The organism is Spirosoma daeguense, assembly GCF_054776875.1.
In genome coordinates this window covers 1-57,671 of the sequence record NZ_BAAHBF010000012.1, presented here as the reverse complement: position 1 = coordinate 57,671, position 57,671 = coordinate 1, and the positions used below count along the sequence as shown (strand labels likewise).

The following is a 57,671-nucleotide window of genomic DNA, read 5'->3' as shown; positions in this document are numbered from 1 at the left end:
GACTGCCGGGGGTAATCAGCATGGTGGTAACTGGTAAGCATCTGTCTTACAACAAGACACATACAAAATACAATGATTTTTTTGGTGATTCACCCATTTTATTTTTGAATACGAAGCTACCACTTTTTTTGACGATTATAAACAATCTAAGTCTTTATGCCTCACAATACGTACTGAATAAATAAAGACTTAGATTTTAACAGGAAATCGTTTCGTAAAAAAATAGCTCATAATCTACACTTCTTATTCTGTGGCTAGTTGCGTTGACTTGCCCGGAAAAGCTTTTGCTTCTCTTCTCGAGTGAGACTTTCGTAGCCAGATCTTGATATTTTATCCAGAATAGTATCGATTTCATCCTGATCAGGTGTAGACATGGATGAAGAACTCGCAGCTGAAGCATACGAGCTGGTTTGTGCGCTGGTACTGCTACGTTGCCGATACGATACTTTAATGGCAGGTTTTGGCTTTAACAAGTTACTCCAGCCATTTACAACCCAGTAAATAGGCCGGCCAAGGTCTGTACCATTCTGTAAAAGTTTAACGTAGCAAAAACCCATCATTGCTCCACCTAAATGGGCCAGATTGCCTCCGGCATTGGTTCCTGCTGATTGAGCTACCGACAGAATAATGAAGAAGAAAACAATGTATTTGATACGTACCGGCCCGAAAAACAAGAGGTGAAACGTATAGTTTGGTAATAACGTAGCAGCACCAACTGCTACTGAGAACGCAGCCGCAGATGCACCTAGCATACGAGCGGCATCAGATTGTACCTGAAAATAAGGTACCAGATTATACATGGCTAGATAAAGCAGACCGCCTGCTAGCCCTCCTGTAATATATAGACCAATTAACCGACGATTCCCCAGGTACTCGTCGATCAATCGACCGAACCAGTACAGAAAAAGCATGTTGTAGAGAATATGGAAAATCTCATCATGCGTGAAGAAATAGGTAAACAAAGTCCAGGGTTTGTGCAGAAAGGCAGATAAATCGCCCGGCAACATGAGTTGAGCACGGGCAAATTCATATACTTCCAGATTCTGTGCCATGGTCAGACTGACTTTCCCCAGCAACAGAACGAGAAATATGACAACATTGACTAATATTAGCTGCACCAACGTATTGTTGGGCTTGCTGAATTCGCTCCGGAAATCATCGAATAACCCGCTCATTACTAATAAAATGTTTTACCCTGAGACCCCCAGTATTTCACCAGTATAAATGCAAACAACATGCCACCTATATGGGCAAAATGGGCGACATTATCGGCCTGCGCCTGATACACTCCTGAATAAAGCTCGTAGGCTCCATAGAAAATAACGAGATACTTAGCTTTAACCGGTATAGGTGGAAACAATAAAAATAGTTGAGTGTTTGGAAACAACAGTCCATACCCCATTATTACACCAAAAATTGCTCCAGAAGCACCAACCATAGGCCGGTCATACTGAGTAACAAACTGCGAAAAACTTCTAAATTCTTCGCTATATAGCTCATATACGCGCTGAATCTCATAATAGTTTATTGCCTCGTATAAAAAAGCTGCCCCTATTCCGGTAAATAAATAAAAAAACGTAAAACGCTTTGGCCCCCAGAAATTTTCCAGCATAGGCCCAAACACAATCAACCCAATCATATTGCTAAAGAGGTGACTAAAACCACCATGCAAAAACATATGCGTTAGAATCTGAATAGGATTAAATTGACTTGATACAAATGAGTGCAGACCAAACTGCTCAATAATAGATTCATTCGTAATAAAATACGCCAATACGTTTATTATCAGTAATATACGAACTACCGGAGTTAGATTAAACATTTTTTATAAACTAAATTTAAGCGAATTAACGGAATCATTAGCGAAAAAGTCCTGCAATCTTATCCAACGTAAGCACAACCATGATGGGTTCGCCGGTTGGCGTATAACTTGGATTCGTTGACGCTAAAACCTGATCAATAAGTGCTTTACATTCTGTCGAACTCAGCTTGGTTATATGACGTACTGCCGACCGCCGTGACAATGACCGGGCCATCGATTCAATTTTATCCAATTTCAATCGACCCGTATCGGCCCGAAGCTGCGCCAATAAGTTAGCAAACAATTCTTCTTCATTTTCGCCCATGGTGAGCGTCGGAACACCCCGAATCACAAACGTATTTGCCCCAAGCTCATCAAACTCAAAACCAAGATTGACTAAATCATCCCGCAAGTCAATGGCTAGTTGAAAATCAACCGGCATCAACGTAATGGTTTTAGGAAATAAAAGTTGCTGCGACGATCCATTGCGATTGGTAAGAGCGGTATGGAATTGATCGTATAGTACCCGTTCGTAGGCGCGTCGTTGGTCAACTAATAACATTCCAGACCGGGTTGGGGCCAGGAGGTAACGGTTATGCAGTTGAATAATTGTTGATTCTTCTAGAAGCACGGGCGTATCTGGGCCTTTCGAAACGGGTTCCGAGAGTAGTTTATTCGCTCGGCTGCCTAATGTAATAGGTTCCTGATCGCCAGACGATATTGCCTCTGTGGGGTCAGATACTGATTTTACAGGTCCTAACCAATCCCCATTTTCATCGGACGTATCAATTTTAGAACTTATATCGTCTGTCTTGTGCGCACCTTCTTTAATCACCTGCCAGTTATTGACGGAAGGCTTCACATCCTCTGATTTCGGAGATAGATCGAAGCTTTTTCCAGCAGCTTTATCCAGAACACTATTATTTAAAGAAGGCCTGTCTTGTACGGGCTGGGTATTTCCAGAAGCCCATGATGCCGAAACAGGACGAGCAGTGCTACGTGCCGCCGAACTGGATTTGGTAATGGTATTAACCTGAATAGGTGTATCGGTAGTTGGTTTTGTCTGGGCTGGACGGACACCGGCCAGAAAATTCACATCCGAATCGAAATCCAGCGAAGGGGCTAGATTATAAAGCCCTACCGCCTTCCGAACTGCCGCCATCATGATAGCATAAACTGACCGCTCATCGTCGAATTTTATCTCCGTTTTTGTCGGATGAATATTAATGTCGATGTGTGATGGGTCGATCTCTATAAACAGAACGTAGAATGGGTGGCTGTTTTCGGGTAATGTCCCTTCGTAAGCACCGATAACGGCATGATGCAGGTAATTGTGCTTAATGAATCGGTTGTTGACAAAGAAAAACTGCTCGTTACGTGCTTTTCGGGCCGATTCGGGCTTGCCTATGTAGCCGTGAACTGTTACGTAGGGGGTTTTTTCTTCGCAGAAGTTTAGCTGTTCGCGATAGCTTTTGCCAAACATATCGACAATACGTCGGCTAAGTTTTCCGGCTGGTAGATTGTAAATTTCCTGGTCGTTGTGAAACAGCGAAAATGCCACTTCCGGATTGGCTAAAGCAACTCGTTGAAATTCATCGAGAATATGACGCATTTCAACAGAGTTCGATTTCAGGAAATTACGGCGGGCGGGTACGTTAAAAAACAGATTCTTAATCAGAAGATTGGTGCCGGGTAAACACGAAATAGCTTCCTGTGCTTTAATATCCGAGCCCTCAATACGTATCAACGTTCCTAGTTCGTCGCTGGCTCGGCGCGTACGCATTTCGATCTGGGCAACCGCAGCGATAGAAGCCAGAGCTTCGCCCCTGAAGCCCATTGTTTTGATACGGAACAAATCGTCGGACGAACGGATTTTAGACGTAGCATGACGCTCAAAGCTCATTCGGGCATCCGTTTCGCTCATGCCCAAACCGTCGTCTATAATCTGGATCAGGTTACGACCCGCTTCACGAATAATGACCTGTATCGATTTTGCTTTGGCATCAACCGAATTCTCAAGCAACTCCTTCACAACCGAAGCAGGACGCTGTACCACTTCACCAGCCGCTATCTGATTGGCAATTGAATCGGGAAGAAGTTGAATGATGTTTTGCATATCGAACTAGCCTTTCAACGGATACATGCAGTTTCTGGCTTTTATATAAATATACAACTAAAACGGCGGATTTGTGCCCTTTTAAACTAGGAAAAAGGATGAAAGGTCGAGAGATATTTGTAATTGTTAACCGCTTCAGAAACGAAAAATGCCGCAAGTCTGAACTGATACGTTCCGAACTTGCGGCATAATCTGCCTAAAGTGGCAAAAGAGCGTTAAACTTTGATCTCTACGTCAACACCACTAGGTAGTTCAAGCTTCATCAGTGCATCTACAGTTTTAGCGCTGCTGCTGTAGATATCAACCAGACGCTTGTAGGTGCAAAGCTGGAACTGCTCCCGAGCTTTTTTGTTAACGTGGGGCGACCGAAGTACCGTATAGATTTCTTTGTTTGTTGGCAGTGGAATAGGACCGCTAACAATAGCACCCGTCGATTTGACGGCTTTCACAATTTTCTCCGCCGATTTGTCGACCAGGGTATGATCGAACGACTTCAGTTTAATACGAATTTTTTGGCTCATTCTGTTGTGGTTCGTTAGTTGTTAAGGCCTGCCGAAAGAACCATATACTCCGATCAGGCTCGAATTGGAGCGCAAAGGTAGGATTTTTTTATATAGGATGTATGGGGTAAGCTATATGTTTTTGATTAATAGTCAATAATATAGCCTATCTCATACATCATACATGATTACGCAGTTACATTGTCAACACCAGCTTCTACCAGCTCATGTTTCAGTAAATATTCGGCGATCTGTACCGCATTGGTAGCAGCACCTTTACGAAGATTATCGGCCACAATCCACATATTCACAGTTTTTGGCTGGCTTTCATCACGCCGGATACGACCAACGAAAACTTCGTCTTTTCCATGAGCCGTCAGCGGCATAGGATAAACTTTGTTCTGAGGATCATCCTGCACAATCACCCCTTCGGTATTGCCTAGAATTTCGACTAGTTCATCCAGTTCGTATTCATTTTCAAATTCGATGTTAACTGCTTCCGAGTGTCCGCCAATTGTTGGGATACGTACCGTAGTTGCCGTTACCTGAATCGAATCATCACCCATGATTTTCTTGGTCTCATTAACCATCTTCATTTCCTCTTTGGTATATCCATTGTCGAGGAACACATCGATGTGAGGCAGTACGTTCAGGTCAATTGGGTGTGGGTAAACTTTAGGCGCATCTTTATCGCCGTTACGTTCTGCAAAAAGCTGATCGACAGCCGCTTTACCTGTACCCGTTACCGATTGATACGTTGATACAACTACACGCTTGATTTTATAGCGGTCGTGCAGTGGTTTGAGCGCAACGACCATCTGAATGGTTGAGCAATTTGGGTTGGCAATGATTTTGTCATCGGCCGTTAATTCGTTAGCGTTCACTTCGGGCACAACCAATTTTTTGGTTGGGTCCATCCGCCATGCCGACGAGTTATCAACGACAACAATACCAGCTTCCGCAAATTTTGGAGCAAGCGCCAGCGACGTACTGCCGCCGGCCGAAAAAATCGCAATGGCTGGTTTAGCAGCAATGGCATCTTCGAAGCTAACAACCGTGTACGGTTTACCCTTAAAGTCCACCTGTTTACCAACCGACCGCTCCGAAGCGACCGGAATGAGTTCAGACACAGGGAAGTTACGTTCTTCCAGAACCTTTAGGATTTCGCCACCGACTAGGCCCGTGGCTCCAACGACTGCGATTTTCATAATTATTTTAACTGTTTTTTGTGAAATTGACCGCAAAGGTACGGCAAAAATTCGACGGCTAAGTATATTGACTCATAAAATGTTAGAAAACAAAAAACCTACTAGCAATTGCCAGTAGGTTCAATCAGATTTTGCAATGAGACTAAGCTATAGAAGCGATTGATACAAATCGATAGTTTGAGATACCGCTTTAGGCCACGAAAAGAGCTTAAGTTGTTCTCGACCTTTTTCAATTATAGATTGTCGAAGAGTTGAATCAGTCAACATTCGTTCGACTGCATTTGCTATCGATTCACCTTGTAACGGATCAAAATAAAGAGCCGCATCACCGGCTACTTCGGGTAGTGAGCTAGTGTTACTAACAATGCATGGGCAATCACAGGCGAAGGCTTCAAGTATTGGTATGCCAAAACCTTCGTAAATAGATGGGAAAATAAAGGCAACGGCCTGATGATATTGTAGGGGTAGTGTTTGATCGGTAATGGGTTGTTGTTCAACGTATTGCTCAAGAGCTAAATCCGATATGTTTTTTTGTTCTGATGGCGTAAAAGGCCCACCGCCTGCACAAATAAGTTTTACACTATATTTTTTCAGCAACGATTGAATAGCCACTAACAACCCCTGAAAATTTTTGTATCCCCCCCGATTACCTACAAAAAGTAAATACGGCTCAACGACCGATGTTTCATATTGAGATGGCGTTTGTAGTGAACTGCCATGATAAATGACCTCTATTTTATTGGGGTCAATGTTTAATATCTCGACCATATCTTTTTTCGTGTGCTCAGAGACTGCTACGATACGATCTGCTTTTTCGGCAAGTAATTTTTTGTTGTCTATAATTCTATTGTCGCTTACAAGATTTGGATATTGCTCACTGAATTTTTCATAAATCATGTCGTGGAACGTAACAACAAACGGCTTGTTCGCTACATGAGGGAGAAAATAGGGATCGTAGTACGTAGCATGAAAAATATCATAGTTTTTCTTGCGTACCTGTGATAGCGAATACAACTGATTGATATAGTACGTTACCCTTCCTTTGCCCGGAAAATGTTGCTTAGGTAAAGAAAAAGGCACTTTCAGGCCAGCTTCATGAATGTGTATATTGTCTGTAAGTAATAAAGATGCGCTTGCCTGATTTGTTGGAGTTTTATTAATACCCGTTATCAGTTCGACATGATAACGGGAAATACCACCATATTTCTGAAGTGAAAATGTCTGGTGATCATATAATATTTTCATAATCAGTAATGTCGTTTTAACGAAAAGGCTTGTAAACTACCAGAAATCAACGATTTCGGGCAGTTTCCAAGCCTATATAAGTGTGTTTTAAGACGTAAATTATCTTAAAAGTCAGCGTCGAACGTAATGCCTTTAGGTTCTTCAACGGGTTTCGCTACTTCCACTTCGGCATCTTGTGGATTTTGAGAGGCAGCTTTGGCGGCTTTGAATTTCGCCATTACTTCGCCCCGTTGGTATTCACCTACGCGCTTCTCGAAGAAGTTCGTTTTTCCCTGCAACGAAATCATATCCATGAAATCGAAGGGGTTTGCTACGTTGTAGAGTTTCCGTAGCCCCAACGTAACGAGCAGGTGGTCGGCCACAAAAGCGATGTATTGTTTCATCAATTCGGCATTCATACCAATCAATGATACAGGTAACGCATCAGATACAAATTCCTGCTCAATCTCAACGGCGTTACGTATAATATCATAGACTTCCGATTCCGGCATCTTATGAATGATGTGGTCGGTATAAAGCATACAGGCAAAGTCACGATGCAAACCTTCATCGCGGGAGATAAGCTCGTTCGAGAACGTTAAGCCCGGCATCAGACCCCGCTTTTTGAGCCAATAGATAGAACAGAACGAACCCGAAAAGAAAATACCCTCAACAGCGGCAAACGCAATCAGACGCTCGGCAAACGAACCGTTCTCAATCCAGCGTATCGCCCATTCTGCTTTTTTCTGAACGCATGGAATCGTATCGATGGCGTTCAGCAATCGGTCTTTTTCGGAAGGGTCTTTGATATACGTATCAATCAGCAACGAATAGGTTTCTGAATGGATATTTTCCATCATGATCTGAAAACCGTAGAAGCACTTAGCTTCGGCATATTGCACCTCCGACAGAAAGTTAACAGCCAGATTCTCGTTGACAATACCATCCGATGCTGCAAAGAAGGCCAATACGTGTGAGATAAAATGCCGCTCGTTGTCATTAAGGTTGTTCCAGTCCTTCATGTCCTGTCCGAGGTCAATTTCTTCGGCAGTCCAGAAAGAAGCTTCGTGCGTTTTATAGAACTCCCAAATGTCCCAGTGTTTAATTGGGAACAGCACAAACCGACCTTTATCTTCTTCTAAAATCGGTTCGATCACGTTGTCTTGTGTCATGGCGTTGCGGATGCAGTTTTATATAGAAAAGCCACGTCAGAACGAGTGGCTTAGTACTGAGTAAATTAGCTAATCTCGGTTAACAAAATTAACCTTTCTCTCTTCTTCTACAAGCTGAAAATATAGAATCAGTACTATATGACAAATGACACAACGTAATAATGTTCTTGTAACCAGAAGGTTACGTTAAGGTCAACTGAGTAAGTTCTTGAAATAGTTCTGTTTGATAACATAATCCTGATTCATGAGCTTACCAACGATGATGCTACGTCGTGAATCCCCAATTTTAGTGAAGGAAAAGCTTACTTTTTTAACAGAAATTCATTAGTTAATCGATATCGGCTGATTCGAATAGCTTCGATATTCCTTGGTCCAATTCCAGGCACCAAGAGCAGCTATAAAGCAGAACACGAAATATTCAGCTCCTACTAACTTAATCCCTTTCACGAAATACATGTAGGTTAGAATGATGTCAACAACTAGCCAGACGTACCAGCATTCGACTCGTTTTTCAATCATCAGGAACGTAGCAACAATGCTCATGACCGTTGTAAACGAGTCGAGATAAGGGAAAGCACTCGGTTGATTAAATAAGAGCGGAAACCATTCGTGCAGATTACTGGCGAACGTTCCCAGCGCAACAGTGGCTATGATACCCATGATTGCCCAGCTAATAAACCGACGAGTCGGCATTCGGCTGATACGTAGCTCTTGATGTTGGTCGGCTTCATTTTGCTTCGGATGTGTCCAGCGCCACCAGCCTTGGAGGTTTGTTGCAAAGAAAAACACCTGTAAAAACATATCGGGGTAGAGCTGAATCTGGTAGAACAGAAAGAAAAACAGCAAAACACTCAAGGCACCAATAGGCCAGCTCCAGATATTGGCTTTTGCCGATAACCACACAGCAACGGCTCCAACAACTGCACCGAAAAATTCGAGGTAACTCATGGGATAATCCCAGACGGTAAAGAAAATGGTACGTATGTCGAAAAAATCGGGCATGAGGTTCAGTAATCAATCAGGTTTTTTCATCTTTAACGACACGAAAGTACTGATTAACCTTTTATCTGAACCCTTATGCAACGTATTGCCATGCTTGGGGGCGGCTTTATCGGTCGCTTCTATGCCGATTCAATTCATGGGCAGCGCAGTCGCGATAAAGTCGTAGCCATTTACGCGCGCCGTCAGGAAACCGCCGACAAATTCAAAGCCGATTACGGTTGTAGCTTCGCTTCGACTGATATGGAGGAAATTATCGCTCATCCCGATGTAGATATGGTCTGTATTGCTCTGCCCAACAACATCCACGAAACAGCGGTCAATCTTTGTGCAAAGCATAAAAAAGCAGTTGTGTGTACAAAGCCGCTGGGACGTACCGCCGAAGAAGCGCTACGTATGATGAAGACCGTGGAAGAAGCTGGAATTTTTGCGGGCTACCTGGAAGATTTATGCTACACTCCAAAATTCCTGAAAGCACTCGATAGTGTTAAAAATGGAGCATTAGGGCGCATTCTTTGGGCGAAATCGCGTGAAACACACCCCGGCCCGCACTCCGACTGGTTCTGGGATAAAGAGCAAGCTGGTGGCGGTTGTATGCTCGATTTAGGCTGCCATTGTGTAGAAATTGCTCGCAATTTTATCGGGAAAGACGTAAAGCCCGTTGAGGTAATGTGTTGGGCCGCTACGCAGGTAAAACCCATCGATGCCGAAGACCATGCCATTGCGCTGGTGAAATATGAAAACGGTGCTATCGGTCAGTTCGAAGTAAGCTGGACATTCAGGGGCGGTATGGACCTGCGCGATGAAGTGATGGGAACGGAAGGAACAATCTGGATTAATAACTTCCTGCGAACAGGCTTCGAAATGTTTTCGACCGGTAAAGGCGGTGATTATATCGCTGAAAAAGCCGAATCGAATACGGGCTGGCTCTTCCCCGTTGGTGATGAAGTAAATGATCTGGGCTACAATCACATGTTTACCGATATGTTTTCGGCGCAGGAAGACGGCCGCGAACCAGCCGAAACATTCTACGATGGCTACGTAGTAAACGCCGTACTTGACGCTGCCTACCGATCAGCCGAAACCAAACAATGGGAGAAAGTAAACCTACCCGTATGGCGTGGTCAGGAAGGCCTCAAGCCCGAATCAACGCTTGTCGAGTACGACGCTGATCATTACCTCATCAAGCAGGAAATGACCCATGATGGACGTAATAAACTGATCTTGAAAGAGAAATCAAGTGGTAAAATTATTGAACGAGACGTAGCGTAATACACATCGGATGGTCAGAGAAGCAAGCCGGTTTATCTGACCATTCTTTTTATTTGACTAAATACCCTACGTAAATCAGTAACGTCATTTCTTCAGCGCTGGTGATTCAAGCTGTTTAAGTAACGTAGTGTATTCCTGAAGCAAATTATTTTCAGCGATGAGCGCATCGGATACATAGATGGTGTTGAGTCGATACGTTCGATATTGGCTTTGCGAATCGGTTGTTATTGTGTTGTGAATCAGTTCGCTCATGAAAATTTGATTCAGAGCATCCAGTTTCTGCTGAAGTGTATAGACTTCATTGAGCCTGTGATAAATAGAATAAGGCAATAGCCGCGAAACGCCGGTAGTAGTTGCCGTTTGGAAAGCCGCATTCTTTAAAAAAACGGGGTTAATACCCTTAACCTCAAATAACTTGGCGCTTCGATTTAAGAGCTCATTTTGTGGTAATCGCAATCGGCGCCAGCTAGCCAGAGAGTCGTGCACCAACTGGTGGTAACTGACCGTATTTTTCAAGCCAGTCTGGTTGTCACGGATTTCCTGATGAATGGTCGCCGTGAGCTGATTTTTTAACTGATCCTCTTTCTTCGACTCCTGCCAATCGCTTACCAGTAAGCCAAGATAAACCCCAATCATGGTAATGAAAATAGGTAACAGCAAGTCTTTAAACAGCGCAATTTCGATAAGTCTAAGGGATCGGAATAGATTTTTCATACTCGTAAATTAGAGTTTTGTCGGCCAAATGGCAAATCAAAAACCAGCCCGAAATGGCTATATATATGCTATTAATGAGGTAGAAAACGTAACAATCTTGATGAGTTGTTGGCGATAGCCGGTCGATTTCGTTTCTTGCATGTTGAATTCATAAGTTATATACCTGATGTGGTTAGAAGATAAAAAAATTGTTGTCATTGGTGGTACCACCGGTATGGGACTGTCGGCAGCACTTGCTTTTGTGCGTGAGGGTGCACAGGTGGTTGTAGTAGGACGTAATCCAGAAAGCTGCGCTGCGGCTGAAGATCAACTGGATGGAAATGGTTTAGCCATGTCGGGCGATGCGTCGGACCCGCAAACGGCTCCTAAAGCGATTGCGCTTTGCCAGCAGATTTTTGGCGATTTCGATGGTTTGTACCACGTAGCAGGTGGTAGTGGTCGTCGGTTTGGTGATGGGCCTTTGCATGAATTGACGCTCGACGGCTGGAATTATACAGCGAACCTGAATCTTACCTCGCTGATGCTATCCAACCAGGCTGCTGTTAAAGCGTTTCGGGCGCAGGGCAAAGGCGGAACCATTCTGAATATGGGTTCGGTATTAGGCAGTAATCCATCGCCTGCTCACTTTGCTACCCATGCGTATGCCGCAATGAAATCGGCAGTGATCGGATTCACTAAATCAGTAGCTGCTTACTACGCTAGCGACAATATTCGTGTTAACGTATTGGCACCAGCTCTGGTCGAAACACCGATGGCCCAGCGTGCAACAACGGATGATGCAATCATTTCATTTACCAAAACCAAGCAGCCGCTCGATGGTGGACGTATTGGCCAAACCGACGATTTAGATGGTGCCGCTGTCTATTTTATGTCCGATTATTCGGCCTTTACAACTGGTCAGATTCTAACCGTTGATGGGGGCTGGAGTGTGAGCGAAGGGCAGTATTAATGAATGACGTAATAGGTATATGATTGATACACCTCGTCTAACGCTTATTCCGCTAACACTCGAACAGCTTCATCTGCATATTGCTGATAATCATAAGTTAGAGGAAACGCTGGGTTTGCAGAAGGGGCAACGGGTGGCTTGGGAACCGGTGTTAAGTATTATTATCCACTTTACGATTCCCCGCCTGGAAGACCCTTCCCGAGACCCGCTTTTTCACACCATGTGGCTTGCAATCGACCGGCAGAAGCAACAGTTTGTGGCCGAAGCCAAGTTTAAAGGCGAGCCGGACGAAACGGGGACGGTCGAAATCGGCTATGGTACGTATCCAACGCTTCACCGACAGGGCTACATGAGCGAAATGGTAAGTGGATTACTTCATTGGGCGCGTCAGCAACCGGGCGTCTTGCGGGTCGTGGCCGATACCGAAACGGAGAACGTAGCGTCACAGAAAGTCCTCGAAAAAAATGGATTTCGCCTGTTCGATAGAATCGAAAATATGCTCTGGTGGGAATACACATTTTCCTAGAAAAAGACTCACTGAACTAGAATTTTTCGGGCCTAAAATTGTACTTTCGTGGACGTTCATAAGGTGACGACGTAGTGAAAAGCTGATAGTCGGCTATACTGATACGTCTAATCTGATTTAATCTTTACCCTTAACTCGTCGTTACGTTGCAGCCCGTTCCTATCAAAACCACCGTAGTCGGTTCGATGCCTTTTCCCGGCTGGCTCGAATTTTCCAGCCAGAATCTGGCGCAGTTTGGCCCCGCCGATATTAATGAAATGATTGAAGATGCCGTTGTTACGTCGGTTCACGATCAGGTAGCCGCCGGGCTCGATGTTATTACCGATGGCGAACAAACGCGTTTTGATTTCAATCTCTCATTTTACGGATATATCAATGGTATCCAGAACAACGATACTGAGCTACGTCGGTTTGGGCCACCCGCTCATGATCAGCGCGGTAAGCATAATATCGTAGAGCTTTTAACCGCGCCTAAAGGTTTGGGCGTAGTTGAAGAATATCTGCGTCTGAAACGGCTGGCTCCTGCCGGGCAAGGTCTTAAAGTATCGATTCCGGGGCCATATACACTCAGTGGGCGCTTATTGCCGGGTAGTTTATACAAAGATCGGTGGGAAGTGACGGAAGCGTTACTGCCTTTGGTACGTGATGAAATTGCCAAACTTGTAGAACTTGGCGTACCTGAAATCTGTGTCGATGAGCCGTCGATGTCCTGCTACGCTTATCGCGAAGATACAAAGCGATTTGTCGATATTTTCAATCGGACCGTAGCTCCCGGCGTAGGCAAAACCCGCCTATCGATGCACCTCTGTTTCGGGAATTATAAAGGTCGGTCGGTAGGCAAAAAGACAATTGCGCCCATGCTTCCCGATTTCCTGGATATGACTGTCGATGAACTACATTCGGAAATGACCATCCTGAATTTTTCCGAAGTTAACCTGCTGGAACGTTTCGCCGAAAAATTCGACGTAGCAGTGGGTGTTATCGACGTAAAAAGCTACTACATCGAAACCCCCGAAGACGTAGCAGAACGTATTCGCAAATGCCTGCCTTACGTTCCGGCCGAGAAACTAGCCGTAGCTCCCGACTGTGGTCTGAGTCAGACAGCTCGTTGGGCCGCCAAACAAAAGCTGGCTAATATGGTAGCTGGCGCAAAAATCGTACGGGGTGAACTCTGACCGCATCGGCGGCCCGGCAGGATTTCAACAAGATTGGAAGGATTTGCAAGATTTTACTGTTTGATTAAATCCTTCCAATCTTGTTGAGATCCCGGTTTAGAATTTAAATCAGCTAAATTCAGGTTCCAGACCAGAAGCTAACTGGCAGCGTTCATTAGCCAGTTTGTCAAGGCTTTCCTCAAGAAGCAACTGCGTTTTGGCGTTGTCGAAATATGTAGCGAAGGAAGCACGTAGTTCTTTCCGTTTCATGGCTTCCAGAAAACGACGAATATCATCAGAGGTTTCAAGAAGTAAGGGGGGGACTTCAGTTGGCTGGTCATTTTCGCCTTTGGCCACCATCGTAAAATAACTGGTATTCGTATGTTTCACCGTTCCAGTTGTTACGTTCTCAGCTATTACTTTGATGCCAACCACCAGCGATGTTCGTCCGACGTAATTGACCGACGCCATAAACGAAACCAGTTCACCAACTTCAACGGGTTGTCGAAAATTGACCCCATCGACCGAAACCGTTACGCAATAGCGACCGGCATGTTTGGCAGCACAGGCATAGGCTACCTTATCCATCAGCGACAGAAGAATTCCGCCATGTACACGACCTCCAAAATTGGCATAAGACGGAATCATCAACTCGGTTAACGTAGTGCGGGAATGACTAACAGGTTTGGCTGTCATGGTTTGAGATCAATTTCTGGCAAATATCTGCTTTAAAAACAAAGAAGCCGCTCCGTAGCGGCTTCAAACAAAATCCTGAAATCTATAAATCTGAATCTTAGACGGCGAAACTCTCACCACAACCGCAGGTGCGACTAGCGTTCGGGTTTTTGAATTGGAAACCTTTGCCGTTCAAACCATCCGAAAAATCGAGTTCTGTACCAGCCAGATAGAGCAGACTTTTCCGGTCTACCAGAATCTTAATGCCTTTGTCTTCAACCACATGGTCGGTTGGCTGCTGGGTAGCGTCAAATTGTAGGTCATACATCAGCCCTGAGCAACCTCCGCCCTGCACACCTACCCGGATCGCATATTCGTCGGCAAGGCCATCTTTCTGCCGTAGCTCAATTATTTTGTTTTTCGCAACTTCCGAAACCGTAACCATGACAGACTTTATCTATTAGAACAACTGAATAATGATTTGGTCATGCATTCGTAGGTTTGCAGTACCGTATAAGTAACTTTTGCCGTTTCAGAAAAGTTTCCTGCTAAACACGCCCATTGTTTATGATAACTTACGGGCAATTCCGATTAACCTGAGAAAAGTATGCTTACCAACGTTGAACATATCGGTATTGCCGTTCGCGATATAGCCGCATCGAACGAGTTGTTTAGCAAACTGCTGAACGTAGCGCCTTATAAGGCTGAAACCGTAGCTTCAGAAGGCGTCACTACGTCCTTTTTTCAGATCAATCAGACGAAAATAGAATTACTCGAAGCCACGAATCCCGATAGCCCGATAGCAAAGTTTCTGGAGAAAAAAGGGGAGGGAATTCACCATGTTGCCTTTGAAGTAGAAGACATTGAGTCCGAAATGACGCGGCTAAAAGCAGAAGGTTTTACGTTATTGAACGAAGCTCCAAAACGTGGAGCCGATAATAAACTAGTGTGTTTCCTGCATCCAAAAGGTACGAATGGCGTGCTGGTAGAACTGTGTCAGGAAATTAAGGAGTAACACGAAATGAAGAAAACGAGTAATGGTTTTTGGGCAATAGCCCTTGTTTTTGTGACAACGTTTGCCTGCGGGCAACAGACGAGTTATACAGCCCGATTTACCCAGCCGGGGGTCGATGTCCTGAATTACGCATTTACAATTACGCTGAGCGATTCTACCAACCAGATTAAGGGCGAAGCGACTATCCGTTTTACCCGCGCCGACGACCGCCAGAGTGTTTGGTTCGACCTTATCGGTGGAAAACCGGATTCAGTGGCTACCGGAATGAAAGTACGTAGCGTATCGCTGGCCGATGGCAAAGAAGCACCGTTCAACCAACGTAACAATCGCGTATTTATCAACCTTCCGGCGGCTCCTAATCAGCCAACTGAAGTGACGATACGTTACGAAGGAATTCCCGAAAAGGGCTTGATTATCAGTAAAAATAAATTTGGCGAGCGTACTTTTTTTGGTGATAACTGGCCCAATAATGCCCGTAACTATCTGCCCGTCGTTGACCATCCATCTGACAAAGCGACCTGCTCGTTTGCGGTCAATGCGCCTGCTACGTATCGCGTGATCGCTAATGGGAAATTTATGGGTGAAAGTAATTTGCCGAATGGTCGAAAACTGACGCGCTGGCAGGAAAGCACGCCCATTCCAACGAAGGTGATGGTGATTGGTGCCGCTCGGTTTGCGGTTGAAGAAGTTGGTTCGGTGGGTGGTGTGCCGGTGCAAAGCTGGCTTTACCCGAATGATAGCCAGAAGGGCTTTATCGACTACCGACCTGCTAAAGAAATCCTGCAATATTTCATCAATAAAATTGGCCCTTACTCTTACGAAAAATTGGCGAACGTAGAGTCGACAACTATTTTCGGTGGGATGGAAAATGCCAGTTGTATTTTTTATAATGAACGGGTAATTGTAGGTCATAAAGACTCCGACGTTGAAGCGTTACTGGCTCACGAAATTGCCCACCAATGGTTTGGTAACTCCGCCACCGAATCCGATTGGTCGCAGTTGTGGCTGAGTGAAGGTTTTGCTACGTATTTCTCGGCCCTTTATCTCGAACATGCTTACGGAAAAGACACGCTCAACGCTGTTCTGAATCAGAACAAAGGCCAGATTTTCCGCTTTTCCGCGCTCAAACCAAAAGGCACAATTGTCGACTCGACCGCTAGTGATTTAATGGATTTGCTGAATCCAAATTCGTATCAGAAAGGCGGCTGGGTATTGCACATGCTACGTAGTGAACTCGGCGACGATACGTTCTGGAAAGGCGTTCGGGCGTATTACGAGAAGTTTCGGAACAAGAACGCGCAATCCAGCGATTTGCAAGCGGTTATGGAGAACGTATCGGGCAAAAAGCTAGGGCAGTTTTTCCAGCAATGGCTTTATCAGCCGGGCTACCCCGAAATTGTCTGGGGAACCAGTTACGACGATGCTAAAAAAGCGTTGGTCATCGACGTTCGTCAAGCCCAGAAAACGGGCGCGTTTTTTGCCGTACCACTCACGTTCAGTATTAGGGATGCACGTGGCCGTGAACTCAGCCGAACCGCCCGTCTGAACATGACCGGGCAGAACCAAACATTCACCGTACCGATGGCGACAAAACCAGCCGCCGTTACCATCGACCCCGACAACACTGTACTGATGCGGGCCGTACAAATGGGAAAGTAAATTCCTAACTTAAAGGCCCAAACAGAATCTTTCTGTTTGAGTCGAGAAGCGACTAATAGAGTACGCCTAAAACACAAAATCCTGTTTCCGGCATAATTAAATAAGAACTGGCCATGCTCAAGCGCGTTTCCATTCAGAACTTCAAAAGCCTAAAAGACGTAACGCTTGACCTTCAAAAAGTCAACCTCCTTATCGGTCCCAACAATTCCGGCAAAACGAATTTTTTGAAGGCACTGGAGTCTTTTGCAATAGGTGGTGGCCTAATGTCCCAAAATATTTCTGACTTAGAAGCAATTAGCTTCAAGCATCAAGCTGTTGATATTAATTACGAATTTGATTTCTTGCCGGACCCTGAAGGGTATATGTCTCAGAGATATAATGCTGATCCCGACAAAATCTATCATTATACTCAAAAGTATACAATAACAAACAACGGAGATTCATCTTTTGTAGAGACAATTATAGATGATTGGTTTTTTAATGAAAATGGACAAAAACTGGATATTGAGGTTTTAGGAGGACATAGAAGAGAGTTTTTTGATTTTAAGAACACGAAAATATTTAGACCAGATCCATCTAAACTAATACAGCAGGTTAAATTCTCAGCGGAAGGAGTATCACTTGCTCCTGATTGCTCTAACCTTATCTCTTTCTATTATTATGTAGATTCTAACTTTAAACGAAATGCTAAGCGCATTCAGGATGATTTAGCTAAATGCATAGCTGAGATTGCCTATTTCACTTTGCCACCAGTAAAAGTTGGTTCTGACAGTTTATTAGGGTTACGCTTCTTCGATAAAGAAGATCATGGTTACTGGGCTAATGAAGTATCAGAAGGGGTTCTTTATTTCCTCTCGCTACTCTGTATTATTAACCAGCCTAATCCGCCTAAACTCCTTCTTTTGGAAGAACCAGAAAAGGGAATTCACCCTAGAAGAATCTGGGAAGTAATGAAATTTTTATTTCAATTAGCGGAAGAGAATGATGTACAGATTGTTATGACTACTCACAACGAACATGTTGTGAACGCCTTTTCATCAATGCCAGAATCTGTATTTGTTTTTGATAAAAATGATGAAACGGGTGCTACAGAAGTTCGGAATCTGCAGAAGGATATTATTGAGCCTACAAATCAGAAAAGTGATGAACTAGGCTTAGATAAAATTGATCTTACGTCTAACCTTGGTGAATACTGGATGTATGGTTTAATCGGTGGTGTGCCAACTGACGTACAATGAACAAAAATAAACGACTGGATTACACGCTGATTGCTGAAGGCTACGCCGAATATGGATTTATACCAATGTATTTACGGTTGGTTGCTGAAAAATATGGAATTCAGGTAGTACCTAGCAAACTAGGCTTTAAAGGTCAAATTGCAGGTAAAACAAAAGTTCTTAAAGAAGCAGAAACTATTACTTCGATAGCTATCCTTCAAAATCATCCACTTATTATAATTGGCGTTGATTTAGATACCGCAGACCATGATATAGAGCAACCTTTGCATTATGATGAATGTCAACAAATAATCAAAGCATTAGGTAAGATATACAAAAAATATAGCGATAAGATTATCTGTTTTGTCACAGTTCAAGCCATTGAGCAATGGTTAATATACCAAGCTTACAAAATAAATCTGGTTAACAAAGCTAATCCAAACAGCCTTGAAAGTAAGCAGCAGAATGAATTGAAGAAGTTGCTTTATAATGGCAGAGATAATGGACCTGCCATGGACCAAATGTCTAAAAATATAGCTGAAAGTGCGGACTTCGATGAGTTAGCTAAGCAATCCCGAAGCTTTAAACACTTCCATCAACAGGTCAAAACATTTCTGGAGAGCTATCAATAAACACGAAAAAGCCACAGCCTGAGAGCCGTGGCTTTTCTATTACGTATATCGTCTGATTACTTCAGCGTGATCGTGCGGGCTGATGTTTCGGCGGCTTTTGTCGATAACGTAACGGGGTGAATAGTTACGTCGTCGCCCGATACGATTTCAACCTGGTAGGTGCCGTCTTCCAGTTCTGCCATGTCGAACTTGAAGTGGAAGTTGCCCTGTTTTTTACTCACCAACTGTTTCGCCAGTAACGAACCATCTTTTGCTTTCAGCGCTACGATCATTGCTTTACCGGGTTCACGTTCTACGAATACGTTCAGTTTCGATGCAATGGCCGAAGGGAATACGGCAACTTTATACGAATCGGTGGTGGCAGTTGGGTTTGCGGCTGGTTTAACTGGGGCGGCAAACGTAGCAGTGCTTATTAATACAGCAGCGATAAGGGATTTAGCAAAGGTTTTCATGTGTGTTATGTATTTGTTGTTATGTTTTTTGAAAGAACATGTCAAAGGTATGGCGGTAAAAATCGTTTGTGAATCGGGATTAGTATAGACTGTCGGAAAAGCCTTATGAATGGTGTAAATTCAGTAGTAGAGTGATTGGCTAATGTTAGTGCTATGTTCCTCAAAAGCCATTTTTGTCTGGAATCTATAGAATGAGAGTTTCTTATAGGTTCAAAAACAGTAGGTTAGGCGTACTTTGCTTTATACGTAGCAATGATCTTCAAACGAAGTCACCGATTTAACCGTTAATTTGGATACAAAGCCACAGATAACATCAACGAACGTAACAACTATGAATTTCTACAATTCCATCATCGATACAATTGGCAACACGCCCCTGATTAAACTCAATAAAGTGACGAAGGGTATTCCGGGAACGATTCTGGCGAAAGTCGAATATTTCAATCCCGGAAACTCGGTGAAAGACCGTATCGCCATTCGTATGATTGAAGATGCCGAAGCACGGGGCGTATTGAAACCCGGTGGCACTATCATTGAAGGAACGAGTGGTAATACCGGAATGGGGCTGGCATTGGCCGCTATTGGAAAAGGCTATAAATGCATTTTCACGATGGCCGATAAGCAGTCGAAAGAGAAAATAGATATTCTACGGGCGGTTGGTGCTGAAGTTGTTGTGTGCCCTACCAACGTAGCGCCCGACGATCCACGTTCGTATTATTCGGTCGCTAAGAAACTCAATCGCGATATTCCGAACTCGCTTTACCCGAATCAGTACGATAATCCGGCCAACACGGCTGCACATTACGAAACTACCGGCCCCGAACTCTGGCGCGATACCGACGGCAAAATCACGCACTTTGCGGCTGGCGTTGGTACGGGCGGTACCATTTGCGGTACGTCGAAATTTCTCAAAGAAAAGAATCCGAACGTAGTGTCCATAGGTCTTGATACGTATGGTTCGGTATTTAAAAAGTATAAGGAAACAGGCATTTTCGACGAAGGCGAAATTTACCCATACATGACCGAAGGTATCGGCGAAGATATTTTACCGCAAAACGTCGATTTCAGCCTGATCGATCATTTCGTAAAAGTAACGGATAAGGATGCGGCTATTATGGCCCGACGGCTGTCGCGCGAAGAAGGCTTATTTGTTGGTTGGTCGTGCGGAACGGCGGTACACGGCGCACTCGAATGGGCACGCGAAAATATGACCGATTCCGACGTACTGGTGATTCTGCTTCCCGACCACGGTACGCGATATCTCGCCAAAATATACAATGATACGTGGATGAAAGATCACGGCTTTCTGGAAGACCGCGCCTTTAAAACCGCCCGCGACATTATCCATCACAAAAACGGAAATGGTGCCAGCCGACAGTCATCGCTGACAACGGTGGGCTCTGGTGTTTCGGTTAGTCAGGCTATTCACATCCTGAACCGTTATGGCATTTCCCAGATTCCGGTTACCGACGAAAACGGCCACATCGTTGGCAGTCTAACCGATTCAACGGTTTTAACGAAGCTCATCGAAGATCCAACAATAAAAGAACATCCGGTAAGCGAGGTAATGGACAAACCGTTCAAATTTGTCGGTCTGGACAACACCATCGACGCGCTCTCGTCACTAATCGACCGTGATAACAAAGCCTTACTTGTTCGCGACGAAAAAGAGCAGGTGCATATCATAACACAGGCCGATTTGCTAGCGGCAATGACAAACTAATGTAAAATCAGTAGTCAACTAATCTTGGAAAATTGTAGTATTGTGTAAAGCATAAAGCTATGGCAACAGAAGCAGCAACTCCGACGCTTGCGGCCTCGCAGCAAATACCTTCCTTCCTGATTTATGAAACACTCAATGGGCGCCCTCTCTATCGGAAAGGGTATAAGGACGTATTGGCAAAGCGAAAAACTCCCGGCGAAATTATGGGTTGTAGTGATTTACAGGCAATTATTGTCTCAGCTTTACATTTATACTTGGGAAACCAGATAAATCGTAAAGCGTATTGGGTTGTGACCAACGAGCCCGGTTTGCACATGCAGGTTGGCGATAATCTTTCCAATGATATCGCCGTTTTTGCGAAAGAAGACGTAACGGTTAAGGGTAAATTCTTCGACGTAGCGCCGAAAGTTGTGATAGAGGTCGATATCAAAGTAGACCTCGAAGCGTTTCCGGCTATGGAGCAGGATTATATTCACAAAAAGACGCAGGCTATGCTTGATTTCGGCACAGAGCGCGTTATTTGGATTACAACTCAATCGCAGAAAGTACTCGTCGCTACAAAAGGCGAGAACTGGCTCACCTTAAATTGGGATAGCACTATTCCGGTTATCGACAACGTAACGCTGAACGTAGCGGCTATTCTGACCGAAGAAGGGGCTATTTGATGCATGAAGTATTAGGTATGATATATGAAGTACGATTAAGAAATACATCGTACATAATACTTCATATATATTCTCCATATTATCGCCGATTATCTCCGCCTTCCATCATGCTCAAATAGCTCATGTAGCGGCTTTCAGCGATTTCGCCTTCGGCGACGGCGTCTTTAATGGCGCAACCGGGTTCGTTGATATGTAGGCAGTTATGAAAACGACATTCGTTCAGCCGGTCGCGCATTTCGGGAAAATAGTGGCCAATTTCTTCCTTCGACGTATCGATTAAGCCTAACTCCTTTATTCCCGGCGTATCGATGATGAACGTAGCAGGAGCCAGTTCAAACATTTCGGCGAACGTAGTAGTGTGTACTCCTTTATTCGCAAACGTCGATACTTCGTTGGTACGTAGGTTAAGATCAGGCGAAATGGCGTTAACGAGCGATGATTTCCCAACTCCCGAATGCCCTGATAATAACGTAACTTTATGATCGAGAAGTTGCCGGAACGTATCAACACCTTCGCCCTCCATAGCCGACGTAGCGAGACAGGTGTAACCAATCTGTTCATACATCTCCATGATTTCCTGTTGATAGGCTAGTCCGTCTTCATTCAGAATATCTGTCTTATTAAAAACCACCACGGTCGGAATTCGAAACGATTCGGCCGAAACCAGAAAACGGTCGATAAAACCAAGCGATGTGCGCGGTAAGGTTAACGTAGCAAGCAGAACAGCCTGGTCGATATTGGCTGCCAGAATATGGCCGTGTGCCGTTTTGTGGACCGACTGGCGAATAATGTAATTCTCGCGCGGGGCAATATCCGTAATAACAGCCGTGTTTTCGGTTACGTCTTCTATTTCGAAAGCCACCTTGTCGCCAACGGCAATTGGATTGGTAACTTTCAGCCCTTTTATTTTGAATTTGCCCTTTAGGCGGCCCTGAAAAACATGACCATCTGGGTCACGAACATCGTACCATGAACCCGTAGAGCGTATAACTAATCCGTTGTAATTCAAAGAGTGAAAGAATGAAAGAGTGAAAGAGCGAATCAAAAAAGTTTATTCGCTCTTTAAAAATTGATCTACAACCTGCATAACCTTTGTTGTTGCGCCAATGTTCCGTTGCACATAAGCCTGACTAATACGGGTAGCCTTGATAGGGTTTGCGTATTGATTTGTAAATACATTCTGAAGTTCCAACGTATCACGAATTGGAAATGCGGCTCCTTCGTTGATCAGATCGACGGCTTCCTGAAATTTCGCGTAGTTCGGACCGAAAAACAGGGGCATTCCGAACGTAGCAGCCTCCAGAATGTTATGCAATCCTTTTCCAAAAGCCCCACCAATGTAGGCAAATTCACCGTATTGATAGAGCGATGTGAGCATCCCGATATTATCGATAAATAATATATTGGCGTTCTGTATATCTACTACGTTTGTCTGCGAAAAACGAACCGATGGCTTTGTTAACTGTGCTCGCCATCGTTCAATTTCATCGTCGTGAATTTCGTGCGGGGCAACAATTACTTTTAATGGCTTGGCAAACTGATTGATAAATGGTATTAGAACAGCCATATCGGCCTGCCACGCGCTGCCAACCACCAGCAAAGGCTGTCCGTTTTTAAATGCATGTGCTATCGGAATATCTTTTTTCGAAGCCGCCACCTGCGCTACCCGGTCAAAACGCGTATCGCCAGCGAGTGTTACGTTAGTTATACCGATTGACGATAACAAGTCAACGGATTCCTGATTCTGAACAAGAATATGGTCGAAGTAATGCAGAAGGCTACTGTAAAACTTCGAAATCGGTCCACCGTTCGATTTGAAAAATAATTGGTTTGGACGAAATATGGTTGAGAACGAGACAACAGGAACGTAGTGTGCTTTTAGCTCACGGAGATAATTGTACCAGAACTCATACTTGATAAAGAACGCAATATCTGGTTTTACTAATTCCACAAACTGTTTAGCGTTGGCAGGCGTATCGGCCGGAAGGTACATGATGTAATCGGCACCGGCGTAATTTTTACGTACCTCGTAGCCCGACGGGGAAAAAAACGTGAGCAGAATTTTATAGTCCGGATATTGTTCATGGAAAGCTTCCATCACGGGGCGCCCCTGCTCGAACTCGCCTAACGAAGCCGCATGGAACCAGGCTATTGGCTGAGCGTTTCCAGCAAGGAAAGCCGTAAGTTTCGTTGACCAGTTTCGCCGACCGGTTACCCATTGCTTTGCTTTCTGATTGAACGGGGCTGTTAACCGTGCCAGGGTTTGGTAAATACTTATGCCAGCATTATAGAATCCAGTAAACAAGCGAATAAGTGATTAGTTATATTCGCAAAGCTACGAACTCACCAGCAAATCCTCCATTCATGAATACCTACGATACGTTGACAGAAGCATTAGACGGCCTGCGTAAGCAAGGGTTTACCCGCGATTATAACTTGAAAGAAACCTGTATAAAGTGCCAGCAAGACGATATTGAGCTTAATCCTGCTGATTTTGATATTGTTGATGTATATCGTTTCGAAGGTAATACCGATCCCGGCGATGAAGCCGTATTATATGCTATTGAGGGCAAAGATGGGCAGCGCGGTACGTTGGTAGATGCTTACGGCCCTTATTCAGAAGCAGTATCGCCAGAGATGGCTGAAAAGCTACGTGTACGTTAGAATAAATGACGAACTTTTCAGACGAAAAATAGCTTTTATACCCACTGAATAGTTTTGTTAAAGCAATGAATTGGAATAAGTTAACGAACGATACCCAGCTTGAAACCATCAAAGAAGAATCGGCTACACAGCCCATTTTGATTTTCAAGCACAGCACCAGTTGTTCTATCAGCGCCATGGCACTAAGCCGCATGGAACGTAACTGGAGCGAGCAGCTTGGGGTAAAGCCTTACTATCTTGATTTGCTGGCTAACCGACCAGTATCGAACCAAATTGAGCGTGAATTTGGCGTTCAGCACGAATCGCCACAGGTTTTGCTGATACGTAATGGCGAATGCGTTTACGATGCGTCGCACATGTCTATTTCGTTCGCTGGCCTACAGCAGGCGGTATGATTTTGTTAGTAGTAGGAGCGAAGAGTTAGGAGTGAGAATAGGTGGCGCAAGATATATTGCAACCAGCTGGATTCTAACTCCTCGCTCCTACTACTATACAACTATTCTTTCAGCGTAATACGTGCCCGGTGACAAACTCCGCCAATGGGCGGATTAAATTTCGATACACTGACTTCGATACTTTCTATATCTGTGTATTTCGTGCGTATTTCCTGAATGATTTGGTGGGCTACGTGCTCAAGCAACCGCGCGGGCTTCTTCATAACAGTAGCCGTAATTCGGTAAATATCTTCGTAATTGACCGTAGCACTCAGACGATCGAGCCGAGCTGCGTCTGAGAAATCGGCATTAACGATAATATCTACAGAATATTTATTGCCAATTTTTTGCTCCTCATCGTAAAAACCATGATAGGAGAAAAATTCAAGTCCTTCTAACGCAATTGTTCCCATAACGTAGCGTGTACGTCTGCCGAAAGAACAGCTATAGACGTAGTAACTGTACTTTAGATTTGGTCGAAGAATGACCCGCCTTTCTTCGGTTGTTCTTCGGGTTTAGACGTAGTTGTTTCGGCCATTACAGAGTCCGATACGAACGATTCGGCCTCTGTTGCCGATTCCTGCGCAGTTTCTGACAAGCCTGCCTGTGATTCATCTATTGCTTCATCAAGCTTTTCGACCACGGTTTCATCAACCGGAATCGCTTCGGGAATCGATGTTTCGCGTTCGATTAGAGGAGGTAATTCTGCAACAGGCTCAGCCGGAGTTTCTGGCTCTGATGGTACTCCGTTGACAACTTCAGCCTGAGCGGCTTTTTCGTTTTCTGCTTTTATTTCTTCGTGAATCTGGTCGGTTACTTCATCAATTTTACCTTTCAGATTTTGACGGGCAAATTTCTTTTCGAAACGATCAACGCTATCGACCGCATTGGTTGCCAATGTTCGAATTTGCGTTGCCAGATTCTCCTTGTAGCCTTCCAGCGCTTTAAAATCATGCTCCAGTGCTTTCAGATCGTTCAGGATATTGTCTTTTAAATAGCGCGCCTGATTTTCAGCATCCTGAACCAGCAATGCAGCTTTTTTACGTGCTTCGGCCAAGATTTCATCGCCTTTCTGACGAGAATCAGCAATTTGTTGTTCGCCCGCCCGGTTGGCTTGTTCAGTAATCTGGGCACTAGTATCTTCTGCCGTTTTGAGTGTTCGAAACAGCGTCATTTCTACTTCCTTCAGCTTGTTTAGCTCTTTCTCAGCCAGCTCAAGCTGCATTTTTAACATCTTTTGTTCACCGGTTACGCGTTCCCATTCCTGTGATAACGAGATCAGGAATGCGTCAACATCATCAGGTTTATAGCCGCGCAACGCCTTCTCAAATGTGTGTTGCCGGATTTCGATTGGCGTAATTTTCATTGGTGCGCTTAGGGTTTTGGTTTGATGCTGATTGACTCAGATAAGGTGAAATAACGTCCATATTACGGATTTTACAACAAATAGTCAGAAAATTGAGCTATTGTTACATAAATCATAATCAGTTCATCAATTTCCATACCGAAATAGTCCGGTCGTCGCTAGCCGATATAAGTTGCTCTGGCTGCCCCGCCCAAAGTAGTTTGTTGACCGACGTACCGTGGCCCGCATGGCGAGCCCTGTCGACAACCTTTAACAAACGATACGTTTCGGTATCCCATATTTTAATGGATTTATCCATGCTGGCGGTCGCAAATAAAGTTCCGTCCTGATTGAAAGCCAGATGGTTAATGGCAAACATATGAGCCACTACGTCCTGCTGAAGTTCATATTTGTTTTCTACGGCCCATACCTTAAAATGGGCATCGCGGCCTGCCGTGATCAGGAAACGAAAATCAGGTGAGTAGGCTACTGTAAATACTGAATTGGTGTGATTCGTTAGGGTTCGCTTGAGTTCGTATGTCTCTAAATCGAAAATACGTACTACGTTATCACTGTAACCTACGGCAAATTCTCGCTCAACTGGATTGACTGCTACGCTGCGTGCCGATTGATTAGAGGCTTTCAGGTGTTTTCGAACAATGAGCTGGTTGGCGTCGAGAACAGCAACAACGCCGTCGGCCAGTGCCACAAATGCGTCGTTTTTATACAGTTTTATGTCGAAAATAGCGGCCGACGTAAGCTTAATAGAATTGACTTCTTTTTTCTGGATAGGATCTATTAAATGTAATCCTTCATAGTTCTGACCAACCCATAATAACCCTGTATTAACCTGATACGCCAATGCATATACGGAGGCTGGAACACTAGCCACTAATTCGCCAAGGTCGGGTCGGCTCAACGTCCAGCAAACAACCTGCCCATCGCCACCAGCCGAAAAGAATTGGTTGTCAGAAGGGCCCTCTACAAGTGTATACACACAGTCACGATGGCCGCCGAAGGTGTCAATTTTTTCTACGATCACGCAATTAATTAATGTAAGTTCGCATCAAAGGTCGATAAACCTTTCTTTTTGTCCAGCTACTTCCGACTTTTGATTTGTGACTTTTCAGATAGAAATACATAACGACTGCATTGCTACTCTTCGTGCCATAACGGAAGATGAACCGACATTACGGACAAATCTTCCCCTTACAGTTGCGGAAGAGGAAGAACTCGCTACCATTAGCCATCCGGCCCAGCGTGTAGAATGGCTGGCCTGTCGGGTTGCTATTCAGCAATTGGTTCAGGCGCAGGGATTACCATACGCAGGATTACATAAGGATGAATTTGGCAAACCCCATCTGATTGGTGCGCCCTGGCATATTTCACTGTCGCACACGAGTGGTTGGGCAGCTGCCGTGCTACATCGGTCGAGGCCAGTTGGTATTGATATTGAGCCAATTCGTGAGCAGTTTAAACGGGTAGTACCTCGCGTTTTGTCCGAAACTGAGATTGCTGATGCGCTTGGTGATCCTAACCGGTTAGCTGTATACTGGTGTGCCAAAGAGGCTCTGTATAAACTGTATGGAAAACGTCAGCTTTCGTTTCGGGAGCATCTGCACGTAGAGCCATTCATCGACAGTGCCGAGCAGCTTATTGGCCATGTTCGTCTTCCCGATCACTCAGAGAAATTACAGATTAAATGTCTTCGTATTGGGCCGGGTCTACTGGCGGTTGCATATTGATTTGCACATAGAAAAAATCCCCGACAGTTGAGAGACTATCGGGGACGTGAGGATTACTCGCCGACAGCCAGAGCCTGTCGGAGCCTATTTTATTAATCGACCGTACTCAGTTTTACCGTGTTGGTTCGGCGCGACTGGGTTAACGGCATGCTAAGCGTATTGATAAAAATATCGCCAGATTTCAGCTTGTCCTGACTAATCAGCGTTTGTTTAATGCCTTCAACTGTCTGGTCAACCGTCAGATTAAGGTCGGGTTCGTAAGGCAATACCTGCACTCCCCAATATAAACCTAACGTATTACGTAGCTGAGAGTCGTTCGAGAATACGTACAGGTCGGCTTTAGGGCGGTGATGCGAGATACGTACTGCCGTATAACCTGAGTTTGTGATTCCGATAATGGCTTTTGCTTTTGTATCGCGGGCCAACCGACAGGCGCTCATCACTACGTTGTCGTTGATTACGTTCTCGGAAGGCTCTTCATTGACGTGTGCGTGATAGCGGTAGTAAATTTTATCTGTAGAAGTTTCTACCTGTAAAATAGTATTGGCCATGCTTTCAACTGCCAGAATCGGATATTTACCCGATGCTGTTTCGGCGCTAAGCATTACGGCATCAGCACCATCCATTACCGAATTGGCAATATCGTTGATTTCTGCGCGGGTTGGCCGGGGAGCATCAATCATGCTTTCGAGCATCTGCGTAGCCACGATAACAGGTTTGGCTGCTTTGTTACATTTCTCAACCAGCATTTTCTGAATCATCGGCACTTCTTCGGCTGGAAGTTCTACGCCCAGATCGCCACGAGCTACCATCAGACCGTCGGTAGCAGCGATAATTTCGTCAATGTTCTGAATAGCTTCAGGTTTTTCAATTTTAGCTATAACGCGGCTTTTCTTACCCTGAGCCTTGATGTATTCTTTAATTTCGATGATTTCAGACGCTTCCCGAACAAACGAAAGAGCAATCCATTCGGCGTCATGCTCCAGTCCGAATTTGAGGTCGGTCCAGTCTTTATCGGTAACAGCGGGCATCGACACTTTCGTGTTTGGAAGATTAACCCCTTTTTTCGACTTCATAGGGCCTCCATACACAACTTCGGTCACTACGTCAGTCCCTTCGGTACGTAGTACGCGCACTTCCAGCTTACCGTCGTCCATCAGAATACGCTCACCAGCATGTACGTCTTTGTACATATCCTTGTAAGGTGTACTAACCCGTTCGGCAGTGCCCAGAACGTCGTCGTTGGTAAAGACGAGTTCCTGACCGGGAACAATCATAACGCCGTCTTTATTTTCGACGTTACCAATGCGGATTTTAGGTCCTTGTAAATCCTGTAAAATGCATAGGTTAAGGTTATATTCCTCATTGATTTCGCGGATGCGCGTAAGCCGCTGAAGGTGGTCTTCGTGAGTGCCGTGAGAGAAGTTGAGCCGGAATACGTTGACACCAGCCTTAGCCAGGGCCAGTAATTGTTCTTTGGTTTCAGAAGCCGGGCCGACGGTGGCTACAATCTTGGTTTTCTTAGACATGAGGGGCTGAAAAAATTGGGCAAAATTGGCCAGAAGCCGGTGCAAAAATAACCGTATGGACTAATAAACAGTCTGTTTTACGGAAATTTTACAAGAACTGGTATGTTCTTACAAACAATCCACATCGGCCACGATGCTTACCTGACGCAAACCTTTGTCGGTAAGGATGTCGTTGATACGTTCCTGAATATAATTTTTAACCGCCTTTACGTTCACTTTGTCACGTTCTAGTTTTATCAGAATATCATATAAAAACTGGTTCCGAATCCGTTCGACTAGTGGTTCTTCAGGACCTAAAACGCGGCTGCTACCCAGCGCATCGGTCAGTTCGGCGGCTAGGCGTTGAGCGGCTTGGCTGCTGATAATTTTGTCGGTGTGGCGAACGGTGAGTTTAATCAGGCGGGAGAAAGGTGGATAATTGAAATCCTGCCGTTCCTGAATTTCTTCGTCGAAAAGACCTTTATAATCGTTGGTGATGATTTTTTGCAGAATTGGCTGTTGCGGATTTCGGGTTTGAATTAACACCGTTCCCTGTTTACCAGCGCGTCTACCTGCACGTCCGCTCACCTGCGTGAGCATCTGAAAGGCACGTTCAGTTGCCCGGAAATCGGGAAAATGAATCAGTCGGTCAGCATCGAAAATACCGACGAGACTCACATTGTCGAAGTCCAGCCCTTTGGTAATCATTTGCGTGCCAACCAGAATATCGACCTGACCTCCCTCAAATTCCTGAATAATTTGCTGGTACGCATTTTTGGCGCGTGTCGTATCCAAATCCATACGTAGCACCCGCAAGCCGGGGAAGAAAATCTGCAACTGATCTTCGAGCTTTTCGGTACCGAAGCCAACGGTACGTACTTTTGTGGAGCCACAGGCCGGGCAGATACGTGGTACCGGATCTTTATGGCCGCAGTAATGGCAACGTAGTTCGGCATCGCGCTGGTGATACGTTAGGCTAACGGCACAGTTGTTACATTCGGCAGTCCAGTCACAATCTTCGCACTGCATATAAGGCGAATAGCCACGTCGGTTCTGGAAGAGAATACTTTGTTCCTTCCGTTCCAGATTCATTTCCAGCGCGGTATACAGCACCGACGAAAACTCATTTTTCATCGTTTTCTGCCGTTTTTCCTGCTGCGTATTGATCAGCATAATGTTTGGCAACGTAGCATCGCCAAACCGATGAAATAATTCGACCAGACCGTAGCGACCCTGTTTGGCCTGAAAATACGTTTCGAGCGAAGGCGTAGCTGAACCCAGCAAAACCTTCGCCTGTTGCCAGTGAGCCAGCATTATTGCTACGTCGCGGGCATGGTAACGGGGAGCTGGGTCATGTTGCTTATAGCTGGTTTCGTGTTCCTCATCAACGATAATTAAGCCGAGGTTATCGAACGGTAAAAACACCGATGAACGTACACCGACAACAAACTGATATTGGCCCGATACTACGCCTTTCCATACCTCAACTCGTTCATTATCCGAAAATTTGGAGTGGTAAATGCCCATCTTGTCGCCAAAAACGCGTTGCAGACGTACCACAATCTGCGTAGTCAGAGCAATTTCGGGAAGTAAATAGAGTACCTGAGAGCCTCCCGCCAGTGCCTGCTGAATCAGGTCGATGTATACTTCCGTTTTTCCACTACCCGTAATACCGTGAAGCAGCACAACATTTTGACTTTCGAACTGCTGCATAATCCGTTGCGAAGCCGCGCGCTGCGAATCGGTTAGCTTTATTTCGGCCTGTGGTGATAAGTTGCTGGCGAAACGTGGCTGAATGACTTCGAATGTTTCAAAAACGCCATTCTTAATCAAGGTAGTTAACGACGACTGTGAGAGTTCATCATCCTGATTGAGAATGGTTTTATCTAATCCTTTTTGATTCAGTGTCGGATTATGCTGCATCGGAACGTAGCGTAGGTAACGCATCACCACTTCCTGTTGCTTAGGCAATTTTTCGAGCCGATTCAACAAAACAAGCAATTGCTCCCGTTCTTCATACGTAGCGTGCAGACGTACCTTACGTACCATTTTGGGGATATATTTTTCCCGGACTTCTTCAAAAACAATCACAGCTTTCTTGCCAACCAGCGACTTGATTAGCGACGGTACGTTACTGCCCTCGCCTGCTAGCCGCCCCAGTTCTTCATAAGATAAGGCTGGATGTTTTTTTAACTCAGTGAGCAAAACGGCTTCGAACTCGGTAAGTAGTTCAGGATAATCGAAATCGGGGTTATACTGAACCTTCGACTGGCTGGAAATTTTTAAGCCCGATGGCAGTGCTACGTTCATTACTTCGCCAATGCAGCACATGTAATATTCTGCCATCCAGCGAAACATTTCAAGCTGATAACCAGTCACTAAAGGATATTCATCGAGTACTTCATTTATATAACGTGCCTGATAAGCGGAAGGTGGTGAATTATGCAGACGGGCAACAATGGCTGTGAAGACGCGACCATCTTTTTTTCCAAACGGAACAATCACTCTGGCACCAATTTTGACAAGCTCGGCCATGCCTCTCGGAACCCTATACGTAAACAAACGCGGTACTGGAATAGGTAGAATCAGGTCGGCAAAAAAAGTTACTTCGTCGCTATCAAATGATGAAAACAACGTATTGAGCTGGTCATCCACGGTGAGTAAGTCTATAAATAATGGTAAATGGGCAAATAGCGGTATTCTGGCAAAGATTTTGTTTACTAAGAAGTCGTTTAGTATCTCAATGATGTGTTGTAGGTTGTTTGTAAAGCAATAGTACGGTCTTATTGCTACCTAATCTGTTGGCTCGTAGAGTTAGTGGTTACACATTCGGATACTAATACGACTGCCTGAATTGGATTGCTAACAGCCGCATCTATGAAACAAAGCTACGCATTAGGAGCCCTCTTAAAAAGGGCATTTTGTATCTATTTCTTTCTGGGTTTATGTATAGTAACAAGCGTGCAGGCTCAGGTCAGCGGGGTTGTTTTTCGTGATTTCAACCTGAATGGCATTCGCTCTGACACGCTTCCTATCGAAACAGGAATCTCGGGCGTTACCGTTCATGCCTTCGTCGATTTGAGTAAAACGCCTATTGTTACCGTTACGAATAGTGCGGGTGAATATTCGTTTTCCGGCGCAGATGTGCCTGCGGGTTTGCCTGTACGTATCGAATTCACGAACCTGCCAACAGGCTATTACAACGGGCCTTATGGCGCTAATAGTTCTACTACTGTTCAGTTTGCGAAATCGCCAGCTACCAATGTAAACGTAGGTATTAATTATCCGTCAGATTATTGCCAGTCTTCCGGAGTTGAGTTAGCACTTCCTATTTATGTGAATGGCAACACACAGATCACGACCGATAAAGATGGAAATCCAGTACCGGAAGATAGACAAGCGGCCCGAAGTAATACGCTTATCCGGGTTTCGTATGATGCCAATGGTATAGCCAGCCCATCTAATTATCCGATTGGTAGTTTGGCGGTAGGTCAGCAAACAGGATCTACCTGGGGGTTAGCCTTTCAACGTCGGTCGAAGAAATTATATAGCAGTGCGGTTATCAAACGACACATGAGTTTCGGGCCTTTGGGTTCGGGTGGAATATATACTACGGATATTGCTACAGGCATAACCACTAATTTTGTCGATTTAAAAACGATCGGTATCGATACTGGCGACGATCCGCACAGTGGGTTGTTTGGCGATAAAACGCAGCCAAGTGTCGATGCAGGGCCTATGGAGGCAATGGGTCGTTCGAGTATTGGTGGAATGGACCTTTCTGAGGATGATAAGACATTATATCTTATCAATCTAAAAGACAGAAAGTTATATGGAATATTTATTGATTCGCCGGGACGCACACCAACTGCGGCCGATGTTAAATCTTGGAACATTCCAGACCCTGGCTGTTCGAATGGTGATTTCCGGCCGTGGGCTGTGAAATTTTATCATGGCAAAGTCTATGTGGGGGTTATCTGTTCGGCCGAAACATCACAGCAGCAGGCCGATTTAAAAGCTACGATCTACCGCTTTGATCCGGCAGTGGCGAATCCTGTTTTCGAAGAAATTTTTGCGTTTCCGCTCGATTTTCGGCGTGGATCAGCCGATGGAACGTTTGATCCTCTTGATCCAGACAGATCCTGTACAAAATATGACCATTGGCTTCCCTGGACAAACGCATGGCCAGAAACCTGCGGACTAGGCCAAAATCCTACGTTTGTGATGTTTCCTCAGCCCATCCTGAGCAGCCTTGCGTTTGATGATGATGGCTCTATGTTGATTGGTTTTATGGACCGCTTTGGGTATCTGGCAGGTTTGGTAAACCATGACCCACAGGGAAATGGCCTTTATAATGGCTTCACGGGGGGAGATTTGTTACGTGCCTACATTCATAATGGCGATTACGTACTCGAAAGCAATGGTATAGCTGGAGACCGAACGGGCAGTGGTGTTGCCAACAATGAAGGCCCCGGTGGAGGTGAATTTTATGGGCACGACGATTGGTTTTTTATTCGACATGTTGCCCACTCCGAAGTTACAAACGGTGCTTTGGTCGTTATTCCGGGTTACAATGAAGTTGTTACGTCTGCTTTTGATCCAATTGATAATATTTTTCAATCGGCTGGCCTAAAGGTGTTTAGTAATGTAAATGGCGCTGAAAACAGGAATTACGTTATTTATACACAGCAGGTTGGTTCGTTCGGCAAAGCCGCCGGTCTTGGCGATACGAGAGCCCTATGCGACGTAGCACCGATTGAAATTGGAAACCGGGTTTGGTTCGATGATAATCGCGATGGTATTCAGGATGCGTATGAACCCGGTGTCGATGGTGTCGTATTGACCCTGCATGACATGGAAAATGGTGGCGCATTAGTTAGTACGCAAACCACCCGCGATGGAGGGCAGTTCTACTTTAATAACACGAACGTTCAGGGAGGATTGAAATTCGCGCACAAGTATGAAATCCGGATGGATACCGTCCAGTTACCGTTGCTGGATATTACACTTGAAAGTACTAAACCCATTGCGCAGGCTGGTGGACGTTTGGGCGTTCGGGCAAAAGGAGCCAGAGAATCGGCTGTTGGGCAACGTCATTACAGCCTCTCTCCAGCCAACCGATCTGATTTCACTGAGGGAAATTTACGCGATTCCAATGCAAAGTTAGTTGGTAATTCCGCCGTCATTGAGGTAACCACCCTCGATGTTGGACAAAATGATTTTACATACGATTTATCGATGTACTCCTGTCCGGAATTGTCGACAGAAAAAGATACAATAGGTATTTGCCCGAACATAACGATTGATTCGATTTCAGCAACGGGCAACCATTTGAGTCGGGTCGACTCCATCCGATTTGTGGTCTTCAGCAGCCCGCAATCGGGTACAGCAATGTACGGCAGTGGCGGTACTATATTAGGCACGGTAAAACCCGACACCAACAATCGGGCGATTATCTATAATCCAGCTATCAATACGGCGAGTGGGGCTCCACAGTACGTATACGCCATTGTTTTTCCCACGCCTGAAAATCCGGCCTGTCGACAGACCGACGAAACCGTAATTGAGATTGCACCAAACTTCTCACTCACGGCAACAGCCGGAAACCTCAGTTGTAGTCAACTATATACCTTGCTGGAAGGGCAGGCTCGTTACACGAATGGAACTCCAGTTACTTCGGCTCAGTACGTATGGGCTGGGCCGTCGAGCTTTAGTAGTAATCAGCAGAATGTATCTGTTTCGCTAGCAGGCATTTATAGTCTGACAGCAACGAATCTTGACTGCCCCGGCCAAACGGCCGTAACCTCAGTGACCGTAGCGGCTGATACCGTAAAACCGACTCTTACCGCTACTGGTGCTGTGAAAATTTGCGCAAACTGTACTGCCTATCTGTTTGCTGATGCTCCGGGTGCTACGTTACTCTGGACTGGCCCCAATGGTTTCACGAGCACCGAAGCGGAGCCTCCTGTGAGCGTTGAAGGCATATACACAGTTACGGCAACGGCCGTTAATAGATGTTCCATATCGATGTCGGTTGAGCTAACACCACCAAACTCGGCTCCACCTTGTGATGACTCCCATTGTTTACCGATAACCATTAGCCGAATAAGGCGGTAAGTATTGTTTGTTTCAATAGAAGAAACGGCTTAGACAACGTAGCATGTCTAAGCCGTTTCCTTGTTTTATACGTATCAGGGTGAATTCTGGCAGGTCTTTGGGTTATATACTTGTTACGTTCCGTAGGAATCTTTGTGGCTAGGGAATCGTTGCCTTAACAGGCGATTTTTTGCTAATAGCAGGAATTGATACTGTTTTCTGACATAGGTTAGTCGTTTTTGGGACGAAATAATGCAGGTATTCGATGTAATTATTGTGGGTGGCGGTCCATGTGGACTGGCTGCTGGTATAGAAGCGGCAAAAGCCGGTCTGAGCCATTTAATTCTGGAAATGGGAAGCCTGACGGAATCGATACGGCAGTATCCGCGCCGGATGCGGTTCTTCTCAACGGCCGAAAATATCGAAATTGGCGGCTTGCCGTTTTCCATTTCGGGCGTAAAAGCCAGTCGCGACGAAGCGCTTCAGTATTACCGGAAAGCAGCGGCCTATTACAAACTGAATTTCAAGCTATTTCAGGAGGTATGGGACGTTCGTAAAGAGAACGATTTGTTCACTATTACAACAAAAGCTAGTGATACGTATCAGGCCCGAAAAGTTATAATGGCAACGGGTTATTTCACCCATCCGCGCTGGCTCAATATTCCCGGCGAAAACTTGCCTCACGTATCGCATTATTACGACGAGCCATTTAAATATTCATTTACCAACGTAGTGATTATCGGTGCGTCGAACTCAGCGGTCGAAGCGGCTTTAGAATTGTATCGGCACGATGTGAACATAACCGTTGTGCACCGTAGCGAAGATTTTCGAAGTACGGTAAAATACTGGCTCGTCCCCGACGTGAAAAATCGCGTAAAAGAAGGGAAAATCAAAACGATGTTTGATTCGTGCGTAACGCACATTGACGAACACAACGTAACGGTTTCGAACCTGAAAAGCGGTGAAGAAAGGCAGATTCCTGCCGATTTCGTGTTTATCCTGACGGGCTACGTTCCTGATGCCGAGTTACTACGTCGGTGTGGTATTGAACTCAATACCGAAACCCAAGTACCGGTGTTTGACAAAGAAACGTTCGAAACGAACATTCCTGGTCTCTACGTCTGTGGTACGGTGCTGGCGGGTATTTATACGGAAAAGGTATTTATAGAAAATGGCCGGGAACATGCCCAGGCCATTATCGACCATATCATGGGTCGCGAAGTGCATAAAGTCGCTGAGCTAATCCAGCGGATTTAAATCGTCACAGGCTCCGACAGGCTCTGGCTGTCGGTTATGCGAAAACGCATTATTTACTTAAATTCGACAGCCAGAGCCTGTCGGAGCCTTACCAGGTGCGCTTGCTCATCACTTTGTCGAGTTCGGCTCGGGTCATGGTGCCCAGTTCGGGGTGTTGGGTGAGCCATTTCAGAAACTCGGTTTTGATTTCGTCGGTCCACTGACTGTCGATCTGACCCGTTGTGTAACGCCCTGATTTTACCGCTTCAAAACCGAACTGATCCTTACGGGTCACAAATTCGCAGGTTGTAATCACCTGTTCGGCCATGTGCGCCGGTACGAACAATACGCCCTCACGTTGCGCAATAACCAAATCGCCGGGCATTACCATAGCGGCTCCAATCCGGATTGGCGCATTCAGACCCATCAAGACCATTTCTTCGATGAACGAAGGGTGAAAATCGCGGACAAATGCATTGAAACCTTTTATGTTCTCCAGCTCCTGCAAATCGCGGGCGGCTCCGTGAAAAACGACACCATTGCCCGTTTTGCTGAAAATCGCATTGCCCAACGTAGCACCCATCAACGTACCACCACCAATTTTTCCGTAGGCATCTGCTACGTAGACATCACCCTTGGTTAGCGTTTCGATAGGCCAGGCATTCGTATTTCCTTTACGTCCCTGTTTGGTTGTACCCCGTTCTTTTATGGCTTTTTCAACATCGGGTCGGCTCGGCATAAACATGGCCGTTACTGCTCTACCAATAACCGGTACGTCATTATGAATCAGTTTCCAGCCGCCTTCATATTGATTGGTGTAGCCTTCGTTTTTTAAGACAGTCCAGGCATCGTCGAGACCAATTTTTTTGGCTCGTTCGAGCAACGCATCCGGAATTTTCGGGCGTCCATCCGGAAAACGTTCGCCTTTCCATTCACCCGTTAGAAATGTCAGTTCTTCTTTTGGAATGGTTTGAGAGAACGCTGAGTTTTCAAGAAAGAGGAGGGCCGCAAGCGACGCTACGTAGGCAAATCGAAACTTCATGAATTCGGTTGTAATGGTTGCAAATACGTTAAGGTGGGCAATATGGAGCAAGAATTCGACTTATTTCTTTCCTTCCTTCGCCAGATAAGCGTCTATATCTTTTTCGGTGATGGCCAGTTTTTTGGGATATTTACCCACCCACGCCCGAAACTCACCTTTTATTTTATCCGACCAGTCGCCGTGAATTTCGCCAGATGGATACTTGCCTTGCTGCAACAATACCCGTTCAAACTCATCACGTAGCGCGGTCATTTCCGATGCCGAAACCAACCCCTCGACCAGATGCGCCGGAATAAATACGACACCATATTCATTGGCAAACACTACGTCGCCGGGGAAAACCGTCACCTCGCCGATACGTATTGGTGCATTGATCGACGTAGGCGTCATGTCCTTGATGTATGATGGATCGTGCCCTTTTACCCACGCGTTGAAGCCTTTCGTATCTTTCAATTCCTGCATATCACGTACTGAACCATAGAAAATAACGCCCTTGCCAGTTTTTCCGTAAATGGCGTTGCCAAGGCTTGATCCAATCAACGTACCGTCTTTGATTTTGCCATAGCCATCGGCTACATATACATCACCTTTTGATAAAATATCGATGGGCCAGATGTTAATGCCACCTTTCTGAGCGCGTCCTTCGGCTTTGCCCTGCTTCCGAACCAGACTATCGAGATCGGGGCGGGTGGGCATAAACTGAGCCGTTACAACACGCCCTGCCATCGTTTCGCCAGGTTTGAGAATAACCCAGTTTTTTTCGACCTGATTCCGATATCCTTTGTTTCCCAGATACCCCCAGATTTGCTCCAGCGTACAATTTTGCAATCGTTCCAGAACGAGGTCTGGTACGTTGGGCCGACCATCGGGCAGTCGATCTCCTTTCCAGTTGGACGTTAGAGCCGTTACGTATTCAACTGATGAACCAATACGTTGCGCCTGCACCGTTACTGCTACTGAAAATGCAGTAGCTATTCCAAGTAATGCGTTCTTTATTAATGTGTTACGTCTAAATATTTTCTTCATGTGAAAGCAAAAGGTTAAAGCTAGTTCTATAGTTAAAAGACGATTGAATAAGTAAAATACTGGCATTTGTACATTTTATAGGTGAATAGCCGAAAACCAACATTAACTTTTTATCATGAAAAATATCTTTGCCCGCTTAGCCGCTTCCGGCAACGCATCTGACCGCCGAGATTTCCTGCGGAATGCCGGTTTAGGTGGATTATCGCTGGGTTATATGTTCGACAAGCCATCGAATCCGCACGCTACGGAACAGGAGCTTGAATTTATTACACAGCGGGTAGCTCGTGACTCCAAACCTTCGGAACTGAAAATTACGGATATGCGTATTGCCGTTTTGCAAGGCGTACCGTTTAGCAGTCCAATTATTCGGATCGATACGAATCAGGGACTTGTGGGCTGGGGCGAAGTGCGTGATGGCGCTAGCGCCAATTATGCGTTGATGCTGAAAAGCCGGATTCTGGGTAAGAATCCATGTAACGTAGAGCAGATTTTTAAGCAGATAAAGCAATTTGGTAACCACAGCCGGGCCGCCGGTGGGGTTTGTGGCGTTGAAATGGCACTCTGGGATTTAGCCGGAAAAGCCTATAACGTACCAGCTTACCAGTTGCTGGGCGGTAAATACCGCGATTATATCCGGTTGTATGCCGATACGGCTGAAGGTAAAAATTACGAGGAGTTCGCCAAGAATATGGAGGTTCGTAAAGGGCAGGGTTATTCGTTCCTGAAAATGGACTTCGGTATTGGTATGCTAGCCGATCAGCCGGGTATGCTGGTCAATGGCTCTAACTGGAGCGTAAAACAGCAATGGAACGATAGAGAAATGGGTAAACTAGGCAATTATGCCAATACCAAACACCCATTTACCCGGATTCAGGTTACCAAAAAAGGTCTTGACCGACTCGTAGAACACGTTGGTAAGGTGCGTGATATTGTTGGGTACGATACGCCACTGGCTGCCGACCACTTCGGTCATTTCGACGTAAATACGGCTATACAGATTGGTAAAGCAATGGAACCTTTCCGGCTGGCTTGGCTTGAAGACCTTGTGCCCTGGTTCTACACCGATCAGTGGAAGCAAATTACAGATGCCATCGATACGCCAACGCTGACCGGCGAAGATATCTTCCTGAAAGAAGAATTTATCAAACTTATCGATGCTAAAGCGATCGACATGATTCACCCGGATCTGGCATCGTCGGGCGGTTTGCTGGAAACCAAGAAAATCGGTGATTACGCCGAAGAAAAAGGTATTCCGATGGCCATGCACTTTGCCGGTTCGCCGATTTGTATGATGGCCAACGTACATTGCGCTGCGGCTACCGAAAACTTTGTGGCCCTCGAACACCACGGCGTAGACGTTGCCGGTTGGGAAGACATTGTTACGGGTATAAAACCAATTGTTGAAAAAGGTTTTGTGAAGGTGCCAGACAAACCGGGTTTAGGTGTAGAACTGAACGAAGAAGTCGCTAAGAAGTTCCTGAGAAAAGGAGCAACCTGGTTCGCGCCAACCGATACGTGGAACACGAAAGATTCGGCTGACCGCGAGTGGAGTTAGTTGATACGTGTGCTGATTGATTAGTTTGTTCCCGGCAGCATCCTGCTGTCGAACCACGTCAGTGGTTAATTGGGTAGTTACAACCTAGCCTACGGCTTCGACAGCAGGATGCTGCCGGGAACAAACTAATCACTCATTGCAAATTAGTCCAGCAAATTTTCAAGTGCTTTATTTAAATCAGCATATTGATACTGAAACTTGGTTTCGTCGGCGATACGTTTATTCAATACGTAGTTGCCGCCTGTAACAACCACAGCCATTTCGCCATAGAGAAGTTCAATAGCAAAATTTGGAATGTTGGGTAGCAGCAAAGGCCGATGAATAACTTTGGCAATGGCCTGTGTCAGCGTTTCGTTGGTAACAGGCGTTGGCGCAACGGCATTATACGTTCCTTCCCACGATTTGTCAGTCATTGCTGTAATGAAAAGCTGACATAAATCATCAAGGTGTATCCAGGAGACGTATTGCTGTCCCGAACCAATTGGCGCACCAGCCCCTAGTCGGATAGGTTGTGTTAGTTTAGCCAATGCGCCACCTTCGGCCATCAGCACAACGCCGATACGTAGTTTTACTGTTCGAATACCAAGGGCCGTTATCTGATCTTCCGAACGTTCCCAGGAACGTACCACCTGTGCCAGAAAATCGGACCCTCCCTGCGTGTTTTCATTCAGCGGCCGGTCGCCCGTGTCGGCACCGTAGTAACCAATGGCAGAAGCCCCTACAAACGATTTTACGTGATGCGGATGCTGCGCCAGTGTCTGTACGAGCAGATCGGTCGATTGGGTACGGCTTTCGATGATTTCCTGTTTACGCTCTTCACTCCATCGTTTGTCGGCAATACCAGCGCCAGCCAGATGAATAATATGATCGGCAGTTTGAAGGGCTTTCGGGTCGATTTCGCCTTTTTTTACATCCCATTTATAGACTGTTACGTTAGGTAGCTGACCAGAAGCCTGTTCTGACGTAGAGCGACTCAACAGAGAAACCTGAAATCCTTGCTGTTGAAGTAGTTGGGTAAGCCGACGACCAATAGAACCGGTGCCACCCGTAATAAGAACGGTATTTTGCATGACACTAAACAATAAGTATTAATTATAGAAACCCCAGATTAGGTATTACGGTTTTCGCGGATCAACGTAACGTTTTGTTCCGTATACATCATCCTTTATTCTGTTTTAGCCTTCCTCTCAAAAAGAACAGTTAATTTTTTATCACTTCTCGTTAGAAACGAAGCAGAAGCTGGCTTTTGAAGAATAATAACTCAGCATCCTCAAGAGCAACTGATAGAAAACCTTAATCGAGCTTTTTCATGAAAGAAATTCAAAAAATAAACCGCCGGGCTTTTGTGGGTCAGGCAGCAACTGCGCTGGCAGGATTCGCTATTGTTCCGCGCTACGTATTGGGCGGTAAACGGCCCGACGGTTCGCGCTACATAGCACCCAGCGATATGATATCGTTAGGCTTTATCGGAACGGGTAAACAAGGCAGAGGGCTTACCGGCTCATTTTTAGGAACGAATGAAGCACGTATCGTTGCCATCAGCGAAGTTTATAAAGCTAAGGCTCAACTGACACTCGACCGAATCAAAGCGCATTACGAAAAAAATACAGAAGCTGGAAAATACACAGACGTACCGGTTTATAATGACTTTAGAGAACTATTAGCCCGCAAGGATGTCGATGCCGTGGTGATTGCTGCACCCGACCACTGGCACGCGGCAATGGCTGTTCGGGCGGCCGAGGCCGGAAAAGATATTTATTGCGAAAAACCATTGGCACTTACCGTAAAAGAAGGCCGGGCTATGGTCAATGCGGCTCGTAAATACAATCGAGTTTTTCAGACTGGAAGCATGCAACGTTCGTGGCCCGAATTTCGGCAAACGGCTGAACTGATTCGAAATGGCTATATCGGTGAAGTAAAAACGATTAAAGTAAACGTTGGGCCACCCCCTGTTGCCTATAATTTATCAGCCGAACCCATTCCCGAAGGACTCGATTGGTCGGCATGGCTTGGCCCTAACGAACCTGTGCCGTTTAATTCTGAACTGGCTCCGCCAACATCGAAAGACGTTTTCCCGAACTGGCGTAACTATAAAGAATTCGGTGGTGGCATGGTAACCGATTGGGGTGCGCACATGTTCGACATCGTTCAATGGTCGCTGGATATGGACAATAGCGGCCCTGTGGAAGTTATCGCTCCCGATGGCAAAGAACACCCTTTTCTAACGTATCGGTATGACAATGGCATCGTGATGACGCATGAAAAATGGGACTGGAACAACGCGATTCACTTCATTGGCTCAGAAGGTGAGATAAAAGTTCAGCGTCGAAAACTGGAAACAACGCCCGCATCGCTCAAAGACAAAGTAATCGGCGAAACCGAAAAGCACGTGTACCGGAGCGACAATCACTATAAGGATTTTCTGGAGGCTATGCGGAAACGTAGTAAACCCATCTGTGACGTAGAAGTAGGTCATCGTACTGCTTCAGTTTGCAACATTGGCAACATAGCTTACCAACTGAAGCGACGGCTGGAGTGGAACCCGAAGAAAGAAACGTTTAAAAATGATAAGGAAGCCAACGCATTGCTGGGCCGACCAATGAAAAATGATTGGGGTATCAAAATTTAGAAATCCCTTCTTACTTATTGGTTCGCAAATGGACATTTATGCCGAGTTCGAACAACAGTAGTTATAATACTGATTATGAAACGCAACTCTTTGGCAACTTTCTGCGTACAGGCATTTAGTTACCAACCTATTTTACAATTCGGTTAGAACGCGAGATAAACGCCAGCCCTACATAGGGCTGGCGTTTTTTTGCAAACTATGCTTTATGTTATAGAGAACTCTCTAAACACTTAACTGAAAATTAATGATTTCTCAATTCAATTGATTTGAAACTGGCTTTTGCGCCGAAAATGGCCTGTTTTAGTCTCATTCATATCAACTATATATATAGTATTTATGCTAAATGTGTTCTTTTATAGTCTAACGGATGTAGAAAGAATGAACTTTATACCATTTATCCGATTATACACTAAATAGAAAGTAGAAATTGAATAGGAGTTTCTCTAGTATTTATGGGACTTATCATGAAACATACAGTTGCCAATATCATTCGTCTTTGGTTTGGCGCTGATACACCAATTCGAGATTATCAGATCAAAATGAATCCCAGACTTTGGGAGGCTTGCCTACAAATCAGTCAGGATTTTGTTTCTCCATCTGGCGTACACACACGGGCCAGATATAAGAAATCGGATAAAGTTGCGTTTGCTCGATTGGTTCAGGAAAAGTTGCAGGAGCAAAACGTGTTGGAGGAAACAACTGTATGAGCAATTAACTGCTGATGCAGTAATCGCTTGAATCAACATACGTAACAAATTACCAGAGGCTGCTAACGCCTACCTTTAATAGCTAATAATACTCACTGAATAGAGTTTTATCTTAAAGAAGCGCGAAGAGTAATAAAGCCCAGCAAGCTAATGAAAAGCTAATAACCGCCAGACTGATGCCGGCACTGATAAGATGTTGTTGATTTGCCATACTGTTATTTAAGCAAATCTTGTGCCAATAAGAATATATAGATTAATAACCTAAAAATATATACAAAAGGCGCATATTCAGGCACTAATTAAATTGTTATAGATATAAACACCTGATTTTATAGCGTTTTAGCGATACGTAGCAATCGCCGGATTTGAAGGTTAGACTCTGTGCTGAATCCTAATTTAGCGTTTACTACGTATCGTAAGGTTAAAAAAGGCATAACAGAAAGACTGCTTGTAATGAGGCAGTTTTTTCGTTTATCAAGCAATCTAAATCATCGCTACTATACGTATATATACTCAGATTGGACGTTAGTTCCATTCAGGCATATTTTGGAAAGGCTGCTTCAAATGAGGTAGCCCTTTTTTGTTATAAATAATCTATTTGTATACGCCGTTGCGGTTTCACTTAGAATTAATACACTATGGCAAGAAAAGTCTATTTCATTCGGAAATAGACTTTTCTTGTATCTATTGGTTGAATTATACATTAGTAAACATTCCATTTGCCTTGTGACCGCATGACCTGTTCAATTACATCACGAACAGCACCGTGACCGCCAGATTTTGGCGAAATGTAGTTGCAGATAGCCTGAATTTCGTCGACTGCATCGGCGGGGCAAGTGCTTACTACATTAGGGCGGTTCAGAATGGCAAAATCAGGGAGATCATCGCCCATATAGAGAATTTCAGATTCGTTCAACCCATCGCGCGTTACGTATCCGAGGTAAGCATTCACTTTCTGATCGGTGGGGCCGCCCATGAAAATATCTTTTATGTTCATGTTTACTAACCAGTTACGAACACCTTCGGAGTTAGACGATGAAAGGATAGCGACACGGAAACCGGCTTTAAGGGCTTGCTCAATCGCATACGTATCGCGGATGTTTACGGTTCGGAAACGTTCGCCGGTAGCCAGAAGATGAACATCGCCGTTGGTCAGTACGCCATCAACATCGAAAATAAATGTCTTGATTCGGCTAAATTGGTCGTGTGTTGCTGCCATGCTGCAAGTTTAGTGAAAACCGCCCGACTGTTACGTATTTTTGTAGAATGAATCCTTCCGAACAGCTTCCTACAGCATTGCCCCCGGCTTTTGAGGAGCAGATGCTGGCGCAGTTACCCAACGAATTTTCACGTTTTCAGCAGGCACTAACCGCACCAACGCCCGTAAGTATTCGACTGAATCCGCGTAAGCCAGCTTTCGATACGTCCGATTTACTGCCAGTTCCGTGGTGCCCCGAGGGCTTCTACCTACCTGAACGGCCTAACTTTACGCTGGACCCCTTGTTTCAGGCGGGTGCATACTACGTGCAGGAAGCGTCTTCTATGTTGCTCAGTGAAGCGATTCGGCAAACGGTTAATCTTAATCGTCCGCTTCGGGTACTGGACTTGTGTGCCGCTCCGGGTGGCAAGAGCACCTTGTTGGCGTCGATGCTGTCGGCCGATAGTTTGTTGATTTGTAATGAGGTGATACGTAGTAGAGTATCGGTGCTACGCGAAAATCTGGATAAATGGGGCTATCCGAACGTAGTGGTTACCAATCACGATCCTGATGATTTGGAGAAATTAGCAGGCTTTTTCGATGTTGTTGTGGTCGATGCTCCTTGTTCGGGTGAGGGTTTATTTCGGAAAGATCCATCGGCAATGGATGAGTGGTCGGAAGCCAGTGTACAGCTTTGTTCGGCTCGCCAAAAACGGATACTCACCGCAGCCGCACCTTTACTGGACAAAGGGGGAATTCTGATTTATAGCACCTGTACCTACAATGATGCAGAAAATACGGACAATGTTCAATTTCTGAATGAAAATGGGTTTCTAAATCGCCAGCTTAACTTACCTGCCGAGTGGAACGTAGTAAAAAAAGAAACCGGCGATTCAATTGGGTATCAATGTTATCCGCATCGGGTTCGGGGCGAAGGCTTTTTCATAAGTGTATTCCAGAAAACGGATTTTACGGCGTCAGTAAAAGTAGATGCCCGCACATTTCGAAGCATTCGGGCGTTACGTCCCCGCGAAACGGCTTCCGCATCGAAGTGGCTACAATCTCCCAACGAATTTTCTTTTTGGGAAAAGCCAAATGGCGACGTAATGGCGCTACTAAAATCCCTTGAAAAAACGTTTCTGTTTTTAGATAGTACGTTACGTAACAAAGGATTTGGGCTGGAAATCGGCCAGTTTAAAGGACAGGATTTTATACCGTCGCATGCACTCGCACTCAGTACGTCGGTCAGGCAGGATTTGCCAGGACTTGAGCTTAGTCGGGAAGACGCGCTACGTTACTTTAAAAAAGAAAATCTGACATTTGCCGACCCAGTGAAAGGCTGGTTAGCGGTGCGGTATAATGGGTTAAATCTGGGCTGGGTAAAAGGCGTAGGCAATCGGGTAAACAACTATCTACCAAAAGACTGGAGAATTCGAATGGATATTAAAGAATACGTATGAAACGCTTTTTCGTTATTGCTGGCCTGGTGGCTGCTGTTATGCTGGTTGGTTATTGGCTGGGGCCAACAGCCAACCCCGATCCGGTTAAAAATGATCCTATTACGCTGGATACCGACCTGATCAAGCTGGAACAACGTATTGCTGATGCCGAACGGGCCGCCAGTCTACGTCCTGATAATGAAGCTCGAATTGTTTGGGCCGATAGCCTACGAAAAGTTAAAACGCCTTACAGCATTGTTTACCTGCCCGGATTTTCGGCAAGCTGGGCCGAAGGTGATCCTATTCATAGACAAATCGCCCGGCATTTCGGTTGCAATCTATACCTGGCCCGCACGGCTGAACATGGTATCGATTCGCCGGATGCCTTCAAGCACATAACGCCCTCGAATTACGCTGCATCGGCCGAACGTGCACTGGCTATTGGCAAATCGCTGGGCGATAAAGTAATTGTGATGGGTACATCAGCAGGCGGAATGTTGTCGTTATACCTGGCTGCCCGGCACCCCGAAATTGAAGGGCTGGTTTTATACTCGCCTTGTATTGCCGTTGCGAATCCGGCGTTACGTCTGGTAACCGGCCCATGGGGGCAACAAATTGTTGATCAAATATTTCCGAATAAGCACTTCGTAAATACAACCTATACCGGCGACCGGGTAAAGTATTGGCTTCCGCAATATCATACTAACGGACTGCTTACGTTGCAAACCATGCTCGACCGTTATATGACGCCCGAGCAGTTTAAGAAAGTCAGGCAGCCGGTATTTATGGGATATTACTTCAAAGACGAAGACAATCAGGATAAGGTAGTATCGGTACCGGCTATGCTGGAGATGTTCGATCAATTGGGGACATCGGATACGAAAAAACAGAAACAGGCTTTCCCGAATGCTGGTGCCCATGTTATTGCTTCGCACTTCACCTCCAAGGACTTAACGGGTGTTTATCTGGCTACCGAAACCTTTCTGGCGAACGTATTAAAATTACCTACGGCGCCGACTCCTGTTGCGCCGGTAGTCTTACGCCCAAAAAAATAAGCTAACTTTGGCAATGCAATGAATAATGTATAATGAAAAGTGGATAATGAACCTGACTTTATTCATCCGTCCATTTCACATTATTCATTATCCATTTTTCATTATACATTAAAAATATGGCTTACGGATTATTGCAAGGAAAGCGTGGCATCATTTCGGGTGCTTTAAATGAAAGTTCTATTGCCTGGAAAATTGCGCAGAGAGCACATGAAGAAGGTGCTACGTTTACCCTGACCAACGCCCCAATTGCGATGCGTATGGGCGAAATCAAACAACTAGCCGAACAAACGGGGGCTGAAATTATTCCTGCCGATGCTACGTCGGTTGACGATATCACAAACCTTTTTACCAAGTCGCAGGAAGTGTTGGGTGGTAAAGTCGATTTCGTATTGCACAGCATCGGCATGAGCCCAAACATTCGGAAAGGAAAAGCTTACACCGATCTGAATTACGAGTGGCTGAAACAAACGATTGATATTTCGTCGGTGTCGTTCCATAAAATGTTGCAGACAGCTTATAAGCTTGACGCTATCAGCGAGTGGGGTTCGGTGGTGGCGCTTACTTATATGGCGGCTCAGCGAACGTTTCCGTTCTATACCGATATGGCCGATGCGAAAGCGATGCTGGAATCGATTGCCCGTAGTTTTGGCTATCGGTACGGCAAGTCGCACAAAGTACGTATCAATACTGTATCACAATCGCCAACGCAAACAACGGCTGGCGGTGGTATCGGTGGCTTCGATAAATTCTTTGAATTTGCCGACAAAACGGCTCCATTAGGCAATGCTACCGCCGATCAATGTGCCGACTACGTTATTACGTTGTTCTCCGATCTGACGCGTATGGTTACGATGCAAAACCTCTTTCACGATGGTGGTTTCGCTATGACTGGCATCTCGGAAGAAATCATTGAAATGGTTACGAAAGAATAGAACACTACGTAGTAAATGATTGGGCCGCGAGTGGGAAAATCCTCTATTCGCGGCCCAATTCATTTTATTGATTTATAATGGACAGGTTTCTGCTGTATAAAGTCTAACCTGAAAATGAAGCTGAAGAGAATTCAGTTTGCTCGAAAAAGGATGAGTATTCTGGCGGCATCTATCACAAGAGAAAAGCTACAAATCAGCCATACTAAGCGCCAGCCCTACCAGTCTTTATGTCTCCTGCTCGTTGGTAATGAACATAGATTACGCCACTTGGTGTAACGGTACTTTCTAGCATCGTAAAGGCTGCTGGAATTGGGCCATCCGTAAATAGCTTTTTCCCTTCACCGAGCGTCAACGGGTGAATTTTAAGCCAGAGTTCGTCGACCAAATCATTTTTGAGTAGGAGTTGCACAATTTCGCTGCTACCCCAAACTTTGATGTCCGATCCGTCTGAGTTTTTGAGTGTTTTGATGGCGTCCAGATTATCGAAAAAAGTTGAGTTTTGCCAGTCAGATTCCGTTCTGGTCGTAGACAAGACGTATTTGTTGACTTCATTTACGCCCGGCCAGTAATCGGCGTGTTCGGGCCAATAGTTTTCCCAAATCTCGAACGTCTTTCGGCCCAGTAGAAGATCGGCAGGTGTCATCAATTTTTCCATTTCCCGATCAGAAACCTCATCGTCATACGGTGCAACCCATCCGCCATAGCTGAAACCACCGGAGGTATCTTCCTCGGGGCCACCGGGTCCCTGCATAACACCATCCAGCGTAATCATAGAAAGCACGATTATTTTCCTCATAGTATTGCTGTTTAGTACGTTACAATTCTCGCTAATAAATAGGATTACATTGCAGTGTAAAGGCGACAATAGTGAGGGCTGAATACGAAATATATTGATAATGGGATTAGTGTAGTTCGCGGTGAAATCGCAGTAAAACAGAAACCCAATTGGCCATTTTGTATTGTCAATACGTAACAACGTAAAATTGGCAATTGGGTTTCCCAAAAAACACTACGTATCGCTAGAACTTGAGTTCCTGCGTCAGATACGTAGCGCGTTGATCGCCGTTAATACGTACGGTGGCCGCCAATGGTTTGGCATCCCAGTTTACTGTAATCAGTCCGTAATTCAGTTTGAAAATAACCTCACCTACGCGGTACTGATTTTTTTCTTCGCGTGGTTCTCCTACGTGGGTTAGCCCGCTACTGGTGATGTCGAATAGGTCGTAGGATAAGCCCGGTACGTTCAGTTTTGAGACTTCGGCAATATGGCGGTCACCACTGATGAAAAAGGCACCTTTTGGTTTTGTTTTGCCAATAATATCGAACAGACGCTGCCGGGAAGTCGGGAAATTGCCCCATTTTTCATAAATGTGGTCGTTCGGAATTACCTGAACGCCACTGCCAATAATATGTACATCGGCGTCAGAGTTCGTCAATTCGTTCTCCAGCCATTTCCACTGCGTTTCGCCCAGAATATCGCCCGTTGGGTCTGCTACGTTGGCTTTACCGTCTGCTGCTTTTTTTAATGGATCGCGGAAATATCGTGCATCAAGCAAAATCACCTTCACCCGTTTCCCTTTAGGCCCATACGTATGCGCCGAGTAAACGCCTTCCTGACTACGTAGCGGACTATTGGTTGGTACGTCGAGAAAATCAAGCATGAGTTGCTGACTTTCTTTGCGCTTTGGATATTCTTTTCCACCGTCGTTAACGCCATAATCATGATCGTCCCAAACCCCGATAACAGATGTTGACTGCCGCAATTGCTGATAAACCGGATTGGATTTCTGGGTCGCGTATTTTTCACGTAGCACATCCATATTCTCCGAATCGCCATAAATATTATCGCCCAGCCAAATCCAGAGATCGGGTTTGTCGACTACTATATCATCCCAAAGCGGCTGCACTAAACTTTGCCGACTGCACGAACCAAAAGCGATGGTTGTTATGGGCGAATCCGTTGTTGGCGTTTTTGAGCTACTGGAGCTTGTTTGTGCAGCAGTTTTGGACGGCTTAGACGTACTGCAACTCGTGAACAACAGGCTGCCGAAAAGAAAAAGTACAGGAAAGTATTTCATATAGTGAATCCTTTGTTAGTCTGTAAAAGTAAAAAAGCTACGTCGCTTCTGTACGGCTTTCGAGATTTGTTAACTTTGCTGTACTGAAATCTAATACGACATATAGCTCCTTCTACCAACTGTAATCGCTACATAGCGGTAATACAGTTCGGCCAATGCTGCCTCATGAGGTAGCTCTTTCTCGCTACGTTTTAGCGAGCGATTTTTCTATTCCAGTCTTTCATTTCTGCTGATACGTCATCAGCTTTCCATTTTCCCGACACTACGTTCGGGCAATTCTATTTCTATGTTTATCCGGACGTAACATACCGGTTTTTGACCAATTATGCATATGCAACAGGAAGCTTTCAATAAATCGATTATTCGTGATTTTTATCGGAGAGCCGTCGCGCAGGGCGATATAGATTTTGCCGCTGAAATCATTTCGGACGATTATCTTCAACATAGCCCGCTGGTAAAGCCGGGAAAAGCAGGCCTGCTTGAAGCGCTGACTTATATGAAGCAGATGCCCAAACCGGCCACTACGTCGGCTCCGTTTTTACGACTTATTGCCGAGGGTGATTACGTAGTGACCAACATGAGTTTTGAGTGGGATGGCCAGCAGAAGGCCGTTGTTGATGTATTCCGGCTAGAAAACGGTAAAGTTGCTGAACATTGGGACGCTATGCAGGATCAGCCAGAAACGAGTTTGAACAACAATGCGCTGATGGATGGCCCAATGCCGCTTGATGAAGAGTCGTTGACGGCTACAAATAAAGAAGTGGTTCGGGAGTTCTTTCACCGGGTTTTTGACGAACGAAATCTTGATAACCTCACCGATTTAGTGGCTAACGATCTCATTCAGCATCGAACCGAAATAGATAACGGACTTGCCGGATTGCTAACGTATTGGCAAGCGCATGGCGATATGCTACGTTCCTATAGTGTCCAACGACTTATTGGAGAAGCTGATTTTGTGGTCGCTCAGTACGAAGGAAAACAAGCTGGGAAATCCACTACGTTCTATGATATTTTTCGTCTGTCCGAAGGTCAGATTGTGGAGCAGTGGGGATTGAGTCAGGTTGTTCCGTAGCACGCTAAAATAGTTAATGTAAAGCCTATGGAGTTGTCTCAGACAGCATCTTGCTGTCTGAATAGCCAGCTTAGCTGAACAGCTTAATTGGTTGCTTACGCGGATCAGACAGCAGGATGTTGTCTGAGACAACCTAATAGAGTTGCCTGACAAATAGCTCTTTTTAATGGGCTGTTTGTCAGGTTCTCACCGCCATCAAAACAGAAAATTCTGTGAGCTTTTGGGCCAGAATAGGTTAATACAGGTATCCATCATATGTATTAACTAACGAGACGACTTATGAAGCGTTTGATCATCTGGTTGCAATTTATTCTGCTGATCAATCTAATTCTTTCCTGTAAAGCCGATTCGGTCAATGGCATTTATGCTGGTATTCAGTTACAAATCAGCGCCGTAGCAGGCGGAGCTATGAATCGGAACGACGTAGTGATTTACTTCCGGTCAGATGGTACGTTTACCAACGATCTGAAAGATCCAAACTGGAAAACTACGGTTAAAGGTAAATTTACGGTAACCGCAGAAAAGGTAGAACTCGCATTTACAGACGGAAAAACGCGTAGTTACAAGCGCACGTCGAACGGCAATCTGTCGGGTGGGAATTTTATTTTATTACCGCTTTCGATGAAAGGACCATTGCCAGTATCAAGTTTTCAGTATAAAGGCGGTACAAGCTCTGGTGGTATTGGTACAAACACGCCTTACGTTGGTACGTTTAGCCAGAACCGGATTCACTTTGATGGAAAAGGTAATTTTAGCCACTCGCGACAGGGAACGGTAATGATCGCTGGTGACAACATCGGTGGCGGAAATACGAGCAAAGACGAAGATGCCGGTACATATACGTATCAGGATGGACTGCTTACACTGAAATACAACACCGGAAAAACCCAGACAAGTAGCTTTTTCTTTACGAAAGACGGGGAGGAAATTGCGGCTATGAACGGCCGGATATATACCAAATATGATGGTAAAGACGATAACAAAAAAGTAGCTCACAAGCCTTCGGTAAACGTTCCAACCGCTTCGGAACTGGTCGCAAAAGCCCGAGAAGCGCACGGCGGTAAAGCTATCGACGATATTCGTAATCTGAAAACCAGTTCGCAGATGCGCGGTATGCTCTTGTTAACGCAATCAGATTATCAACAACCACGTACCAAAGCCGAAGCGCGAGCATCTGGTAAACTAGTTTATACGGAATACTGGGACGGGAAACAGGGTTGGTCGTGGCTTCAGGGCAAAAAAACACCTTTAACGCCGGAACGAATGCGTGATAAGGAAGCCAATCGCTATGCGGGTATTTCAGGACTGCATACTCAGCGCCAGAGCCTTTTACAGAAAGGAGAGGTAGAGGTTTTGAAAAATGGGGGTTATGCGCTAACCTATCGTAAAGATGGCGTGCCAATCAAATTGATTCTTGACAGCAAATACCGGGTTGTTGGCGAAGAGGTACCATCGGAAGGTAAAACGCTTAAAATTGAGTATGAAAATTTCCGAACCGTAAATGGGGTTTTGTTACCCTTTACCGAAGTACAAAGTCAGGGTTCGCAAAAAAATACGATTAAATTGACGGATTATAGTATAAACGAACTGAACGAAGCGGATTGGGCAGAGCCAACTCCGTAGAAAACTCTTTTTGTTTTCAGAACGTAGTGAAACCTATCAGCTCGTCCGCTGATGTATCACGGACGAGTTTTTTTATTCTTCCCAGCTATTTATAATTCGGCTGCCATTTTCGGTGGCTTCGGCCTTTATATACGTATCAACTTCCTGCTGCAATTCCTCAACGTGCGAAATAATACCTACTACGCGGTTTTCGGAACGTAGCGCTTTCAATGTTTTAAAGACTGTCTGAAGCGAATCTTTATCGAGCGTACCGAAACCTTCGTCCAGAAAAAACAGGTTTTGTCTGGCTTTCGTCAGATGTTGAATATTGTCGGAAAGGGCCAGCGCCAGCGATAGAGCGGCCTGAAACGTTTGCCCACCTGATAACGTCTTTACACTACGTATTTCACCACCGTTCAGAAAGTCGCGAACCTGAAAGTTGTTCTTCTCGTCGAGTTCGAGTTTTAGCTGATTATTGGTCAGCTTAAAAAACCGCTCATTGGCCGATTCACAAAGATTTTTCAGATAAACCGACGATACGTAGTTGACAAACCCCTGCGCGCGGAACATCTCATCCATCTTTTTTAGATCCTGCTGACGTAGCGTCAACTCATCATAGCGTTTTTGGTGATCCTGTTTCTGTTGCCACTGACTTTCCAGCGTTGTAACGACTGTGGTGGCGCGTCCGTGCTCTTTATTAAGGTTGTCTTTTTCTTTCTGTAACGTAGCGAGTTGCGTCTGCACAGTTTCCAGTGCTACCGGATCGAATGGGTTGGCGGCCAGTTCCGTTTCCAGCGTTTCGACTTGTTTGGTTAAACCGCTACGTGTCTCATGGTAGGTTTTAATACGTTGTTTTTCCTGCGCTACGTCGAGAACCGAACGTAGCACCGCAGTAACCTGATCGAGCGTAAGATCGTTAGTGTTCAGGTTCTGATTGATAAGCAACTGCTGATTGTCAAGTTCAGTCGTAACGTCTATTAATTGCTGCGCCAGTTGCTGAATTTGTTCTTCGAGCGTTGTTGAGGTTTTTTCGGCCAGACTTTTCTGTTTGTCAGCATCATCGAAATTGGCTTTCGTTTGATGATACGTTTGCGTCAACGACTCTCGCAGGTCATCAATTTGATCGAGCGCCCACCGCGAGACTTCGTCTAAACGGAAATGCTGTAGCGATTCAATCGTTCGTTTCAATTCGCCATTCTGGCCAAAAATTGCTTTGTCGACATCGCTAATTTTCTCAGAAAATTCTTTGTGTCTGATTTCGACCTGCTCAATCTCGCGCGTTAACGTGGCAACAGCCTCTTGAGCCGATTGGAGCTGTTTCTGGACGTCGCTTTCATTTTTGATGGCTGTGACTACCTGATTTTCGTGCTCTTTCGAATAATCAGACCATATAAATTTGTCTTCGTGCTCGCTTAACTGTTTAATAATATCGCCCCGATCCTGCGTTAGTCGTTTGCCATTTTCCAGTTCACTACGTAGTTGAGTAGTCAGCTCCTTTATGGTCAGTTGTAGTGTGGTAGTATCTTCGATACGTTGAATTACCTTTTGCAAAGCCGCTTCGCTACGTTTCACCTCGTCGGTATCTAGAGACATTACGTGTCGATTAGGATGATGCTCGGAGCCACAAAGCGGGCAGGGTTGCCCATTGTGTAGCGAATCGGCATATTTTCGGAGTTCTTCCTGAACTAGTGTTTGCCGATGTGTGTCTTCTCGATCTTTACGAATCAATTTGAGTTGGCCAAGCGCCTGTTCAATCTGATCGGGTAAGGTTTTTAGCGTCAGTTCGTTCCAGTTTTCGGGAAAACCCTGTAACGCCTTATTCTTGCGTTGCTTCAGTTGATCAACCGCCAGATCGTATCGATCAATAGCATTCTGTAAATCATCAGCTTGCTTTTTTAGTGGTTTATAGGCCGTAAACCAGTTCTGAATCTTATATAGGTTTTCCAGCTTCGAGGCATTTCCAAGGCTACCGTCGATAATGGACTGATGTTGCTTTTGCGCGGTTTTAGTACGTTCCAGCAGTTCGTCAAGTTGTTTTTGCTGAGCCGATAAAGCCGTACGGTTCCGCATTTGCAGATCAATCGATTGTTGCAGCGTTCTGATGAGCTGAACGGTATCTAATTCATCGATTTTTTGCTGAAGCTCTTCCCGATTTTCATACGCTTTCCGGGCCGCATCATACACAACCTTCAGACTGACCAGCCGTTTGCTAGCCGCGTCAAGTTGTTGTTGCGCGTTACGTTGCTGATCGAGCAGTTTGCTTCTTTTGTCCTGTAACTTGGTCAGATTAGCAAAATCGGACTGAAACAGAAGTTTGCAGGTTTCATACAGCGCAATATCCTGTTCGAGCTGACGATACGTAGCGTCCTGAGTTTGTAAATGGTTTAGCTCCTGCGTTGCAGTAATTAGGTTTTTGCTACGTGTCTGGCTATCCAGCAGTAGTTTTTCGGCAGGTTCTAACTCGTTTATTTCGGCTTCTTTCCCGGCAATCGATTCCTGAATAGCAACAACCTCCTGTTTGGCTTGCTCAATCGCTTCTGGCGTTGCATTCTCCAAAGGTTTTAGCAGACCGCGCAATTCAGATAGATTTTCGTCGTTGGCTTTACTCAACTTGGCCACCCGCCCCGACAATTCATATTGATCCAGCTTAAAGAGCTGGTTCATCATTTTAGTACGTTCGGTGGGGCTGAGTTCCAGAAATTCCCGAAACTGGTTTTGTGGAATAATGATTGTCCGCTTGAAGTTATCATAATCCAGCCCCAGAATCTGTTTCGACAGTAAGGCTATATCTTCCTTTTCATTGCCAATGGGTTGCCAATCATCGCCCTGTTTGATAAACATCCGACGTTCACCGGACGTTATTTCGGCGTATTTTTTCGGATGACGTTTGGCTTCGTAGATAAACTTATAGACTTCTTGTTCTGGCCCTGCCTGAAATTCGAAGTCAATCAGAAGATGCTTCGATTTCAGATTCATCATATTATACTGACGATTATCACGACTGTTGAGTCGTTCGGTTTCGCCGTATAAGGCAAAGCTAATGGCTTCGAGTAGTGAGGTCTTACCACTACCTACCTTGCCAAAAATGCCAAAAACGTTTGATCCAATTAGTTGCTGGAAATCAATTTCCTGTCTGTCCTGGTAGGAATAAAGCCCTTGTATGGATAGCTTTATAGGTATCATTCCAAATCGGTTGCTAAAATCTCTTTGAATAGTTGCTGAAGCCGTTCGTTAGGCTCCTGCCCTTTATTCTTATATTTAAAATAGTCAGTAAATAACGCATCCATACTTTGTGTTAGATCGATGGCGGGCGCATTCTGTGTTTCTTCTACGTCAACTTCCCTCACATCCGGAATAATCGTAACCAGCGATTCATGTGATTGCTGAAGTTGCCGCCGTTCTTCGCTAGTTAAGTAGGTTGTCGTTTGTAGGGTAATTTCAGCGTAGCAATCTGGATTTTGCTTTAGCCAATCGACCGCTTCATCGACTCGCTTAAAGCGAGGACGTAGCAACCGTTTCCCTGTATTGAGTGGAACTGGTGTTACACTTACGGGCTGGCCGGGTTGGGCGTCAATTAAAACGACAAATTTCTGCTGATCGGCTTCGGCAAAACTATAGGCTAATGGACTGCTACTATATATAACAGGACTGGGTCCGCCCGAAATCTCCTGATAGCGATGCAAATGACCAAGCGCTGTGTATTGAATCTGCGGAGGAATCATATCGGTGTAGAGAACAGAAGCGCCACCAATTTGCAGAATACTACGTTCGTCATCCGATTCTTCAGGCTGTTCGCCACCACGTTTCATAACGAATAAATGAGCGGTCAATAAATTGACTCCCTGTTTATCCATATATGTATCGGCTAAGGTTGCCCAATGCTGTTGAAGTTGCTGACGTAATTCATCGCCAAAGCTTGTCTGACCAAAATAAGCTCGCATTCGTGATTCATTCGCGTAAGGCGTAAGAATAATCCGAACGGGCGCATCGTGTCTGGGAAGTTTCAGTTCAATAAAGCCGGGTGCCGAACGTAGCAACTTGGCTTCGCAGCTTACTTCATAAGAAGAGACTTCGGTTTTAGGGAATCCAGCGAAAATAATTCCGCACTCCCGACCAAAATGATCCTGCGCTTCTATTCGGTCGGGGTTGTCGTGATTTCCCGCAATAGCGACCACAGTTCTACGACCACCGGCTGTTAATACTTTAAGCGTACTATATAATAAGTCTTCTGCCTGCGGATCTGGATTGAACGTATCAAATAAATCGCCAGCCACTAATACGAGATCAACATCTTGTTGATTGGCTACTTCAACAATTTCTGCCAGTACGTTACGCTGTTCCTGTAGACGCTGGAAATCCTGAAGTCGTTTCCCGATGTGCCAGTCGGCCGTATGTAAAATTTTCATTGTTGAATAGTCGTCCCTGAATTTGAGACAAAACAAAGATGCAATATAACTCTTGTTACGTCCGTATTCGACGGAAAACAGAGCTAAAAATCACTTATTGAAAAAAGTATAAACTTTTTTTGGTGTGTAAGTCGCTGAGATCGGGGGAGTTGCCAAATATTCTTTGGTGGCTCCCCAATTATTTTTCAGCCACCCCTTGACAAACCCAAAAGATGCCCCTACCTTTGCA

51 protein-coding genes (1 of these 51 running past the window's edge) are annotated in these 57,671 nt (G+C 45.2%); 23 read left to right on the top strand and 28 right to left on the bottom strand.

The window, feature by feature from the left end:
- From dxs to pnuC, 9 genes are all read right to left on the bottom strand, one after another.
- Nucleotides 1-22: the 5' portion of a 1-deoxy-D-xylulose-5-phosphate synthase gene (gene dxs, locus ACYVD4_RS31055; RefSeq protein ID WP_460952245.1), read on the bottom strand. The gene continues 1,913 nt to the left of window position 1, outside the view; the window shows 22 of its 1,935 coding nt (coding positions 1-22); it begins with the start codon at nt 20-22; its stop codon lies beyond the left edge, outside the window.
- Between the two features lie 232 nt (nt 23-254).
- Entirely contained in the window at nt 255-1,175 is a 921-nt protein-coding gene (locus ACYVD4_RS31050; RefSeq protein WP_460952243.1) for a rhomboid family intramembrane serine protease, read from the bottom strand.
- A gap of 2 nt (nt 1,176-1,177) precedes the next feature.
- Nucleotides 1,178-1,822 (bottom strand): rhomboid family intramembrane serine protease, encoded by a 645-nt coding sequence (locus ACYVD4_RS31045; RefSeq protein WP_460952241.1) that lies wholly within the window; start codon nt 1,820-1,822, stop codon nt 1,178-1,180.
- Nucleotides 1,823-1,859: 37 nt separating this feature from the next.
- Nucleotides 1,860-3,917, bottom strand: coding sequence for a DNA mismatch repair endonuclease MutL (gene mutL, locus ACYVD4_RS31040; protein WP_460952240.1), 2,058 nt, complete (start codon nt 3,915-3,917; stop codon nt 1,860-1,862).
- Between the two features lie 215 nt (nt 3,918-4,132).
- Nucleotides 4,133-4,438, bottom strand: a complete 306-nt coding sequence (rpsJ, locus tag ACYVD4_RS31035; protein ID WP_190892748.1) for a 30S ribosomal protein S10 — start codon at nt 4,436-4,438, stop codon at nt 4,133-4,135.
- A gap of 167 nt (nt 4,439-4,605) precedes the next feature.
- Nucleotides 4,606-5,625 carry an aspartate-semialdehyde dehydrogenase gene (locus ACYVD4_RS31030; RefSeq protein WP_460952238.1) on the bottom strand — a complete coding sequence of 340 codons (1,020 nt, stop codon included), beginning with the start codon at nt 5,623-5,625 and terminating at the stop codon, nt 4,606-4,608.
- Between the two features lie 147 nt (nt 5,626-5,772).
- On the bottom strand, nt 5,773-6,870 hold the full coding sequence (locus ACYVD4_RS31025; RefSeq protein ID WP_460952237.1) for a glycosyltransferase family 4 protein: 1,098 nt from the start codon (nt 6,868-6,870) through the stop codon (nt 5,773-5,775).
- Nucleotides 6,871-6,974: 104 nt separating this feature from the next.
- Entirely contained in the window at nt 6,975-8,021 is a 1,047-nt protein-coding gene (locus ACYVD4_RS31020) for a ribonucleotide-diphosphate reductase subunit beta (protein WP_460952235.1), read from the bottom strand.
- Nucleotides 8,022-8,345: 324 nt separating this feature from the next.
- Nucleotides 8,346-9,023 carry a nicotinamide riboside transporter PnuC gene (pnuC, locus tag ACYVD4_RS31015; protein ID WP_460952233.1) on the bottom strand — a complete coding sequence of 226 codons (678 nt, stop codon included), beginning with the start codon at nt 9,021-9,023 and terminating at the stop codon, nt 8,346-8,348.
- 75 nt (nt 9,024-9,098) lie between these two features.
- Here pnuC and ACYVD4_RS31010 point away from each other — a divergent pair, with 75 nt between their 5' ends.
- Entirely contained in the window at nt 9,099-10,292 is a 1,194-nt protein-coding gene (locus ACYVD4_RS31010) for a Gfo/Idh/MocA family protein (RefSeq protein WP_460952231.1), read from the top strand.
- Between the two features lie 84 nt (nt 10,293-10,376).
- On the opposite strand, the gene ACYVD4_RS31005 is transcribed toward ACYVD4_RS31010, so the two are convergent.
- Nucleotides 10,377-11,006 carry a hypothetical protein gene (locus ACYVD4_RS31005; RefSeq protein WP_460952230.1) on the bottom strand — a complete coding sequence of 210 codons (630 nt, stop codon included), beginning with the start codon at nt 11,004-11,006 and terminating at the stop codon, nt 10,377-10,379.
- 166 nt (nt 11,007-11,172) lie between these two features.
- Here ACYVD4_RS31005 and ACYVD4_RS31000 point away from each other — a divergent pair, with 166 nt between their 5' ends.
- The 3 genes from ACYVD4_RS31000 (at nt 11,173) to ACYVD4_RS30990 (ending at nt 13,656) form a co-directional block, all read left to right on the top strand.
- Nucleotides 11,173-11,955, top strand: a complete 783-nt coding sequence (locus ACYVD4_RS31000) for an SDR family NAD(P)-dependent oxidoreductase (RefSeq protein WP_460952228.1) — start codon at nt 11,173-11,175, stop codon at nt 11,953-11,955.
- A gap of 19 nt (nt 11,956-11,974) precedes the next feature.
- Nucleotides 11,975-12,481 carry a GNAT family N-acetyltransferase gene (locus tag ACYVD4_RS30995; RefSeq protein WP_460952227.1) on the top strand — a complete coding sequence of 169 codons (507 nt, stop codon included), beginning with the start codon at nt 11,975-11,977 and terminating at the stop codon, nt 12,479-12,481.
- A gap of 146 nt (nt 12,482-12,627) precedes the next feature.
- The gene (locus ACYVD4_RS30990) at nt 12,628-13,656 is read left to right on the top strand and encodes a methionine synthase (RefSeq protein WP_460952225.1); all 1,029 of its coding nucleotides are present in this window, start codon (nt 12,628-12,630) and stop codon (nt 13,654-13,656) included.
- A gap of 108 nt (nt 13,657-13,764) precedes the next feature.
- On the opposite strand, the gene ACYVD4_RS30985 is transcribed toward ACYVD4_RS30990, so the two are convergent.
- Both ACYVD4_RS30985 and ACYVD4_RS30980 read right to left on the bottom strand, forming a co-directional pair.
- On the bottom strand, nt 13,765-14,331 hold the full coding sequence (locus tag ACYVD4_RS30985) for an acyl-CoA thioesterase (RefSeq protein ID WP_460952223.1): 567 nt from the start codon (nt 14,329-14,331) through the stop codon (nt 13,765-13,767).
- Between the two features lie 97 nt (nt 14,332-14,428).
- Entirely contained in the window at nt 14,429-14,755 is a 327-nt protein-coding gene (locus tag ACYVD4_RS30980) for a HesB/IscA family protein (protein ID WP_190887967.1), read from the bottom strand.
- Nucleotides 14,756-14,917: 162 nt separating this feature from the next.
- Between ACYVD4_RS30980 and mce the strand changes: the two genes are divergently transcribed.
- The 4 genes from mce (at nt 14,918) to ACYVD4_RS30960 (ending at nt 18,833) form a co-directional block, all read left to right on the top strand.
- Complete coding sequence (mce, locus tag ACYVD4_RS30975) at nt 14,918-15,325, top strand: methylmalonyl-CoA epimerase (RefSeq protein ID WP_460952221.1); 408 nt, start codon at nt 14,918-14,920, stop codon at nt 15,323-15,325.
- A gap of 6 nt (nt 15,326-15,331) precedes the next feature.
- A complete protein-coding gene (locus ACYVD4_RS30970) occupies nt 15,332-16,984 on the top strand; it encodes a M1 family metallopeptidase (protein ID WP_460952220.1) in 1,653 nt (550 codons plus the stop codon).
- A 113-nt stretch (nt 16,985-17,097) separates the two neighbouring features.
- Nucleotides 17,098-18,222, top strand: coding sequence for an AAA family ATPase (locus ACYVD4_RS30965; RefSeq protein ID WP_460952218.1), 1,125 nt, complete (start codon nt 17,098-17,100; stop codon nt 18,220-18,222).
- The gene (locus tag ACYVD4_RS30960; protein ID WP_460952216.1) at nt 18,219-18,833 is read left to right on the top strand and encodes a hypothetical protein; all 615 of its coding nucleotides are present in this window, start codon (nt 18,219-18,221) and stop codon (nt 18,831-18,833) included. The genes ACYVD4_RS30965 and ACYVD4_RS30960 overlap by 4 nt, the downstream gene beginning before the upstream one ends.
- Before the next feature lie 56 nt (nt 18,834-18,889).
- Here the strand turns inward: ACYVD4_RS30960 and ACYVD4_RS30955 are convergent, their stop codons facing one another.
- The gene (locus ACYVD4_RS30955; protein WP_460952214.1) at nt 18,890-19,285 is read right to left on the bottom strand and encodes a hypothetical protein; all 396 of its coding nucleotides are present in this window, start codon (nt 19,283-19,285) and stop codon (nt 18,890-18,892) included.
- 331 nt (nt 19,286-19,616) lie between these two features.
- Here ACYVD4_RS30955 and ACYVD4_RS30950 point away from each other — a divergent pair, with 331 nt between their 5' ends.
- Both ACYVD4_RS30950 and ACYVD4_RS30945 read left to right on the top strand, forming a co-directional pair.
- The gene (locus tag ACYVD4_RS30950; protein WP_460952213.1) at nt 19,617-21,008 is read left to right on the top strand and encodes a cystathionine beta-synthase; all 1,392 of its coding nucleotides are present in this window, start codon (nt 19,617-19,619) and stop codon (nt 21,006-21,008) included.
- A 59-nt stretch (nt 21,009-21,067) separates the two neighbouring features.
- Entirely contained in the window at nt 21,068-21,673 is a 606-nt protein-coding gene (locus tag ACYVD4_RS30945) for a Uma2 family endonuclease (RefSeq protein WP_460952211.1), read from the top strand.
- A gap of 79 nt (nt 21,674-21,752) precedes the next feature.
- On the opposite strand, the gene rsgA is transcribed toward ACYVD4_RS30945, so the two are convergent.
- On the bottom strand, nt 21,753-22,718 hold the full coding sequence (rsgA, locus tag ACYVD4_RS30940) for a ribosome small subunit-dependent GTPase A (protein WP_460952210.1): 966 nt from the start codon (nt 22,716-22,718) through the stop codon (nt 21,753-21,755).
- 6 nt (nt 22,719-22,724) lie between these two features.
- On the bottom strand, nt 22,725-23,978 hold the full coding sequence (locus ACYVD4_RS30935) for a 3-deoxy-D-manno-octulosonic acid transferase (RefSeq protein WP_460952208.1): 1,254 nt from the start codon (nt 23,976-23,978) through the stop codon (nt 22,725-22,727).
- A gap of 59 nt (nt 23,979-24,037) precedes the next feature.
- Here ACYVD4_RS30935 and ACYVD4_RS30930 point away from each other — a divergent pair, with 59 nt between their 5' ends.
- Together ACYVD4_RS30930 and ytxJ are read left to right on the top strand one after the other, a co-directional pair.
- Nucleotides 24,038-24,337 carry a phosphoribosylpyrophosphate synthetase gene (locus ACYVD4_RS30930; RefSeq protein WP_460952207.1) on the top strand — a complete coding sequence of 100 codons (300 nt, stop codon included), beginning with the start codon at nt 24,038-24,040 and terminating at the stop codon, nt 24,335-24,337.
- A 65-nt stretch (nt 24,338-24,402) separates the two neighbouring features.
- The gene (gene ytxJ, locus ACYVD4_RS30925; RefSeq protein ID WP_460952205.1) at nt 24,403-24,732 is read left to right on the top strand and encodes a bacillithiol system redox-active protein YtxJ; all 330 of its coding nucleotides are present in this window, start codon (nt 24,403-24,405) and stop codon (nt 24,730-24,732) included.
- A 101-nt stretch (nt 24,733-24,833) separates the two neighbouring features.
- Here the strand turns inward: ytxJ and folB are convergent, their stop codons facing one another.
- The 3 genes from folB to ACYVD4_RS30910 form a co-directional block, all read right to left on the bottom strand.
- Nucleotides 24,834-25,184, bottom strand: coding sequence for a dihydroneopterin aldolase (folB, locus tag ACYVD4_RS30920; RefSeq protein ID WP_460952203.1), 351 nt, complete (start codon nt 25,182-25,184; stop codon nt 24,834-24,836).
- A 53-nt stretch (nt 25,185-25,237) separates the two neighbouring features.
- The gene (locus tag ACYVD4_RS30915) at nt 25,238-26,137 is read right to left on the bottom strand and encodes a DivIVA domain-containing protein (protein WP_460952202.1); all 900 of its coding nucleotides are present in this window, start codon (nt 26,135-26,137) and stop codon (nt 25,238-25,240) included.
- A gap of 118 nt (nt 26,138-26,255) precedes the next feature.
- Nucleotides 26,256-27,158: a WD40 repeat domain-containing protein gene (locus tag ACYVD4_RS30910; RefSeq protein ID WP_460952200.1), complete on the bottom strand. Its 903-nt coding sequence runs from the start codon at nt 27,156-27,158 to the stop codon at nt 26,256-26,258.
- A 76-nt stretch (nt 27,159-27,234) separates the two neighbouring features.
- Here ACYVD4_RS30910 and ACYVD4_RS30905 point away from each other — a divergent pair, with 76 nt between their 5' ends.
- Complete coding sequence (locus tag ACYVD4_RS30905) at nt 27,235-27,861, top strand: 4'-phosphopantetheinyl transferase family protein (RefSeq protein ID WP_460952198.1); 627 nt, start codon at nt 27,235-27,237, stop codon at nt 27,859-27,861.
- A 92-nt stretch (nt 27,862-27,953) separates the two neighbouring features.
- Here ACYVD4_RS30905 and pyk read toward each other — a convergent pair whose 3' ends face one another.
- Nucleotides 27,954-29,390 carry a pyruvate kinase gene (gene pyk / locus ACYVD4_RS30900; RefSeq protein ID WP_460952196.1) on the bottom strand — a complete coding sequence of 479 codons (1,437 nt, stop codon included), beginning with the start codon at nt 29,388-29,390 and terminating at the stop codon, nt 27,954-27,956.
- A gap of 108 nt (nt 29,391-29,498) precedes the next feature.
- Nucleotides 29,499-32,024, bottom strand: coding sequence for a replication restart helicase PriA (gene priA / locus ACYVD4_RS30895; protein ID WP_460952194.1), 2,526 nt, complete (start codon nt 32,022-32,024; stop codon nt 29,499-29,501).
- Between the two features lie 222 nt (nt 32,025-32,246).
- Here priA and ACYVD4_RS30890 point away from each other — a divergent pair, with 222 nt between their 5' ends.
- Together ACYVD4_RS30890 and ACYVD4_RS30885 are read left to right on the top strand one after the other, a co-directional pair.
- Nucleotides 32,247-35,486 (top strand): SdrD B-like domain-containing protein, encoded by a 3,240-nt coding sequence (locus tag ACYVD4_RS30890; protein WP_460952192.1) that lies wholly within the window; start codon nt 32,247-32,249, stop codon nt 35,484-35,486.
- 231 nt (nt 35,487-35,717) lie between these two features.
- Nucleotides 35,718-36,722: a YpdA family putative bacillithiol disulfide reductase gene (locus ACYVD4_RS30885; RefSeq protein ID WP_460952191.1), complete on the top strand. Its 1,005-nt coding sequence runs from the start codon at nt 35,718-35,720 to the stop codon at nt 36,720-36,722.
- Nucleotides 36,723-36,810: 88 nt separating this feature from the next.
- On the opposite strand, the gene ACYVD4_RS30880 is transcribed toward ACYVD4_RS30885, so the two are convergent.
- Both ACYVD4_RS30880 and ACYVD4_RS30875 read right to left on the bottom strand, forming a co-directional pair.
- Entirely contained in the window at nt 36,811-37,743 is a 933-nt protein-coding gene (locus ACYVD4_RS30880) for an RraA family protein (protein WP_460952190.1), read from the bottom strand.
- Nucleotides 37,744-37,803: 60 nt separating this feature from the next.
- Nucleotides 37,804-38,769 carry an RraA family protein gene (locus ACYVD4_RS30875; protein WP_460952188.1) on the bottom strand — a complete coding sequence of 322 codons (966 nt, stop codon included), beginning with the start codon at nt 38,767-38,769 and terminating at the stop codon, nt 37,804-37,806.
- 115 nt (nt 38,770-38,884) lie between these two features.
- On the opposite strand from ACYVD4_RS30875, the gene ACYVD4_RS30870 reads away from it, so the two are divergent.
- A complete protein-coding gene (locus ACYVD4_RS30870; protein WP_460952187.1) occupies nt 38,885-40,324 on the top strand; it encodes a mandelate racemase/muconate lactonizing enzyme family protein in 1,440 nt (479 codons plus the stop codon).
- A 143-nt stretch (nt 40,325-40,467) separates the two neighbouring features.
- On the opposite strand, the gene ACYVD4_RS30865 is transcribed toward ACYVD4_RS30870, so the two are convergent.
- Nucleotides 40,468-41,394 (bottom strand): TIGR01777 family oxidoreductase, encoded by a 927-nt coding sequence (locus ACYVD4_RS30865; RefSeq protein ID WP_460952186.1) that lies wholly within the window; start codon nt 41,392-41,394, stop codon nt 40,468-40,470.
- Nucleotides 41,395-41,633: 239 nt separating this feature from the next.
- On the opposite strand from ACYVD4_RS30865, the gene ACYVD4_RS30860 reads away from it, so the two are divergent.
- Together ACYVD4_RS30860 and ACYVD4_RS30855 are read left to right on the top strand one after the other, a co-directional pair.
- Nucleotides 41,634-42,953 (top strand): Gfo/Idh/MocA family protein, encoded by a 1,320-nt coding sequence (locus tag ACYVD4_RS30860; RefSeq protein WP_460952184.1) that lies wholly within the window; start codon nt 41,634-41,636, stop codon nt 42,951-42,953.
- A gap of 464 nt (nt 42,954-43,417) precedes the next feature.
- Nucleotides 43,418-43,660 (top strand): hypothetical protein, encoded by a 243-nt coding sequence (locus ACYVD4_RS30855; protein ID WP_460952182.1) that lies wholly within the window; start codon nt 43,418-43,420, stop codon nt 43,658-43,660.
- Between the two features lie 703 nt (nt 43,661-44,363).
- Here the strand turns inward: ACYVD4_RS30855 and ACYVD4_RS30850 are convergent.
- Nucleotides 44,364-44,879, bottom strand: a complete 516-nt coding sequence (locus ACYVD4_RS30850) for a KdsC family phosphatase (protein ID WP_460952180.1) — start codon at nt 44,877-44,879, stop codon at nt 44,364-44,366.
- A 47-nt stretch (nt 44,880-44,926) separates the two neighbouring features.
- On the opposite strand from ACYVD4_RS30850, the gene ACYVD4_RS30845 reads away from it, so the two are divergent.
- From ACYVD4_RS30845 to ACYVD4_RS30835, 3 genes are all read left to right on the top strand, one after another.
- Nucleotides 44,927-46,318, top strand: a complete 1,392-nt coding sequence (locus tag ACYVD4_RS30845; RefSeq protein ID WP_460952179.1) for a methyltransferase RsmF C-terminal domain-like protein — start codon at nt 44,927-44,929, stop codon at nt 46,316-46,318.
- Entirely contained in the window at nt 46,315-47,352 is a 1,038-nt protein-coding gene (locus tag ACYVD4_RS30840; RefSeq protein ID WP_460952177.1) for an alpha/beta hydrolase, read from the top strand. The genes ACYVD4_RS30845 and ACYVD4_RS30840 overlap by 4 nt, the downstream gene beginning before the upstream one ends.
- A gap of 116 nt (nt 47,353-47,468) precedes the next feature.
- Nucleotides 47,469-48,284, top strand: a complete 816-nt coding sequence (locus tag ACYVD4_RS30835) for an enoyl-ACP reductase FabI (protein ID WP_460952175.1) — start codon at nt 47,469-47,471, stop codon at nt 48,282-48,284.
- Between the two features lie 202 nt (nt 48,285-48,486).
- Here the strand turns inward: ACYVD4_RS30835 and ACYVD4_RS30830 are convergent, their stop codons facing one another.
- Nucleotides 48,487-49,080 (bottom strand): dihydrofolate reductase family protein, encoded by a 594-nt coding sequence (locus tag ACYVD4_RS30830; RefSeq protein ID WP_460952173.1) that lies wholly within the window; start codon nt 49,078-49,080, stop codon nt 48,487-48,489.
- 223 nt (nt 49,081-49,303) lie between these two features.
- Nucleotides 49,304-50,362, bottom strand: a complete 1,059-nt coding sequence (locus tag ACYVD4_RS30825; RefSeq protein ID WP_460952171.1) for an alkaline phosphatase D family protein — start codon at nt 50,360-50,362, stop codon at nt 49,304-49,306.
- 331 nt (nt 50,363-50,693) lie between these two features.
- Between ACYVD4_RS30825 and ACYVD4_RS30820 the strand changes: the two genes are divergently transcribed.
- Both ACYVD4_RS30820 and ACYVD4_RS30815 read left to right on the top strand, forming a co-directional pair.
- On the top strand, nt 50,694-51,434 hold the full coding sequence (locus ACYVD4_RS30820; RefSeq protein ID WP_460952169.1) for a nuclear transport factor 2 family protein: 741 nt from the start codon (nt 50,694-50,696) through the stop codon (nt 51,432-51,434).
- A 279-nt stretch (nt 51,435-51,713) separates the two neighbouring features.
- Complete coding sequence (locus ACYVD4_RS30815) at nt 51,714-53,057, top strand: hypothetical protein (RefSeq protein WP_460952167.1); 1,344 nt, start codon at nt 51,714-51,716, stop codon at nt 53,055-53,057.
- A 72-nt stretch (nt 53,058-53,129) separates the two neighbouring features.
- Here the strand turns inward: ACYVD4_RS30815 and ACYVD4_RS30810 are convergent, their stop codons facing one another.
- Nucleotides 53,130-56,219, bottom strand: a complete 3,090-nt coding sequence (locus ACYVD4_RS30810; protein WP_460952166.1) for an AAA family ATPase — start codon at nt 56,217-56,219, stop codon at nt 53,130-53,132.
- Nucleotides 56,216-57,442, bottom strand: a complete 1,227-nt coding sequence (locus tag ACYVD4_RS30805; protein WP_460952164.1) for a metallophosphoesterase family protein — start codon at nt 57,440-57,442, stop codon at nt 56,216-56,218. Before ACYVD4_RS30805 ends, ACYVD4_RS30810 begins: the two co-directional genes overlap by 4 nt.
- Nucleotides 57,443-57,671 lie beyond the last annotated feature (229 nt).

Excerpts from the sequence above, each read along its gene's own strand:
- ACYVD4_RS31050 (WP_460952243.1), bottom strand. The coding sequence starts at position 1,175 with ATGAGCGGGTTATTCGATGATTTCCGGAGCGAATTCAGCAAGCCCAAC.
- ACYVD4_RS31045 (WP_460952241.1), bottom strand. The coding sequence starts at position 1,822 with ATGTTTAATCTAACTCCGGTAGTTCGTATATTACTGATAATAAACGTA.
- mutL (WP_460952240.1), bottom strand. The coding sequence starts at position 3,917 with ATGCAAAACATCATTCAACTTCTTCCCGATTCAATTGCCAATCAGATA.
- rpsJ (WP_190892748.1), bottom strand. The coding sequence starts at position 4,438 with ATGAGCCAAAAAATTCGTATTAAACTGAAGTCGTTCGATCATACCCTG.
- ACYVD4_RS31030 (WP_460952238.1), bottom strand. The coding sequence starts at position 5,625 with ATGAAAATCGCAGTCGTTGGAGCCACGGGCCTAGTCGGTGGCGAAATC.
- ACYVD4_RS31025 (WP_460952237.1), bottom strand. The coding sequence starts at position 6,870 with ATGAAAATATTATATGATCACCAGACATTTTCACTTCAGAAATATGGT.
- ACYVD4_RS31020 (WP_460952235.1), bottom strand. The coding sequence starts at position 8,021 with ATGACACAAGACAACGTGATCGAACCGATTTTAGAAGAAGATAAAGGT.
- pnuC (WP_460952233.1), bottom strand. The coding sequence starts at position 9,023 with ATGCCCGATTTTTTCGACATACGTACCATTTTCTTTACCGTCTGGGAT.
- ACYVD4_RS31010 (WP_460952231.1), top strand. The coding sequence starts at position 9,099 with ATGCAACGTATTGCCATGCTTGGGGGCGGCTTTATCGGTCGCTTCTAT.
- ACYVD4_RS31005 (WP_460952230.1), bottom strand. The coding sequence starts at position 11,006 with ATGAAAAATCTATTCCGATCCCTTAGACTTATCGAAATTGCGCTGTTT.
- ACYVD4_RS31000 (WP_460952228.1), top strand. The coding sequence starts at position 11,173 with ATGTGGTTAGAAGATAAAAAAATTGTTGTCATTGGTGGTACCACCGGT.
- ACYVD4_RS30995 (WP_460952227.1), top strand. The coding sequence starts at position 11,975 with ATGATTGATACACCTCGTCTAACGCTTATTCCGCTAACACTCGAACAG.
- ACYVD4_RS30985 (WP_460952223.1), bottom strand. The coding sequence starts at position 14,331 with ATGACAGCCAAACCTGTTAGTCATTCCCGCACTACGTTAACCGAGTTG.
- ACYVD4_RS30980 (WP_190887967.1), bottom strand. The coding sequence starts at position 14,755 with ATGGTTACGGTTTCGGAAGTTGCGAAAAACAAAATAATTGAGCTACGG.
- mce (WP_460952221.1), top strand. The coding sequence starts at position 14,918 with ATGCTTACCAACGTTGAACATATCGGTATTGCCGTTCGCGATATAGCC.
- ACYVD4_RS30970 (WP_460952220.1), top strand. The coding sequence starts at position 15,332 with ATGAAGAAAACGAGTAATGGTTTTTGGGCAATAGCCCTTGTTTTTGTG.
- ACYVD4_RS30965 (WP_460952218.1), top strand. The coding sequence starts at position 17,098 with ATGCTCAAGCGCGTTTCCATTCAGAACTTCAAAAGCCTAAAAGACGTA.
- ACYVD4_RS30960 (WP_460952216.1), top strand. The coding sequence starts at position 18,219 with ATGAACAAAAATAAACGACTGGATTACACGCTGATTGCTGAAGGCTAC.
- ACYVD4_RS30955 (WP_460952214.1), bottom strand. The coding sequence starts at position 19,285 with ATGAAAACCTTTGCTAAATCCCTTATCGCTGCTGTATTAATAAGCACT.
- ACYVD4_RS30950 (WP_460952213.1), top strand. The coding sequence starts at position 19,617 with ATGAATTTCTACAATTCCATCATCGATACAATTGGCAACACGCCCCTG.
- ACYVD4_RS30945 (WP_460952211.1), top strand. The coding sequence starts at position 21,068 with ATGGCAACAGAAGCAGCAACTCCGACGCTTGCGGCCTCGCAGCAAATA.
- ACYVD4_RS30930 (WP_460952207.1), top strand. The coding sequence starts at position 24,038 with ATGAATACCTACGATACGTTGACAGAAGCATTAGACGGCCTGCGTAAG.
- ytxJ (WP_460952205.1), top strand. The coding sequence starts at position 24,403 with ATGAATTGGAATAAGTTAACGAACGATACCCAGCTTGAAACCATCAAA.
- folB (WP_460952203.1), bottom strand. The coding sequence starts at position 25,184 with ATGGGAACAATTGCGTTAGAAGGACTTGAATTTTTCTCCTATCATGGT.
- ACYVD4_RS30915 (WP_460952202.1), bottom strand. The coding sequence starts at position 26,137 with ATGAAAATTACGCCAATCGAAATCCGGCAACACACATTTGAGAAGGCG.
- pyk (WP_460952196.1), bottom strand. The coding sequence starts at position 29,390 with ATGTCTAAGAAAACCAAGATTGTAGCCACCGTCGGCCCGGCTTCTGAA.
- ACYVD4_RS30890 (WP_460952192.1), top strand. The coding sequence starts at position 32,247 with ATGAAACAAAGCTACGCATTAGGAGCCCTCTTAAAAAGGGCATTTTGT.
- ACYVD4_RS30885 (WP_460952191.1), top strand. The coding sequence starts at position 35,718 with ATGCAGGTATTCGATGTAATTATTGTGGGTGGCGGTCCATGTGGACTG.
- ACYVD4_RS30880 (WP_460952190.1), bottom strand. The coding sequence starts at position 37,743 with ATGAAGTTTCGATTTGCCTACGTAGCGTCGCTTGCGGCCCTCCTCTTT.
- ACYVD4_RS30875 (WP_460952188.1), bottom strand. The coding sequence starts at position 38,769 with ATGAAGAAAATATTTAGACGTAACACATTAATAAAGAACGCATTACTT.
- ACYVD4_RS30870 (WP_460952187.1), top strand. The coding sequence starts at position 38,885 with ATGAAAAATATCTTTGCCCGCTTAGCCGCTTCCGGCAACGCATCTGAC.
- ACYVD4_RS30865 (WP_460952186.1), bottom strand. The coding sequence starts at position 41,394 with ATGCAAAATACCGTTCTTATTACGGGTGGCACCGGTTCTATTGGTCGT.
- ACYVD4_RS30860 (WP_460952184.1), top strand. The coding sequence starts at position 41,634 with ATGAAAGAAATTCAAAAAATAAACCGCCGGGCTTTTGTGGGTCAGGCA.
- ACYVD4_RS30855 (WP_460952182.1), top strand. The coding sequence starts at position 43,418 with ATGAAACATACAGTTGCCAATATCATTCGTCTTTGGTTTGGCGCTGAT.
- ACYVD4_RS30850 (WP_460952180.1), bottom strand. The coding sequence starts at position 44,879 with ATGGCAGCAACACACGACCAATTTAGCCGAATCAAGACATTTATTTTC.
- ACYVD4_RS30845 (WP_460952179.1), top strand. The coding sequence starts at position 44,927 with ATGAATCCTTCCGAACAGCTTCCTACAGCATTGCCCCCGGCTTTTGAG.
- ACYVD4_RS30840 (WP_460952177.1), top strand. The coding sequence starts at position 46,315 with ATGAAACGCTTTTTCGTTATTGCTGGCCTGGTGGCTGCTGTTATGCTG.
- ACYVD4_RS30835 (WP_460952175.1), top strand. The coding sequence starts at position 47,469 with ATGGCTTACGGATTATTGCAAGGAAAGCGTGGCATCATTTCGGGTGCT.
- ACYVD4_RS30830 (WP_460952173.1), bottom strand. The coding sequence starts at position 49,080 with ATGAGGAAAATAATCGTGCTTTCTATGATTACGCTGGATGGTGTTATG.
- ACYVD4_RS30825 (WP_460952171.1), bottom strand. The coding sequence starts at position 50,362 with ATGAAATACTTTCCTGTACTTTTTCTTTTCGGCAGCCTGTTGTTCACG.
- ACYVD4_RS30820 (WP_460952169.1), top strand. The coding sequence starts at position 50,694 with ATGCAACAGGAAGCTTTCAATAAATCGATTATTCGTGATTTTTATCGG.
- ACYVD4_RS30815 (WP_460952167.1), top strand. The coding sequence starts at position 51,714 with ATGAAGCGTTTGATCATCTGGTTGCAATTTATTCTGCTGATCAATCTA.
- ACYVD4_RS30810 (WP_460952166.1), bottom strand. The coding sequence starts at position 56,219 with ATGATACCTATAAAGCTATCCATACAAGGGCTTTATTCCTACCAGGAC.
- ACYVD4_RS30805 (WP_460952164.1), bottom strand. The coding sequence starts at position 57,442 with ATGAAAATTTTACATACGGCCGACTGGCACATCGGGAAACGACTTCAG.